General features: G+C 37.5%; 70 protein-coding genes and 2 other annotated features (1 of these 72 only partly in view). Of the genes, 67 read left to right on the top strand and 3 right to left on the bottom strand.

What is annotated here, in order from left to right:
• The 62 genes from clpC to rpsI all read left to right on the top strand — a co-directional run.
• Positions 1-1,980 carry the 3' portion of an ATP-dependent protease ATP-binding subunit ClpC gene (gene clpC / locus ACTNDN_RS12620; RefSeq protein ID WP_441131292.1) on the top strand. It extends 471 nt beyond the left edge of the window, so only the last 1,980 of its 2,451 coding nucleotides appear in the window; its start codon lies off the left edge, out of view; its stop codon occupies positions 1,978-1,980.
• Positions 1,981-2,160: 180 nt separating this feature from the next.
• Positions 2,161-3,540 carry a DNA repair protein RadA gene (gene radA, locus ACTNDN_RS12615; protein WP_031537874.1) on the top strand — a complete coding sequence of 460 codons (1,380 nt, stop codon included), beginning with the start codon at positions 2,161-2,163 and terminating at the stop codon, positions 3,538-3,540.
• Between the two features lie 398 nt (positions 3,541-3,938).
• Positions 3,939-5,012 (top strand): PIN/TRAM domain-containing protein, encoded by a 1,074-nt coding sequence (locus ACTNDN_RS12610; RefSeq protein WP_031537875.1) that lies wholly within the window; start codon positions 3,939-3,941, stop codon positions 5,010-5,012.
• 17 nt (positions 5,013-5,029) lie between these two features.
• Positions 5,030-5,719 (top strand): 2-C-methyl-D-erythritol 4-phosphate cytidylyltransferase, encoded by a 690-nt coding sequence (ispD, locus tag ACTNDN_RS12605; protein WP_031537876.1) that lies wholly within the window; start codon positions 5,030-5,032, stop codon positions 5,717-5,719.
• 50 nt (positions 5,720-5,769) lie between these two features.
• Complete coding sequence (ispF, locus tag ACTNDN_RS12600; protein WP_048717923.1) at positions 5,770-6,252, top strand: 2-C-methyl-D-erythritol 2,4-cyclodiphosphate synthase; 483 nt, start codon at positions 5,770-5,772, stop codon at positions 6,250-6,252.
• A 92-nt stretch (positions 6,253-6,344) separates the two neighbouring features.
• Complete coding sequence (gltX, locus tag ACTNDN_RS12595; protein WP_048717921.1) at positions 6,345-7,802, top strand: glutamate--tRNA ligase; 1,458 nt, start codon at positions 6,345-6,347, stop codon at positions 7,800-7,802.
• A gap of 42 nt (positions 7,803-7,844) precedes the next feature.
• Positions 7,845-8,080 (top strand) — a binding site (T-box leader).
• A gap of 436 nt (positions 8,081-8,516) precedes the next feature.
• On the top strand, positions 8,517-9,167 hold the full coding sequence (cysE, locus tag ACTNDN_RS12590) for a serine O-acetyltransferase (RefSeq protein ID WP_048717919.1): 651 nt from the start codon (positions 8,517-8,519) through the stop codon (positions 9,165-9,167).
• Complete coding sequence (cysS, locus tag ACTNDN_RS12585) at positions 9,167-10,567, top strand: cysteine--tRNA ligase (RefSeq protein ID WP_284561149.1); 1,401 nt, start codon at positions 9,167-9,169, stop codon at positions 10,565-10,567. The genes cysE and cysS overlap by 1 nt, the downstream gene beginning before the upstream one ends.
• Positions 10,568-10,570: 3 nt before the next feature.
• Positions 10,571-10,978 (top strand): Mini-ribonuclease 3, encoded by a 408-nt coding sequence (locus ACTNDN_RS12580; RefSeq protein ID WP_048717914.1) that lies wholly within the window; start codon positions 10,571-10,573, stop codon positions 10,976-10,978.
• A 12-nt stretch (positions 10,979-10,990) separates the two neighbouring features.
• Positions 10,991-11,734, top strand: a complete 744-nt coding sequence (gene rlmB / locus ACTNDN_RS12575; RefSeq protein WP_048717913.1) for a 23S rRNA (guanosine(2251)-2'-O)-methyltransferase RlmB — start codon at positions 10,991-10,993, stop codon at positions 11,732-11,734.
• A gap of 2 nt (positions 11,735-11,736) precedes the next feature.
• Complete coding sequence (locus tag ACTNDN_RS12570) at positions 11,737-12,246, top strand: NYN domain-containing protein (protein ID WP_048717912.1); 510 nt, start codon at positions 11,737-11,739, stop codon at positions 12,244-12,246.
• A 70-nt stretch (positions 12,247-12,316) separates the two neighbouring features.
• Positions 12,317-12,976 carry an RNA polymerase sporulation sigma factor SigH gene (gene sigH, locus ACTNDN_RS12565; protein ID WP_048717910.1) on the top strand — a complete coding sequence of 220 codons (660 nt, stop codon included), beginning with the start codon at positions 12,317-12,319 and terminating at the stop codon, positions 12,974-12,976.
• A 107-nt stretch (positions 12,977-13,083) separates the two neighbouring features.
• Positions 13,084-13,227 (top strand): 50S ribosomal protein L33, encoded by a 144-nt coding sequence (rpmG, locus tag ACTNDN_RS12560; RefSeq protein WP_081836646.1) that lies wholly within the window; start codon positions 13,084-13,086, stop codon positions 13,225-13,227.
• Between the two features lie 47 nt (positions 13,228-13,274).
• Positions 13,275-13,457 carry a preprotein translocase subunit SecE gene (gene secE / locus ACTNDN_RS12555; protein ID WP_031537887.1) on the top strand — a complete coding sequence of 61 codons (183 nt, stop codon included), beginning with the start codon at positions 13,275-13,277 and terminating at the stop codon, positions 13,455-13,457.
• Positions 13,458-13,628: 171 nt separating this feature from the next.
• Positions 13,629-14,162 carry a transcription termination/antitermination protein NusG gene (gene nusG, locus ACTNDN_RS12550; protein ID WP_016204544.1) on the top strand — a complete coding sequence of 178 codons (534 nt, stop codon included), beginning with the start codon at positions 13,629-13,631 and terminating at the stop codon, positions 14,160-14,162.
• A 167-nt stretch (positions 14,163-14,329) separates the two neighbouring features.
• Positions 14,330-14,755, top strand: a complete 426-nt coding sequence (gene rplK, locus ACTNDN_RS12545; protein WP_031537888.1) for a 50S ribosomal protein L11 — start codon at positions 14,330-14,332, stop codon at positions 14,753-14,755.
• A 114-nt stretch (positions 14,756-14,869) separates the two neighbouring features.
• Entirely contained in the window at positions 14,870-15,559 is a 690-nt protein-coding gene (rplA, locus tag ACTNDN_RS12540) for a 50S ribosomal protein L1 (RefSeq protein ID WP_031537889.1), read from the top strand.
• A gap of 56 nt (positions 15,560-15,615) precedes the next feature.
• Positions 15,616-15,767 (top strand) — a sequence feature (ribosomal protein L10 leader region).
• Positions 15,768-15,799: 32 nt separating this feature from the next.
• On the top strand, positions 15,800-16,300 hold the full coding sequence (gene rplJ / locus ACTNDN_RS12535; RefSeq protein ID WP_031537890.1) for a 50S ribosomal protein L10: 501 nt from the start codon (positions 15,800-15,802) through the stop codon (positions 16,298-16,300).
• A 55-nt stretch (positions 16,301-16,355) separates the two neighbouring features.
• Complete coding sequence (gene rplL / locus ACTNDN_RS12530; RefSeq protein WP_016204548.1) at positions 16,356-16,715, top strand: 50S ribosomal protein L7/L12; 360 nt, start codon at positions 16,356-16,358, stop codon at positions 16,713-16,715.
• 283 nt (positions 16,716-16,998) lie between these two features.
• The gene (locus ACTNDN_RS12525) at positions 16,999-17,604 is read left to right on the top strand and encodes a class I SAM-dependent methyltransferase (protein WP_031537891.1); all 606 of its coding nucleotides are present in this window, start codon (positions 16,999-17,001) and stop codon (positions 17,602-17,604) included.
• Positions 17,605-17,852: 248 nt separating this feature from the next.
• Complete coding sequence (rpoB, locus tag ACTNDN_RS12520) at positions 17,853-21,413, top strand: DNA-directed RNA polymerase subunit beta (RefSeq protein WP_031537892.1); 3,561 nt, start codon at positions 17,853-17,855, stop codon at positions 21,411-21,413.
• 206 nt (positions 21,414-21,619) lie between these two features.
• On the top strand, positions 21,620-25,219 hold the full coding sequence (rpoC, locus tag ACTNDN_RS12515; RefSeq protein ID WP_048717903.1) for a DNA-directed RNA polymerase subunit beta': 3,600 nt from the start codon (positions 21,620-21,622) through the stop codon (positions 25,217-25,219).
• A gap of 212 nt (positions 25,220-25,431) precedes the next feature.
• Positions 25,432-25,680 carry a 50S ribosomal protein L7ae-like protein gene (locus ACTNDN_RS12510; protein WP_031537894.1) on the top strand — a complete coding sequence of 83 codons (249 nt, stop codon included), beginning with the start codon at positions 25,432-25,434 and terminating at the stop codon, positions 25,678-25,680.
• Positions 25,681-25,780: 100 nt separating this feature from the next.
• The gene (rpsL, locus tag ACTNDN_RS12505; RefSeq protein ID WP_016204553.1) at positions 25,781-26,203 is read left to right on the top strand and encodes a 30S ribosomal protein S12; all 423 of its coding nucleotides are present in this window, start codon (positions 25,781-25,783) and stop codon (positions 26,201-26,203) included.
• 40 nt (positions 26,204-26,243) lie between these two features.
• Positions 26,244-26,714 (top strand): 30S ribosomal protein S7, encoded by a 471-nt coding sequence (rpsG, locus tag ACTNDN_RS12500; RefSeq protein ID WP_031537895.1) that lies wholly within the window; start codon positions 26,244-26,246, stop codon positions 26,712-26,714.
• 47 nt (positions 26,715-26,761) lie between these two features.
• Positions 26,762-28,837 carry an elongation factor G gene (fusA, locus tag ACTNDN_RS12495; protein ID WP_031537896.1) on the top strand — a complete coding sequence of 692 codons (2,076 nt, stop codon included), beginning with the start codon at positions 26,762-26,764 and terminating at the stop codon, positions 28,835-28,837.
• A 118-nt stretch (positions 28,838-28,955) separates the two neighbouring features.
• A complete protein-coding gene (tuf, locus tag ACTNDN_RS12490; RefSeq protein ID WP_031537897.1) occupies positions 28,956-30,143 on the top strand; it encodes an elongation factor Tu in 1,188 nt (395 codons plus the stop codon).
• 557 nt (positions 30,144-30,700) lie between these two features.
• Positions 30,701-31,009 (top strand): 30S ribosomal protein S10, encoded by a 309-nt coding sequence (gene rpsJ, locus ACTNDN_RS12485; RefSeq protein ID WP_009336571.1) that lies wholly within the window; start codon positions 30,701-30,703, stop codon positions 31,007-31,009.
• Between the two features lie 39 nt (positions 31,010-31,048).
• Positions 31,049-31,675: a 50S ribosomal protein L3 gene (rplC, locus tag ACTNDN_RS12480; RefSeq protein WP_048717899.1), complete on the top strand. Its 627-nt coding sequence runs from the start codon at positions 31,049-31,051 to the stop codon at positions 31,673-31,675.
• Between the two features lie 28 nt (positions 31,676-31,703).
• Positions 31,704-32,327 carry a 50S ribosomal protein L4 gene (gene rplD / locus ACTNDN_RS12475; protein WP_031537900.1) on the top strand — a complete coding sequence of 208 codons (624 nt, stop codon included), beginning with the start codon at positions 31,704-31,706 and terminating at the stop codon, positions 32,325-32,327.
• The gene (rplW, locus tag ACTNDN_RS12470) at positions 32,327-32,611 is read left to right on the top strand and encodes a 50S ribosomal protein L23 (protein ID WP_016204560.1); all 285 of its coding nucleotides are present in this window, start codon (positions 32,327-32,329) and stop codon (positions 32,609-32,611) included. The genes rplD and rplW overlap by 1 nt, the downstream gene beginning before the upstream one ends.
• 30 nt (positions 32,612-32,641) lie before the next feature.
• Positions 32,642-33,472, top strand: a complete 831-nt coding sequence (gene rplB, locus ACTNDN_RS12465) for a 50S ribosomal protein L2 (protein ID WP_016204561.1) — start codon at positions 32,642-32,644, stop codon at positions 33,470-33,472.
• A 60-nt stretch (positions 33,473-33,532) separates the two neighbouring features.
• Positions 33,533-33,811, top strand: coding sequence for a 30S ribosomal protein S19 (gene rpsS, locus ACTNDN_RS12460; protein ID WP_016204562.1), 279 nt, complete (start codon positions 33,533-33,535; stop codon positions 33,809-33,811).
• A gap of 18 nt (positions 33,812-33,829) precedes the next feature.
• Complete coding sequence (gene rplV, locus ACTNDN_RS12455; RefSeq protein WP_016204563.1) at positions 33,830-34,171, top strand: 50S ribosomal protein L22; 342 nt, start codon at positions 33,830-33,832, stop codon at positions 34,169-34,171.
• Positions 34,172-34,174: 3 nt separating this feature from the next.
• Positions 34,175-34,831: a 30S ribosomal protein S3 gene (gene rpsC, locus ACTNDN_RS12450; protein WP_031537903.1), complete on the top strand. Its 657-nt coding sequence runs from the start codon at positions 34,175-34,177 to the stop codon at positions 34,829-34,831.
• Between the two features lies 1 nt (position 34,832).
• Complete coding sequence (gene rplP / locus ACTNDN_RS12445; RefSeq protein ID WP_031537904.1) at positions 34,833-35,267, top strand: 50S ribosomal protein L16; 435 nt, start codon at positions 34,833-34,835, stop codon at positions 35,265-35,267.
• Positions 35,257-35,460 carry a 50S ribosomal protein L29 gene (gene rpmC / locus ACTNDN_RS12440; RefSeq protein ID WP_003351417.1) on the top strand — a complete coding sequence of 68 codons (204 nt, stop codon included), beginning with the start codon at positions 35,257-35,259 and terminating at the stop codon, positions 35,458-35,460. Before rplP ends, rpmC begins: the two co-directional genes overlap by 11 nt.
• Before the next feature lie 20 nt (positions 35,461-35,480).
• Positions 35,481-35,744 (top strand): 30S ribosomal protein S17, encoded by a 264-nt coding sequence (gene rpsQ / locus ACTNDN_RS12435; protein WP_031537905.1) that lies wholly within the window; start codon positions 35,481-35,483, stop codon positions 35,742-35,744.
• Between the two features lie 38 nt (positions 35,745-35,782).
• Positions 35,783-36,151: a 50S ribosomal protein L14 gene (gene rplN / locus ACTNDN_RS12430; RefSeq protein ID WP_031537906.1), complete on the top strand. Its 369-nt coding sequence runs from the start codon at positions 35,783-35,785 to the stop codon at positions 36,149-36,151.
• A 36-nt stretch (positions 36,152-36,187) separates the two neighbouring features.
• Positions 36,188-36,499, top strand: coding sequence for a 50S ribosomal protein L24 (gene rplX / locus ACTNDN_RS12425; protein ID WP_016204568.1), 312 nt, complete (start codon positions 36,188-36,190; stop codon positions 36,497-36,499).
• A 27-nt stretch (positions 36,500-36,526) separates the two neighbouring features.
• Positions 36,527-37,066: a 50S ribosomal protein L5 gene (gene rplE / locus ACTNDN_RS12420; protein ID WP_031537907.1), complete on the top strand. Its 540-nt coding sequence runs from the start codon at positions 36,527-36,529 to the stop codon at positions 37,064-37,066.
• Positions 37,067-37,091: 25 nt separating this feature from the next.
• Positions 37,092-37,277 (top strand): 30S ribosomal protein S14, encoded by a 186-nt coding sequence (gene rpsN, locus ACTNDN_RS12415; protein ID WP_009499044.1) that lies wholly within the window; start codon positions 37,092-37,094, stop codon positions 37,275-37,277.
• 30 nt (positions 37,278-37,307) lie between these two features.
• Positions 37,308-37,706, top strand: coding sequence for a 30S ribosomal protein S8 (rpsH, locus tag ACTNDN_RS12410; protein ID WP_016204570.1), 399 nt, complete (start codon positions 37,308-37,310; stop codon positions 37,704-37,706).
• A gap of 31 nt (positions 37,707-37,737) precedes the next feature.
• Entirely contained in the window at positions 37,738-38,274 is a 537-nt protein-coding gene (gene rplF, locus ACTNDN_RS12405; protein ID WP_031537908.1) for a 50S ribosomal protein L6, read from the top strand.
• A 32-nt stretch (positions 38,275-38,306) separates the two neighbouring features.
• Positions 38,307-38,669, top strand: a complete 363-nt coding sequence (gene rplR / locus ACTNDN_RS12400) for a 50S ribosomal protein L18 (RefSeq protein ID WP_031537909.1) — start codon at positions 38,307-38,309, stop codon at positions 38,667-38,669.
• A 24-nt stretch (positions 38,670-38,693) separates the two neighbouring features.
• Complete coding sequence (gene rpsE / locus ACTNDN_RS12395) at positions 38,694-39,194, top strand: 30S ribosomal protein S5 (RefSeq protein ID WP_016204573.1); 501 nt, start codon at positions 38,694-38,696, stop codon at positions 39,192-39,194.
• Between the two features lie 13 nt (positions 39,195-39,207).
• Positions 39,208-39,390: a 50S ribosomal protein L30 gene (gene rpmD / locus ACTNDN_RS12390; RefSeq protein WP_031537910.1), complete on the top strand. Its 183-nt coding sequence runs from the start codon at positions 39,208-39,210 to the stop codon at positions 39,388-39,390.
• A gap of 33 nt (positions 39,391-39,423) precedes the next feature.
• Positions 39,424-39,864 carry a 50S ribosomal protein L15 gene (gene rplO, locus ACTNDN_RS12385; protein ID WP_031537912.1) on the top strand — a complete coding sequence of 147 codons (441 nt, stop codon included), beginning with the start codon at positions 39,424-39,426 and terminating at the stop codon, positions 39,862-39,864.
• Positions 39,864-41,159 carry a preprotein translocase subunit SecY gene (gene secY, locus ACTNDN_RS12380; RefSeq protein WP_031537913.1) on the top strand — a complete coding sequence of 432 codons (1,296 nt, stop codon included), beginning with the start codon at positions 39,864-39,866 and terminating at the stop codon, positions 41,157-41,159. Before rplO ends, secY begins: the two co-directional genes overlap by 1 nt.
• A gap of 61 nt (positions 41,160-41,220) precedes the next feature.
• Positions 41,221-41,871: an adenylate kinase gene (locus tag ACTNDN_RS12375; RefSeq protein ID WP_031537914.1), complete on the top strand. Its 651-nt coding sequence runs from the start codon at positions 41,221-41,223 to the stop codon at positions 41,869-41,871.
• Between the two features lie 832 nt (positions 41,872-42,703).
• Positions 42,704-42,922, top strand: a complete 219-nt coding sequence (infA, locus tag ACTNDN_RS12370; RefSeq protein ID WP_016204578.1) for a translation initiation factor IF-1 — start codon at positions 42,704-42,706, stop codon at positions 42,920-42,922.
• Between the two features lie 37 nt (positions 42,923-42,959).
• Positions 42,960-43,073: a 50S ribosomal protein L36 gene (rpmJ, locus tag ACTNDN_RS12365; protein ID WP_000868344.1), complete on the top strand. Its 114-nt coding sequence runs from the start codon at positions 42,960-42,962 to the stop codon at positions 43,071-43,073.
• 22 nt (positions 43,074-43,095) lie between these two features.
• The gene (gene rpsM / locus ACTNDN_RS12360) at positions 43,096-43,461 is read left to right on the top strand and encodes a 30S ribosomal protein S13 (RefSeq protein WP_031537915.1); all 366 of its coding nucleotides are present in this window, start codon (positions 43,096-43,098) and stop codon (positions 43,459-43,461) included.
• A gap of 22 nt (positions 43,462-43,483) precedes the next feature.
• Complete coding sequence (rpsK, locus tag ACTNDN_RS12355; protein ID WP_031537916.1) at positions 43,484-43,873, top strand: 30S ribosomal protein S11; 390 nt, start codon at positions 43,484-43,486, stop codon at positions 43,871-43,873.
• Positions 43,874-44,045: 172 nt separating this feature from the next.
• A complete protein-coding gene (locus ACTNDN_RS12350) occupies positions 44,046-44,990 on the top strand; it encodes a DNA-directed RNA polymerase subunit alpha (protein WP_109768975.1) in 945 nt (314 codons plus the stop codon).
• Positions 44,991-45,047: 57 nt separating this feature from the next.
• Positions 45,048-45,410, top strand: a complete 363-nt coding sequence (gene rplQ / locus ACTNDN_RS12345; RefSeq protein ID WP_048717887.1) for a 50S ribosomal protein L17 — start codon at positions 45,048-45,050, stop codon at positions 45,408-45,410.
• Between the two features lie 581 nt (positions 45,411-45,991).
• On the top strand, positions 45,992-46,831 hold the full coding sequence (locus ACTNDN_RS12340) for an energy-coupling factor ABC transporter ATP-binding protein (protein WP_048717885.1): 840 nt from the start codon (positions 45,992-45,994) through the stop codon (positions 46,829-46,831).
• Positions 46,807-47,679, top strand: a complete 873-nt coding sequence (locus ACTNDN_RS12335; protein ID WP_031540204.1) for an energy-coupling factor ABC transporter ATP-binding protein — start codon at positions 46,807-46,809, stop codon at positions 47,677-47,679. The genes ACTNDN_RS12340 and ACTNDN_RS12335 overlap by 25 nt, the downstream gene beginning before the upstream one ends.
• Entirely contained in the window at positions 47,679-48,473 is a 795-nt protein-coding gene (locus ACTNDN_RS12330; protein ID WP_031540203.1) for an energy-coupling factor transporter transmembrane component T family protein, read from the top strand. Before ACTNDN_RS12335 ends, ACTNDN_RS12330 begins: the two co-directional genes overlap by 1 nt.
• Positions 48,474-48,484: 11 nt before the next feature.
• Positions 48,485-49,225, top strand: a complete 741-nt coding sequence (gene truA / locus ACTNDN_RS12325; RefSeq protein ID WP_285846554.1) for a tRNA pseudouridine(38-40) synthase TruA — start codon at positions 48,485-48,487, stop codon at positions 49,223-49,225.
• 303 nt (positions 49,226-49,528) lie between these two features.
• Entirely contained in the window at positions 49,529-49,966 is a 438-nt protein-coding gene (gene rplM / locus ACTNDN_RS12320) for a 50S ribosomal protein L13 (protein ID WP_016204587.1), read from the top strand.
• A 22-nt stretch (positions 49,967-49,988) separates the two neighbouring features.
• Positions 49,989-50,381: a 30S ribosomal protein S9 gene (rpsI, locus tag ACTNDN_RS12315; RefSeq protein ID WP_016204588.1), complete on the top strand. Its 393-nt coding sequence runs from the start codon at positions 49,989-49,991 to the stop codon at positions 50,379-50,381.
• A gap of 116 nt (positions 50,382-50,497) precedes the next feature.
• On the opposite strand, the gene ACTNDN_RS12310 is transcribed toward rpsI, so the two are convergent.
• Positions 50,498-51,649, bottom strand: coding sequence for a site-specific integrase (locus ACTNDN_RS12310; RefSeq protein WP_047943732.1), 1,152 nt, complete (start codon positions 51,647-51,649; stop codon positions 50,498-50,500).
• A 13-nt stretch (positions 51,650-51,662) separates the two neighbouring features.
• The gene (locus tag ACTNDN_RS12305; RefSeq protein ID WP_051641032.1) at positions 51,663-52,211 is read right to left on the bottom strand and encodes a helix-turn-helix domain-containing protein; all 549 of its coding nucleotides are present in this window, start codon (positions 52,209-52,211) and stop codon (positions 51,663-51,665) included.
• A gap of 134 nt (positions 52,212-52,345) precedes the next feature.
• On the opposite strand from ACTNDN_RS12305, the gene ACTNDN_RS12300 reads away from it, so the two are divergent.
• From ACTNDN_RS12300 to ACTNDN_RS12280, 5 genes are all read left to right on the top strand, one after another.
• The gene (locus ACTNDN_RS12300) at positions 52,346-52,597 is read left to right on the top strand and encodes a helix-turn-helix transcriptional regulator (RefSeq protein WP_031540231.1); all 252 of its coding nucleotides are present in this window, start codon (positions 52,346-52,348) and stop codon (positions 52,595-52,597) included.
• A gap of 4 nt (positions 52,598-52,601) precedes the next feature.
• Positions 52,602-52,874 (top strand): helix-turn-helix domain-containing protein, encoded by a 273-nt coding sequence (locus ACTNDN_RS12295; RefSeq protein WP_031540233.1) that lies wholly within the window; start codon positions 52,602-52,604, stop codon positions 52,872-52,874.
• Positions 52,875-52,889: 15 nt separating this feature from the next.
• Positions 52,890-53,750: a hypothetical protein gene (locus tag ACTNDN_RS12290; protein ID WP_051641033.1), complete on the top strand. Its 861-nt coding sequence runs from the start codon at positions 52,890-52,892 to the stop codon at positions 53,748-53,750.
• Positions 53,751-53,761: 11 nt separating this feature from the next.
• Positions 53,762-54,640, top strand: a complete 879-nt coding sequence (locus tag ACTNDN_RS12285) for an ATP-binding protein (protein WP_047943733.1) — start codon at positions 53,762-53,764, stop codon at positions 54,638-54,640.
• Between the two features lie 148 nt (positions 54,641-54,788).
• Positions 54,789-55,073, top strand: coding sequence for a hypothetical protein (locus ACTNDN_RS12280; protein WP_031540237.1), 285 nt, complete (start codon positions 54,789-54,791; stop codon positions 55,071-55,073).
• A gap of 211 nt (positions 55,074-55,284) precedes the next feature.
• On the opposite strand, the gene ACTNDN_RS12275 is transcribed toward ACTNDN_RS12280, so the two are convergent.
• Positions 55,285-55,866 (bottom strand): S-Ena type endospore appendage (locus ACTNDN_RS12275; RefSeq protein WP_441131291.1); only part of this gene is annotated, 582 nt, incomplete at its 5' end.

Genomic DNA, 55,866 nt, shown 5'->3' with positions numbered 1-55,866 from the left:
GCTAATACCCCAACTCTAGATAGTTTAGCTCGTGATTTAACAGCTATTGCAAGAGAAGGAAGCCTAGATCCGGTTATTGGTAGAAGCAAGGAAATCCAACGTGTTATTGAAGTGTTAAGCAGACGAACAAAAAATAACCCTGTATTAATTGGGGAACCTGGTGTTGGTAAAACAGCTATTGCTGAAGGCCTTGCACAACAAATTGTTCAAAATGAAGTTCCGGAAATATTAAGGGATAAACGTGTTATGACATTAGATATGGGGACAGTTGTGGCTGGTACGAAATACCGTGGTGAATTTGAAGACCGTTTAAAGAAGGTAATGGATGAAATTCGCCAAGCTGGTAATATTATTCTATTCATCGATGAGTTGCATACGTTAATTGGTGCTGGTGGAGCAGAAGGTGCAATTGATGCTTCCAATATTTTGAAACCATCTCTAGCGCGTGGGGAGCTTCAATGTATTGGTGCTACTACATTAGATGAATATCGTAAATATATTGAAAAAGATGCGGCATTAGAAAGAAGATTCCAGCCTATTACAGTAGATGAACCTACAAGTGAAGAATCTATTCAAATTTTAAAAGGTTTAAGAGATCGCTATGAGGCACATCATCGTGTTTCAATTACAGATGAAGCAATTGATGCAGCTGTAAAATTATCTGATCGCTATATTTCTGATCGCTTCTTACCAGATAAAGCAATTGACTTGATTGATGAGGCTGGTTCTAAGGTCCGTTTAAGATCTTATACAACTCCTCCTAACTTAAAAGAGTTGGAAGTAAAGTTAGAGGAAGTACGCAAAGAAAAGGATGCTTCTGTTCAAAGTCAAGAATTCGAGAAGGCGGCATCTTTACGTGATACGGAACAAAGATTGAGAGAACAGTTAGAAGAGACGAAGAAGAATTGGAAAGAAAAGCAAGGACAAGAGAATACAGAAGTGACAGTGGAAGATATTGCGAGTGTTGTTTCTAGCTGGACTGGAATCCCTGTATCTAAGCTTGCACAAACAGAAACAGATAAGTTATTAAACATGGAAAATATTCTTCACAATCGAGTAATTGGTCAAGAAGAAGCAGTAATTGCGATTTCTAAAGCAGTAAGACGTGCTAGAGCTGGATTAAAAGATCCAAAGAGACCAATTGGTTCCTTTATTTTCCTTGGTCCTACTGGGGTGGGTAAGACGGAGCTTGCTCGTGCCCTTGCGGAGTCTATGTTTGGGGATGAAGATGCGATGATTCGTATCGATATGTCTGAATACATGGAGAAGCACTCTACTTCAAGGCTAGTAGGATCTCCTCCAGGGTATGTCGGATATGAAGAAGGCGGACAATTAACGGAGAAAGTAAGAAGAAAACCATACTCTGTCGTGCTTTTAGATGAAATTGAGAAGGCACATCCAGATGTATTCAATATCTTACTTCAAGTTCTAGAAGATGGTCGACTTACAGACTCAAAAGGAAGAACGGTTGATTTCCGTAATACTGTCTTAATAATGACATCTAATGTTGGTGCTTCTGCGTTGAAACAAAATAAATATGTTGGTTTCAATGTTCAGGATGGAGACCAAGATTATAAAGATATGAAGGGTAAAGTAATGGAAGAGCTGAAAAGAGCATTCCGTCCAGAGTTTTTAAATCGTATCGATGAGACAATTGTTTTCCATGCATTAGAGAAAAAGCATTTAAAAGAAATCGTTACTTTAATGGCAGATCAATTAGTTAAACGCCTAGTAGAACAGGACATTCAACTATCTATTACAGAAGCGGCAAAAGAAAAAATAGCGGAAGAAGGCTATGATCCAGAGTATGGAGCAAGACCACTTCGTCGTGCGATACAAAGACATGTAGAGGACCGATTATCGGAAGAGCTTCTAAAAGGAACCGTATTAACTGGTCAACAGATTGAGTTAGATGTAGAGAATGGTGAGTTCACAGTAAAGGTCAATGGAGCAGAGCCAGCAGTAAATTTACAAAAATAATAAACGAGTAAATGAATATAAGTGACACACGTATTACAGCTTCCTGCGTGTGTCCTTTCTTTATTTAATAAAATATAGGTGTAAGATTACCATCTAAGTATTTTCGTATAGCAACATACCGGGAATACATATCATTAAGGTAGAAGAAGAAATGAGTATACAAGGAAAAGGGTGCTGAATATGGCCAAAAGGAAAACAAAATTTCTTTGTCAGGATTGCGGATATGAATCTGCAAAATGGATGGGGAAATGTCCAGGATGTGGCAACTGGAATACCATGGTGGAAGAAGTAGAGAAAAGCGCTGTTCAAAGAAAAGGAGCGTTTGCCCACACAGCTACCAGTACGATTGCTGCAAAACCGATTCCTATAACAAGCATTGAAACTGTTAATGAACCTAGAATTTATACAGATTTAATCGAATTAAATCGTGTGCTTGGAGGAGGAATAGTTCGAGGTTCACTCGTATTAATAGGGGGCGATCCAGGGATAGGGAAGTCTACGCTTTTATTACAAGTTTCTTCTCAATTGGCACAGAAGAAGCATTCCGTTTTATACGTATCTGGGGAGGAATCTCAGAAGCAAACAAAATTAAGAGCAGATCGGTTAGGTGTAGTTTCAGACCATTTGCTTGTTTATTCGGAAACCAATCTAGAAGAAATAAGTAGAACGATTGAAAATACGAATGTAGAGTTTGTTGTTATTGATTCGATTCAAACAATCTATCATCCCGAAGTTACTTCTGCACCTGGAAGTGTTTCTCAAGTTAGAGAATGTACAGCGGAATTGATGCGAATTGGAAAAACAAAAGGAATAGCAATTTTTATTGTAGGACATGTTACAAAAGAAGGATCTATAGCAGGTCCAAGATTGTTAGAACATATGGTGGACACTGTTTTATATTTCGAGGGAGAAAGACATCATACATATCGCATTTTGCGGGCAGTAAAGAATCGATTTGGGTCTACCAATGAGATGGGCATTTTTGAAATGAAAGAATTTGGTCTTGAAGAAGTAGAGAATCCATCTGAAATTTTCCTAGAAGAGCGTTCACAAGGTGCCGCGGGTTCAACAGTTGTAGCATCAATGGAAGGGACGAGACCTGTTCTTGTTGAAATCCAAGCATTGATTTCACCGACGAGCTTTGGTAATCCAAGGAGGATGGCGACTGGGATTGATCATAATAGAGTCCCGCTTTTAATGGCAGTGTTAGAAAAAAGAGTAGGAATGTTATTACAGAATCAGGATGCTTATTTAAAGGTAGCTGGTGGGGTAAAACTGGATGAGCCTGCTATTGATTTAGCAATCGCAGTAAGTATTGCGTCAAGCTTTAGAGATAAACCAACTAAAGCTACGGATTGCATTATAGGAGAAGTTGGATTAACTGGGGAAGTTAGAAGAGTTTCTCGTATTGAGCAAAGAGTACAGGAGGCTGCAAAACTTGGGTTTGAACGTGTTATTATTCCAAGCAATAATTTAAGCGGTCTAAAGGCACCAGAGGGAATAAAGGTTGTGGGAGTTAGTTCAGTGGCAGAGGCATTAACAGCCGCTTTTGGGGACTAATTAAGAAAAAATACATTGATGTGAATTTTTAGTTGTGTTAAAATGGAGTATTTAATTATTTGACAGCGATTTATTTTTAATGCTAATCTAGTTTTATCAAATAAAATAGATATTTATCTCTCTGTCTGTGTTATCTTTTCAATTTACAGTTGGGAATTATATGTTTTTCTATGTATCTTCCTTTATCAATAATTTTTATAGATAGATACGAAGGAAGTATTTACAGTATATTATTATTTCCCGCGCAATGTATAAGGATTGCATCAAAATTAACACTAGTATTTGGCATAGTCATCATATCTATAAAAATAACTTTTTCATTACAAATAAAAAATTCCTGTAATATTAGGTTTCAAATCTGGGAATTTGTTTATAATGTGAAAGAGGAGGTGGAAGTATTGTTAAAACGCATTGTTCAAATTTGTTTTTTAATTATTGGAGGAACAATAGGATTTTTATTCATTCCTGATTTATTCTCCATAATGTCTATTGATCATAATCTTATTAATAACGCATATGTGTCAGCAATACTTGGTGCCATTATTTTTTATCTTATTACTTTTTGGGCGATTGATTATATTGTTAACTTTATCAAGTTCTTGGAAGAATCGATTGTAAAGGCTCCAATAACAGATATTATTTTTGGTAGTGTTGGAATAGGATTTGGGTTAACTTTGGCCTTTTTAGTAGGGTATGCGTTAACATCTGTTCCTGTGCTTAATAATGTCGCGCCAATTCTTTTGTCATTACTTTTTGGATATTTAGGTTTTCAAGTTGGCTTTAAGAAGAGAGATGAACTGTTAACGCTCTTCACAGCAAGAAAGAAAAAAGTAGTGGAAGAAGAACCCTTAAAAGTTGAAAAAAGTAATTTAAAAATATTGGATACTAGTGTTATTATTGATGGGAGAATTGCGGATATTTGCCAAACAGGGTTCCTAGAGGGCACCATTGTTATTCCGCAATTTGTTCTTGGAGAGCTTCAGCATATAGCAGATTCATCAGATGCGCTTAAACGTAATCGAGGAAGAAGAGGGTTAGATATTCTTAATCGGATACAAAAAGAGTTAGCGATTAAAGTGGAAATTTACGAAGGTGATTTTGAAGATATCACAGAAGTAGATAGTAAACTAGTTAAATTAGCTAAATTGACTAATGGTGTTGTTGTAACGAATGATTTTAACCTAAATAAAGTTTGTGAACTGCAGAAGGTTGCTGTTCTTAATATTAACGACTTGGCAAATGCCGTAAAACCGGTTGTTCTTCCTGGAGAAGAGATGAAAATCCAAATTATCAAAGACGGGAAAGAACATAATCAAGGTGTTGCATATCTAGATGATGGAACAATGATTGTTGTGGAAGAAGGACGCAATTATATTGGAAAACATATAGATGTTCTTGTAACAAGTGTCTTGCAGACGTCTGCGGGTCGAATGATTTTTGCTAAACCAAAGTTATTAGAAAAAGCATTGTAAGAATAGGGGTTAGTAACATGGCTTATGAAGTCATTATTCCGGCAGCTGGACAAGGGAAACGAATGGGATTAGGAAAGAACAAACTGTTTCTTGAGTTAGACCATTTACCAGTATTTATTCATACCTTACTTGTTTTCGAAAATGATCCAAACTGTAATGGAATTTGGTTGGTAGTTAGTTCAGACGATAAAAAACAAATGAGTGAACTAGTAAAGAAATATGCAATTATGAAAGTTGCTGCACTAATTGAGGGTGGTAGTGAAAGACAACACAGTGTCTACCATGCAGTAAAGGAAATATCGGATGATACGATCGTTCTTGTTCATGATGCGGCTAGACCTTTTATTCAAACAGATCAAATAGCTAGATTGACAAAGGTTGCAGAGGAAAGTGGCGCAGCTGTTTTAGCAGTACCAATTAAAGATACTGTCAAAAGGGTTGATGGTGATTTGGTAGTGGAAACAGTTGAGCGTTCAAGCTTGTGGGCTATTCAGACCCCACAAGCTTTTCGCATTTCCATTTTAAAAGAGGCACATGAAAAGGCGGTTGTAGATACATATATAGGTACAGACGATGCTAGTTTGGTGGAGAGATTTGGACAAGCTGTTCACATTGTTGAAGGAAACTATGACAATATTAAATTGACGACACCGGAAGATTTATACTTTGCTGAAGCAATAGTAGCGAAGCGAAAAATAAAGAACTAGCGAGAGAGTAATATTTTTTAATAAGGGAAAAAGACTGGAGGATTTTTAAGATGTTTCGGATTGGACAAGGTTTTGATGTTCATCAATTAGTAGTCGGCAGGCCGCTTATTATCGGTGGGATAGAAATACCGCATGAAAAGGGACTGCTCGGACACTCTGATGCAGATGTTTTACTACATACGATTGCGGATGCCTGTTTAGGAGCTATTGGAGAAGGAGATATTGGAAAGCATTTTCCAGATACGGATGATGCATTTAAAGATGCTGATTCAGCAAAACTATTGCAGCATGTATGGCAAATAGTGAAGGAAAAAGGCTATAAATTAGTAAATGCTGATTGTACGATTATGGCACAGCAACCTAAAATGGCACCCCATATTCAGGCAATGCAAGCAAGGATTGCGGAGTTGCTCGAAACAGAACAGGAAAATGTAAATGTAAAAGCGACTACTACAGAGAAATTGGGGTTTACTGGAAGAGGAGAAGGAATTGCATCACAAGCGGTTGTATTACTCCAAAAAAGAAATGGATAAATGATAGGTAATTAAGGACGAAACCTTTTAAAGGAAAAAGCAAAGTGATAGAATAGATTAGAAAAAGCGTAAGTAATCAAGGAGGCACAAGCATGTCTAACGAAATTCGTGTTCGTTATGCTCCAAGTCCAACGGGACATCTGCATATTGGGAATGCGCGTACAGCATTATTTAATTATTTATTTGCACGTAGTAAAGGCGGAAAGTTTATTATCCGCATTGAAGATACTGATAAAAAAAGAAATATTCAAGGTGGAGAAGAAAGCCAGCTGAAATATTTAAAATGGCTTGGAATGGACTGGGATGAAAGTACGGATGTTGGTGGTGAATATGGTCCGTATCGTCAGTCTGAAAGAAATGATATTTACAAAAAGTACTACACAGAATTATTGGAAAAAGGACTTGCTTATAAATGTTATTGTACGGAAGAGGAAATTGAAGCAGAAAGAGAAGAACAAGTAAGCAAAGGAGAAACACCTAAGTATTCAGGCAAATGTCGCCATTTAACAAAAGAACAACAGGGGAAATTAGAAGCTGAGGGAAGACAGCCTAGTATTCGAATTCGTGTTCCTGAAAATGTTGTTTATGAATTTAATGATATGGTTAAAGGGGAAGTTTCTTTTGAATCAGAAACAATTGGCGATTATGTCATTGTTAAAAAGGACGGGACTCCAACATATAACTTTGCTGTGTCTATTGATGATCATTTAATGGATATCACCCATGTTTTACGTGGAGATGATCATATTACCAATACACCAAAACAATTGATGCTCTATGATGCATTTGGTTGGGAAAGACCGATATTTGGGCATATGACATTAATTGTCAATGAAAGCAGAAAGAAATTGAGTAAGCGTGATGAATCAATTATTCAATTTATTGAGCAATATGAAGAACTAGGCTATTTACCTGAAGCGTTATTCAATTTTATTGCTTTATTAGGCTGGTCTCCAGAAGGCGAAGAGGAATTATTCTCTATTGAAGAATTTATTCGTATTTTTGATCCAGCGAGATTGTCTAAATCTCCTGCGCTATTTGATCAAAATAAATTGGCATGGATGAATAATCAATATATTAAAAAGGCAAATATAGAAACTGTTGTGCGTCTAGCTGTTCCACATTTAGAAAAAGCTGGCTTAGTGAATGAAAATCGTTCTGCTGAAGAAGAGGCATGGGTAAATAATTTGGTTGCTTTATACCAAGAACAAATGAGCTGTGGAGCAGATATTGTAGACTTATCTACTTTGTTCTTCAGTGACGAAATTCATTATGATGAAGAAGCAAAAGAAGTTTTAGCTGGGGAACAAGTTCCTGCAGTAGTACAAGCCTTTAAAGAAGCATTAGCTGAAATGTCGGAATGGAGTGCTGATCAGATAAAGGCTTCCATTAAAGCAGTTCAAAAGGCTACCGGTCAAAAGGGTAAAAACTTATTTATGCCAATTCGAGTTGCTACAACAGGACAAACGCATGGACCAGATTTACCAAAAGCCATTGAGCTTCTAGGAAGAGAAAAAATTGATGCAAGATTAACAGCATTAATTAGTTAACATTTCTAGGGAAATGTAATATAGTAATAGGAAAGCTATATAGAAAAATCGTAGATGAGGAAAAGTAAAAAAGGAGAAGCTTATTAGAGAGAATCATCACCCGGCTGAAAGTGATTCAAGTAACCTCTTTTTTGAAGTGCGCCTCAGAGTCCTATATCGAAAAAATGTTTTAGTAGATAGAGGCGGAACCTATCCGTTAACAGGGATTGAGTGGAGATTATCGTTTACGAGCGATAGTCTAAACAGAGTGGAACCGCGCCTCAAAAAGCGTCTCTGTCTTTTTTAGACAGAGACGCTTTTTTTATGGATTTATCCCATTCTTAATGGACAGTAATTCTCCTAAAAGCTTATGGAAAATAAGAAGATAAGTGGGAGGTTAACTTTCCGTAAAGGTCCCATTGGTTCAACAAACCATCGGGAGAGGGCCCTCGACTAATGAAGGTTTCTTTATTCATTAAAGGTAAGAGCGAACTTGCTATTTGGAGGGAGTACGTTTACCTTGTGGTGATAGATTTGTTTTTAGAGTATTGTCTGTATGGAGAGTCGGGAGAATTTCTAAGTTCTAATTTTATATTAACAATAATGGTATTAAACTGATGTATCTTTTGCATAAAAATAATTATTTTAGGAAATGAAGCGAAAGAACAACGATCCATTTTTAAGGAGTATGACTGTTAGAAAGCAGAATATAGTTGCAAATGGGGGGAGATTAGTATGTTTCGGCGCATAAAAGAGGATGTTGCAGTTGTGTTTGAACAAGATCCTGCTGCAAGAAGCTCAATAGAGGTTATCTTAACCTACTCAGGGTTGCATGCCATATGGTTTCATCGAATTGCTCATTTTTTATATAGACATAAAAGGTTCTTCCTAGCTAGGGTCATCTCACAATTTTGCCGCTTTTTGACAGGTATTGAAATACACCCAGGAGCAAAGATCGGAAATCGACTATTTATTGATCACGGAATGGGCGTTGTCATAGGGGAGACGTGTGAAATTGGGGATAATGTCACCATTTTTCAGGGAGTAACGCTTGGGGGAACAGGGAAAGAAAAAGGAAAAAGACATCCGACTGTTAAGGATAATGCGCTGATTGCCTCCGGAGCCAAAGTATTAGGATCAATTGTTATTGGGGAAAATGCGAAAATCGGTGCTGGTTCCGTTGTGCTTAGAGACGTACCAGCAAATTCAACGGTTGTAGGTATTCCGGGGAGAGTAAAGGTACAAGATGGTATTAAAATAAAGAAAGACTTAAATCATTGTGATTTACCAGATCCAGTTGCTGATCGACTAAAAGAAATGGAAATGGAAATTACTCAATTAAAAGAACAACTAAAAGAATTACAGGATGAAAGGAGTTATAAGTAATGTCTATTCAAATATATAACACTTTATCAAGAGTAAAGGAGGACTTTGTTCCACTTGAAGAGGGAAAGGTAAAAATGTATGTGTGTGGACCAACAGTCTATAATTATATCCATATTGGTAATGCTCGTCCTGCTATTGTTTTTGACACAGTTCGTCGCTATCTAGAATTCCGTGGTTATGATGTACAATACGTATCCAACTTCACTGATGTGGATGATAAATTGATTAAAGCAGCAAATGAACTTGGAGAAACAGTACCGGTTATTGCTGACCGCTTTATCCATGCATACTTTGAGGATGTTTCCGCATTGGGCTGCAAAAAAGCTGATTCGCATCCCCGTGTAACAGAGAATATGGATATTATTATCGATTTTATTGCTGCATTAATTGAAAAGGGCATTGCCTATGAGTCAGAAGGTGATGTCTATTATCATACAAGAGCTTTTAATGGATATGGTAAGCTCTCTCATCAATCCATTGATGAACTGCGCTCAGGTGCTAGAATTGCAGTAGGAGAGAAAAAACAAGATTCATTAGATTTCGCTCTATGGAAGAAGGCGAAAGATGGAGAGATTTTCTGGGAAAGTCCTTGGGGGCAAGGGCGTCCGGGGTGGCATATCGAATGCTCTGCAATGGTCCGCAAATATTTGGGTGATACCATTGATATCCATGCAGGCGGGCAGGATTTGGCATTTCCCCATCACGAAAATGAAATTGCTCAGTCTGAAGCATTAACTGGAAAGACTTTTGCTAATTATTGGATGCATAATGGATATATTAATATTGATAATGAGAAGATGTCTAAGTCGCTTGGAAATTTTATTACGGTAAACGATATTATTAAAATTCATGATCCACAAGTGTTAAGATTCTTTATGCTATCTGTTCATTATCGCAATCCAATTAACTATAGTGAAGAGGTATTGGAAAAGACAAGAGCTGGTTTAGAAAGAATTCGGACTTCTTATGAAAACTTAAAGCATCGCAGTACAGCAAGTACAGATCTTACTGATACAAATGACGAATGGATTGCTAAAATTGCTGATCTTCGAAAACAATTTGTTGAAAGTATGGATGATGATTTTAATACAGCGAACGGAATATCTGTTCTATTTGAATTATCGAAGCAAGCAAACTATTACCTACTTGAAAAGACAACATCACCTGCTGTTATTCATGCTTTTATGAATGAATTTGAAGAATTATTTGGAGTGCTTGGTCTATCCCTATCTCTTGATGAGGAATTATTAGATGAAGAAATAGAAGCACTGATTGAAAAAAGAACACAAGCAAGAAAGGATAGAAATTTTGCCCTTGCTGATCAAATTAGAGATCAATTAAAGGCAATGAATATCATTTTAGAGGACACAGCACAAGGTATACGATGGAAAAGAGGGTAAAAGATGCTTCTCTATGAAAAAAAAGTAGATGAAAAGCAATTGAACAGCCTTGCCCTTGCCTATATGGGTGATGCTGTTCTTGAAATATATGTAAGAAGACATTTGTTATATAGCGGAAAAGTGAAGCCAAATCAGCTTCATAGGGAAGCTACCAGATATGTATCAGCTAAAGGACAGGCAAAAGTAGTGCATCACCTCCTTGAAAAGGAATTTTTTTCGGAAGAGGAAATAGCAGTATTAAAGAGGGGAAGAAATGCAAAATCGGGTACGGTCCCTAAAAATACGGATGTACAGACATATCGATATAGTACTGGTTTTGAAGCGGTATTAGGATATTTATATTTAGCGATGAAAGAAGAGCGACTTGAGGAAATAATCCAAGCGGCTTTTTCTATCATTGAAAGCAAATAGGAGGAGCAAAAAGTGTCTAGTGACTTTATTGTTGGAAAAAATGCAGTAATTGAAGCATTAAAATCAGAAAGAGATGTAAATAAAATACTTATTGCCGAAGGATCCCAAAAGGGCCAAATGCAAACAGTAATCGGTTTAGCTAAACAGGAAAATGTACTCGTTCAATTCGTTCCCAAAAAAAAATTAGATAGCTTGGTAGATGCGAATCATCAAGGGGTTGTAGCGCAAGTGGCTGCCTATCAGTATGCAGAAATAGATGATTTGTTTGCATTAGCAGAAAAGAAGCAAGAAACACCCTTTTTCTTGTTGCTTGATGAAATTGAGGATCCGCATAATTTAGGATCTATCATGAGAACGGCTGATGCAGTAGGTGCGCACGGCATTATTATTCCTCGGAGACGGGCAGTAGGTTTAACGGCAACTGTAGCCAAAGCTTCCACAGGTGCTATTGAGCATATTCCTGTTGTACGTGTGACAAATATGGCAAGGACGATAGAGGAACTTAAGACGAGAGGAATATGGATTGCAGGAACAGATGCAAAAGGAAGTGAAGATTATCGGAGATTCGATGGAACGATGCCATTAGGATTAGTGATTGGTAGTGAAGGAAAAGGCATGGGAAGGCTGATTAAGGATAAATGTGATTTCCTTATTCATTTACCTATGGCTGGAGCTGTCACTTCGTTAAATGCTTCTGTTGCAGCCGCACTTTTAATGTATGAGGTATATCGGAAACGCCATCCACTTGAGGGATAAAAATGGATATTCTTATCGTCGATGGATATAACATTATTGGAGCTTGGCCAGAATTAAATGCGCTAAAACATAAAGATCTTGCAGCAGCAAGGGATGCTTTGGTTAGTAAAATGGCGGAGTATCAGGGATATTCAGGATATCGAGTAATAGTTGTATTTGATGCCTATTATGTGAAGGGGACAGAGAAAAAGTATAAAGATTACAAGGTGGAAGTCATTTTTACTCGGGAAAACGAAACAGCTGATGAACGGATTGAAAAGCTTGCTATTGAGCTAAATAACAGAAAAACACAAATACATGTTGCGACATCAGATTTTACGGAACAGTGGGCGATTTTTGGACAAGGTGCCCTGCGAAAATCAGCCCGGGAATTGTGGATAGAGATGGGTGGCATGGAGCAGGAAATAGGGAAAAAAGTAAAAAAAATAAAAGAAAAAAAGCCTGTTGCTAAGATTCCGCTTTCGAGAGAAATAGAAGAAATTTTCGAAAAATGGCGCCGTGGAGAGAAATGAGTTGTTGACGCTCAAAAAAAAGCTAGAGTATAATGGATTTATCCATGATTGCACGGTCGGGGGGATCTGTATGAGTACTGACAACTGGACTAAGAGTAACGAATATATTAGAAATTATATGGAACTTGAAGATGAAGTGTTAGTGGAATTGGTGCACAAAGGGGAAAGTGATGCTTTAGATTACTTAATTCAAAAGTATCGTAACTTTGTGCGAGCTAAAGCCAGATCCTATTTCTTAATCGGAGCAGACAAAGAAGATATTGTACAAGAAGGAATGATTGGTCTTTATAAGGCGATTCGTGACTTTAAAGAGGACAAACTCTCCTCATTTAAAGCTTTTGCAGAACTATGTATAACACGCCAGATTATAACTGCTATTAAAACGGCAACTAGGCAAAAGCATATTCCTTTAAATTCTTATGTTTCTTTGGACAAGCCTATCTATGATGAAGAATCTGATCGAACATTAATGGATATTATATCTGGTGCAAAGGTTCTTGATCCAGAAGAATTAATCATTAATCAGGAAGAATATGATCATATCGAGATAAAAATGTCTGAATTATTGAGTGATTTAGAAAGAAAAGTATTGTCTCTATATCTTGATGGTCAATCTTATCAGGAAATTTCTGAAGAATTAAATAGACATGTAAAGTCTATTGATAATGCTCTACAACGAGTGAAGAGAAAGTTAGAGCGATATTTAGAAATAAGAGAATTTTCGCTTTAAGCATCAATGTTTTTTTGAAATAGCAAATATTTACTGATATTGACATCTTATGTGTGTCCATGATACAGTTTGAGAAGATATAAAGGACGTAGTAGGTGTAATGTGAAATGAGAAAAAAGCTTGTGTTAGCATGTGAAAAATGTGGGTCAAGAAATTATTCTACTGTGAGTAACAATGGAACAGACCGTTTGGAGATAAAGAAATTTTGTCAAAATTGTAATGCTCACACCGTTCATAAAGAAACAAAATAACGATTTTTTAGAATAAATTACCCGCACTTAAAGATGGAGGTAACAAAATGCAAAGTGCTGTTAAGTATTTTCGCGAAGTTGGTAGAGAATTAAGAAAGGTTAGTTGGCCAAGAAAGAAAGAGTTAACTAATTATACGCTCACAGTTCTTGTAACTGTTGTCTTTTTTGCTATCTTCTTTGCGGTTGTTGATTTAGGAATTTCTGAACTTATTCGTTTAATACTTGAATAACAGTTGTCTACTCATGGTATAATGGTAAAACGATAGGAAACATTTACAAAAGCCCGGTAACGGGTTTTTTCATTTGCTGAAAAATAAATGAATTGTTCCTTACAGATACTATAAAAAAACAGCACGAAAAAATAAAGTTACAGGGAGGGACGGACGAAAAAGTCCTCTTTTATGGAAAAAAACTGGTATGTAGTGCATACGTACTCCGGATATGAAAATAAGGTGAAAGCCAATTTAGAAAAAAGGGTAGAAACAATGGCGATGCAAGATAAAATTTTCCGCGTTGTGGTACCTGAAGAAGAAGAAACCGATATTAGAAATGGTAAAACAAAAGTAGTAAAAAGAAAAGTTTTCCCAGGTTATGTGTTGGTAGAAATTGTTATGACAGATGATTCTTGGTATGTAGTTCGTAATACCCCTGGTGTAACTGGGTTCGTAGGCTCTGCTGGATCGGGCTCGAAACCAACTCCGCTTTTGCCGGAAGAAGTCCAAGTGATTCTGAAGAGAATGGGTGTCGAGGAACAAAGAATTGAAATTGAGTTCGAATTAGGGGAAACAGTGAAGGTGAATGAAGGTCCATTTGCTAACTTTACTGGGACTGTTGAGGAAATTGATAAGGATAAGGCAAAGGTTAAAGTACTAGTAAATATGTTTGGAAGAGATACCCCTGTGGAACTCGATTTTACACAAATTGAAAAATTTTAACTAGAAAACTTGAAATGATATTAAAAAAGTGTTACTATTTCATAGGTCAGTATATCTCATAAAGAGATAGGATATTGTCAAATTTCTTTATTTCATATAAAGACGAAAAGTTGAGTGGGAGGGGAAACCCCTATTACCACATCACGGACTTTAAGGAGGTGTGTCTCGTGGCTAAAAAAGTAATTAAAGTTGTTAAATTGCAAATCCCAGCAGCTAAAGCGAATCCGGCACCACCAGTTGGTCCTGCATTGGGTCAAGCTGGCGTAAACATCATGGGATTCTGTAAGGAGTTTAACGCTCGTACAGCTGAACAAGCTGGTTTAATAATTCCTGTTGAGATTACGGTTTTCGAAGACCGTTCATTTACATTTATTACAAAAACTCCACCTGCTGCAGTTTTACTTAAAAAAGCAGCTGGTATCGAGTCTGGTTCTGGTGAACCAAATCGTAATAAAGTAGCAACTGTTAAGCGTGATAAAGTACGCGAGATTGCTGAAACAAAAATGCCCGATCTAAATGCAGCTAGCGTTGAATCCGCTATGCGCATGGTTGAAGGTACTGCCCGCAGCATGGGTATTGTTATTGAAGACTAAACCTATATATGGTTAGTGTTGATTAAGGTTGTGACGACGGTAAATCTTTAGTCGCAACCTTTATTCGTGGGAGGTAATTCCGCTAAAACCACAATTCAAGGAGGAAATAAAGTTATGGCTAAAAAAGGTAAGAAGTATTTAGAAGCTATCAAACTTGTTGATCGTACAAAAGCTTACCCAATTCAAGAAGCAATTGAGTTAGTAAGAAAAACTAGCACTACAAAATTTGATGCATCTGTTGAGGTTGCTTTCCGTCTAGGCGTTGACCCTAAGAAAGCTGACCAACAAATCCGTGGAGCAGTAGTTCTTCCAAACGGAACTGGTAAAACTCAACGCGTTTTAGTTTTCGCTAAAGGTGAAAAATTAAAAGAAGCTGAAGCAGCAGGAGCAGACTATGTAGGCGATGCTGAATATATAAATAAAATCCAACAAGGTTGGTTTGATTTCGACGTAATCGTTGCAACACCAGACATGATGGGTGAAGTTGGTAAACTTGGTCGTGTATTAGGACCTAAAGGTTTAATGCCAAACCCTAAAACTGGAACAGTTACATTTGATGTAACGAAAGCAGTTAACGAAATTAAGGCTGGTAAAGTAGAATACCGTGTAGATAAAGCTGGTAACGTACATGTTCCAATCGGTAAAGTATCATTTGATGATGCTAAACTAGTTGAAAACTTCCAAACTATCTTTGATACAATGTCAAAAGCAAAACCAGCAGCTGCAAAAGGAACTTACATGAAGAACGTTTCTGTTACTTCAACAATGGGTCCTGGCGTAAAAGTAGATCCTTCTACTGTTTGATAAAAATTGGTATTTGACAAAATGAGATGGATATCATATACTTCATTTTGTTGAAAAAATAAATAACATTTGTACCGTAGACAGTAGGTGCTAAAATTTTAGCTTAATGTCCTGCCGAGGTAATACGATAGATTATTTGATCAGTTGTGAGAACGACTATTGTATACACCTCCATGTCTAAATGATATGGAGGATTTTATTTGTCGGTATAAATGTAGAAATTCTACAGGAGGTGTAAAGATGAGCAGCGTAATCGAACAAAAGCAACAAATAGTATCTGATATTGCTGAAAAATTCAAAGCGAGTAAATCAACAATCGTTGTTGACTACCGTGGTTTGACTGTTTCAGAAGTAACTGAACTTCGTAAACAACTTCGTGAAGCAGGAGTAGAGTTCAAAGTTTTCAAAAACTCTTTAACTCGCCGTGCTGCAGAATCTGTTGAATTAGCAGGTTTAAACGAATCTCTAACTGGTCCTAACGCTATTGCGTTCAGTACAGAGGATGTTGTTGCACCAGCAAAAATTTTAAACGACTTCGCAAAAAAACACGAAGCGTTAGAAATTAAAGCAGGAGTAATCGAAGGAAACTTAGCAACAGTTGAAGAAGTGAAAGCTCTTGCTGAACTTCCATCACGCGAAGGTTTACTTTCTATGTTACTCAGCGTTCTTCAAGCACCAATCCGCAACCTTGCTCTTGCTACAAAAGCAGTTGCAGATCAAAAAGAAGAACAAGGCGCTTAATATTTAATACGGAAACGTATCATAAAAAACCCAAAATACAAGGAGGAAAAATATAATGTCTAAAGAACAAATCTTAGAAGCAGTTAAAAATATGACTGTTTTAGAATTAAACGATTTAGTAAAAGCAATTGAAGAAGAATTTGGAGTAACTGCTGCAGCTCCTGTAGCTGTAGTTGCAGGTGGCGGAGAAGCTGCTGCAGAAAAAACTGAGTTTGATGTAGTTCTTGCATCTGCTGGAGATCAAAAAATCAAAGTTATCAAAGTTGTACGTGAAATCACAGGTCTTGGTCTTAAAGAAGCAAAAGAACTTGTTGACAACACTCCAAAAGCAGTTAAAGAAGGAGCTTCTAAAGAAGAAGCTGAAGAAATCAAAGCTAAACTTGAAGAAGTTGGAGCTAACGTTGAAGTTAAGTAATGTTAGTTAAAAAAAGAAGCTCGCTATAATAGCGGGCTTTTTTTTCCTAAAGTGTATGAGGCTTAAGAAGCATCTAGTTACAATCAGTCCAGTAGGAAATGGCTTTTTTTGAAACCATCTTTTGTTAGGTTAATTATGTGAGAAGATTTGGTGGGGTCAGCTAACTGTATGTGATAGCTTAAAAGTCATCTACGCTTTTTTTAATTCATTGCAAGAATAGCTTGCTTTGCAATTAATCCTCAAGTAGTCTTCCTTATATAAATTCTCCTAAGGAGGTGTTCGTATGACAGAACATTATTATTCCCGAACCCAGAATGTAAATAGCGATCCAAATTACTGGAATTTTACACTTAAAGGTAATACAATACGTTTTAAAACAGATAATGGGGTTTTCTCCAAAAGAGAAGTTGATTTTGGCTCTAGGCTATTAATTGAAACCTATACATTTCCAAAAATAGATGGAGATATTTTAGATGTGGGTTGTGGTTATGGTCCATTAGGTCTTTCTATTGCAAAAGCAAATCCAGATAGAATGGTTCATATGGTAGATGTTAATTTAAGAGCGATTGAATTAGCACAAGAAAATGCGCAACAAAATAGTATTGAAAATGTTCAAATTTATGAAAGTGATCGACTTCTTGATGTGAAAGGGACTAAGTTTGCGTCTATCTTAACAAATCCTCCGATTAGAGCAGGAAAAAAAGTAGTCCATGATATTTTTGAACAAAGCTATGAACATTTAGCAGCAAATGGTGAGCTTTGGGTAGTGATTCAAAAGAAGCAAGGAGCTCCATCGGCGATTGCAAAGTTAGAAGCGTTTTTTAAAGAGGTAAATATAGTAGAAAAGAAAAAAGGGTATTTTATAATTCAAGCAAAAAAGATTGACTAGTCCTTTTTGTTGTGATAGCATTGTATAATGCCAATATAATATTTTTCTGAAACTCACAATTTTATCCATCTTATTGTATAAAATTGGTGTAAGAAGGAAAAACTAACAGAATAATATTAGAAATATGAAAATGTGGTTTTTTGATTGGAAAACCCTTTTTCTTTTTGTCTTATAAAAACAGGCTTTTAAGCCTATTTTATAAGATGTTAATAGATGTACTATAACGTTTGATTTGAGGGGTGAATCAGTTGACAGGTCAACTTGTTCAGTATGGACGACACCGCCAGCGGAGAAGCTACGCACGTATTAGTGAGGTTTTAGAATTACCAAATCTTATTGAAATCCAAACCTCTTCCTATCAATGGTTTTTAGATGAGGGATTGCGAGAAATGTTCCAGGACATTTCACCTATTGAAGATTTTACTGGCAATTTATCACTTGATTTCATTGATTACAGCTTAGGTGATCCTAAGTATTCAGTGGAAGAATCGAAAGAGCGAGATGTTACATATTCTGCACCTTTGCGTGTGAAGGTCCGTCTTGTGAATAAAGAAACAGGAGAAGTAAAAGACCAAGATGTATTCATGGGTGATTTCCCGCTTATGACTGAAACTGGTACTTTTGTTATTAATGGTGCGGAACGTGTTATCGTTTCTCAGTTAGTACGTTCTCCAAGTGTATATTATAATGGGAAACTCGATAAAAACGGGAAAAAAGGATTTACCGCAACGGTTATTCCTAACCGTGGAGCATGGCTAGAGTATGAAACAGATGCAAAGGATGTTGTATATGTACGTATTGACCGTACACGTAAACTTCCGGTTACTGTTCTGTTGCGTGCATTAGGATTCGGTTCTGATCAGGAGATTCTTGAACTGATTGGTGACAACGAATATTTACGCAATACTTTAGAAAAGGATAACACTGAAGGAACAGACAAAGCGCTACTAGAAATTTATGAGCGTCTGCGTCCTGGTGAACCGCCTACTGTTGAAAACGCAAAAAGTCTATTGGTATCAAGATTCTTTGATCCAAAAAGATATGATCTTGCAAATGTAGGACGCTATAAAATTAATAAAAAGCTTCATATAAAAAATAGATTGTTTGGTCAACGCCTGGCAGAAACACTAGTGGACCCTGAAACAGGAGAAATCATTGCTGAAAAAGGAACACTTCTAGATCGCCGTGCACTTGATCGTATTATTCCAAATCTAGAAAACAATATCGGATTTAAAAAACTAAGCCCTTATGGTGGTGTTTTAGAGGATGATGTTGTTGTTCAATCGGTAAAAATTTACTCACCATTGGATGAGGGAGATAAAGAAATTAATGTTATTAGTAATGCATATGTAGAAGAAGCTGTGAAAAACATCTCTCCTGCAGATATTATTGCTTCCATCAGTTATTTCTTTAACTTATTACATGGTGTTGGTTTAACAGATGATATTGACCATTTAGGTAACAGACGTTTACGCTCTGTAGGTGAATTGTTACAAAACCAATTCCGTATTGGTTTATCTAGAATGGAGCGTGTTGTTCGCGAAAGAATGTCTATTCAAGATACGAATACGATTACGCCGCAACAACTAATCAACATTAGACCTGTTATTGCATCCATTAAAGAATTCTTTGGAAGCTCTCAGCTTTCTCAATTTATGGACCAAACAAATCCATTGGCTGAATTGACCCATAAACGTCGTCTTTCTGCCTTAGGACCTGGTGGTTTAACAAGAGAACGCGCAGGAATGGAAGTTCGTGACGTTCACTATTCTCACTATGGCCGTATGTGTCCGATTGAAACACCTGAGGGACCAAATATTGGTTTGATTAACTCTTTATCTTCTTATGCAAAAGTGAATAGATTCGGGTTTATTGAAACACCATATCGACGTGTTGATCCTGAAACAGGTAAAGTATCATCAAGAATTGATTATTTAACTGCTGATGAACAAGATAACTACGTTGTTGCCCAAGCAAACTCTCGTTTAGGAGAAGATGGTTCTTTCTTAGATGAAGATGTAGTTGCACGTTTCCGTGATGAGAACGTTGTTGTTAAGCGTGAGCGTATAGACTATATGGACGTTTCTCCAAAGCAGGTTGTATCTGCTGCGACAGCATGTATCCCATTCTTAGAAAACGATGACTCTAACCGTGCCTTGATGGGTGCGAACATGCAACGTCAAGCAGTACCTTTAATGCAACCAGAAGCTCCAAGAGTAGGAACTGGAATGGAGTACGTTTCAGGAAAAGACTCTGGTGCAGCGGTTATCTGTAAGCATCCTGGTATTGTTGAACATGTAGAAGCACGTGAAGTTTGGGTTAGACGTATTTCGGAAGTAGATGGTCAAGAGGTTAAAGGAAATCTTGATAAATATAAAATGCTTAAATTTGTTCGTTCAAACCAAGGTACATGCTATAACCAACGCCCAATTGTTGCTGTTGGAAACAAAGTAACAAAAGGGGAAGTTCTAGCAGATGGACCTTCTATGGAGCTTGGTGAATTAGCACTTGGTCGTAACGTATTAGTTGCCTTTATGACATGGGACGGATACAACTACGAGGATGCTATTATCATGAGCGAACGCTTAGTAAAAGATGATGTATATACTTCTATTCATATTGAAGAATATGAATCAGAATCTCGTGATACAAAGTTAGGGCCGGAAGAAATTACACGTGATATCCCGAATGTCGGGGAAGATGCATTACGCAACTTAGATGATCGCGGTATTATTCGCATCGGTGCAGAAGTGAAAGATGGAGATTTACTAGTTGGTAAAGTTACACCTAAAGGGGTAACAGAATTAACAGCTGAAGAACGTTTATTACATGCTATTTTTGGTGAAAAGGCTCGTGAAGTTCGTGATACAAGCTTACGTGTTCCGCATGGCGGTGGCGGTATAGTTCATGATGTTAAAGTCTTCAATAGAGAAGATGGAGACGAATTGCCACCAGGCGTTAACCAATTGGTACGTGTATATATTGTTCAAAAACGTAAAATCCATGAAGGCGATAAGATGGCTGGGCGTCACGGTAACAAAGGGGTTATCTCCCGTATTTTACCTGAAGAAGATATGCCATATTTACCAGACGGAACACCAGTTGATATCATGTTAAACCCACTAGGTGTTCCATCACGTATGAACATCGGTCAAGTATTAGAATTGCATCTTGGAATGGCTGCCAGAAGCCTGAACATCCATGTTGCATCCCCTGTATTTGATGGTGCTCGTGAGGAAGACGTATGGGAAACAATTAGAGAAGCTGGAATGGCACAAGATGCGAAAACAGTACTATATGACGGACGTTCAGGTGAACCTTTTGATAACCGTGTATCCGTTGGTGTTATGTATATGATTAAACTTGCCCACATGGTTGATGATAAACTACATGCTCGTTCTACTGGACCATATTCTTTAGTAACGCAACAACCACTAGGAGGAAAAGCTCAATTTGGTGGTCAGCGTTTTGGAGAGATGGAGGTTTGGGCGCTTGAAGCTTATGGAGCAGCTTATACTTTACAAGAAATTCTTACTGTTAAATCAGATGATGTTGTTGGTCGTGTGAAAACATATGAAGCAATTGTTAAAGGAGAGAACGTTCCAGAACCAGGTGTGCCAGAATCATTCCGCGTGTTAATGAAAGAGCTACAAAGCTTAGGGCTAGATGTAAAAATCTTATCTAGCACAGAAGAAGAAATCGAAATGAGAGACACAGACGATGATGATGATATTCATCAAGCAGAATCTCTAACTATTGTTTCGGAAACGCAAGAGCCTGAGTCAGAAAAGGTAGGCATGCAAGAATAATAAAGTAATGTACATGGCCTGTCTAAAAACGAAAGGGTCAGACTCCACTACGAAGACATCTAGATAGAAGATCCTTTTATATCTTTTATAAATAGATTATTCACGTGAGGTCAGACCCTTTTGTGACGGCCTGTCTTTGATTATAAATGTTTTTAAGAAGTTCTAAGTAAGGCAAAAGCCTGAAGATCGAAAGGGAGGTAGGACCCTTGTTGGATGTTAATAATTTTGAATATATGAAAATAGGTCTAGCTTCACCAGACAAAATCCGTTCTTGGTCATTTGGTGAAGTCAAAAAGCCAGAAACAATTAACTATCGTACTTTAAAACCGGAAAAAGATGGCTTGTTCTGTGAGCGTATTTTTGGTCCTACAAAAGACTGGGAATGTCACTGTGGTAAATACAAGCGTGTTAGATATAAAGGCGTAGTTTGTGATCGATGTGGAGTGGAAGTTACTCGTGCAAAAGTTCGTCGTGAGCGTATGGGTCACATCGAATTAGCAGCTCCAGTTTCACATATTTGGTATTTTAAAGGAATCCCTAGCCGTATGGGACTTGTTTTAGATATGTCTCCACGTGCATTGGAAGAAGTTATTTATTTTGCTTCTTATGTAGTAACAGATCCAGGCGATACTGCTTTAGAGAAAAAACAACTTCTATCTGAAAAGGAATATAGAGCATACCGCGATAAATATGGTGTGAAATTCCAAGCTTCTATGGGAGCTGAAGCAATCAAAAAGCTACTATCTGATATTGATTTAAATAAAGATGTAGATGCACTAAAAGAAGAATTGAAAACCGCGCAAGGTCAAAGAAGAACTCGTGCCATTAAAAGACTAGAAGTATTAGAAGCGTTCCGTGGTTCTGGTAATGAGCCTTCTTGGATGATTCTTGATGTACTTCCAGTAATTCCTCCAGAATTGCGTCCAATGGTTCAATTGGATGGTGGACGTTTTGCAACATCTGACTTAAATGATTTATATCGTCGTGTTATTAACCGTAATAACCGTTTAAAAAGATTATTAGATTTAGGAGCACCAAGCATTATCGTTCAAAACGAAAAACGTATGCTTCAAGAAGCTGTTGATGCGTTAATCGATAATGGTCGTCGTGGACGTCCGGTAACTGGTCCTGGTAACAGACCGCTTAAATCTCTATCTCACATGCTAAAAGGGAAGCAAGGACGTTTCCGTCAAAACTTATTAGGAAAACGTGTTGACTATTCTGGACGTTCTGTTATTGTCGTTGGTCCTAACTTAAAGATGTATCAATGTGGCCTTCCTAGAGAAATGGCAATTGAATTGTTTAAGCCTTTTGTAATGAAAGAGTTAGTAGAAAAAGGAATTGCTCATAATATTAAATCTGCAAAGAGAAAAATCGAAAGACTTCAGCCTGAAGTGTGGGATGTGCTTGAAGAAGTAATTAAAGAGCATCCAGTATTGCTTAACCGTGCCCCAACTCTACATAGATTGGGAATCCAAGCGTTTGAACCAACTTTAGTAGAAGGCCGTGCGATTCGTCTTCATCCGCTAGTATGTACAGCATACAACGCTGACTTTGACGGAGACCAAATGGCTGTTCACGTTCCTTTATCTTCTGAAGCTCAAGCGGAAGCTCGTTTACTTATGCTTGCAGCTCAAAACATCTTGAACCCTAAAGATGGTAAACCAGTTGTTACTCCTTCTCAGGATATGGTATTAGGAAACTATTATCTAACATTAGAACGTGAAGGTGCAGTTGGAGAAGGTATGATCTTCAATGATACGAACGAAGCTGTTTTGGCATATCAAAATGGTTATGTACATTTACACACACGTGTAGCAGTACGCGCTAGCTCTTTAAACAATGAAACATTCACGGAAGAGCAAAATAAGCAATTGTTATTAACAACTGTTGGTAAGCTAGTATTCAATGAAATTTTACCAAAATCTTTCCCGTATATTAACGAACCAACTAAAACAAACTTAGAAGAAAAAACTCCTGAACGATACTTTGTAGAGCCAGGTGTAGATGTGCCAGCTGCTATTAAAGAGTTGCCAATCATAGAACCGTTTAAAAAGAAAATTTTAGGGAATATAATCGCTGAAGTATTTAAACGTTTCAAGATTACGGAAACTTCTAAGATGTTGGATAGAATGAAGGATCTAGGATTTAAGCATTCTACCAAAGCTGGTATTACTGTTGGTGTGGCCGACATCGTTGTATTAGGTGAAAAACAAGAAATTATCGATGAAGCACAAGGTAAAGTCGATAATGTCATGAAGCAATTTAGACGTGGATTAATCACAGAGGAAGAGCGTTATGATCGCGTAATTTCTATCTGGAGCGCAGCGAAAGATACAATTCAAGCGAAGCTAATGAAATCCTTAGATAAACGAAATCCTATCTTTATGATGAGTGACTCTGGTGCCCGTGGTAACGCATCTAACTTTACACAGCTTGCTGGTATGCGTGGTTTGATGGCCAACCCGGCTGGTAGAATTATTGAGTTACCGATTATTTCAAGTTTCCGTGAAGGATTAACGGTATTAGAGTACTTTATCTCTACTCACGGAGCACGTAAAGGTCTTGCTGATACAGCGTTAAAAACAGCAGACTCTGGTTACTTAACTCGTCGTCTAGTAGATGTAGCACAAGATGTCATTGTACGCGAAGATGATTGCGGCACAGATAGAGGATTGTTAGTTGCTGCTCTTAAAGAGGGTACAGAAATTATCGAATCTCTTGATGAGCGTTTAATTGGTAGATATGCAAGAAAATCAATTAAACATCCAGAAACGAATGAAGTTATTGTTCCTGAAAATGGACTTATCACAGAAGACTTAGCAGTAGAAATTGTAGAGGCGAATATCGAAGAAGTATGGATTCGTTCTGCATTTACATGTAATACACGTCATGGTGTATGTAAAAAATGTTATGGTCGCAACCTAGCAACAGGCCAAGAGGTGGAAGTAGGAGAAGCTGTTGGTATTATAGCGGCACAATCTATCGGGGAACCAGGTACACAGTTAACAATGCGTACATTCCATACAGGTGGAGTTGCAGGGGACGATATCACACAAGGTTTACCTCGTATTCAGGAGATATTTGAAGCTCGTAATCCAAAAGGGCAAGCAGTTATTACTGAAATGGCAGGGGTAATTGTTGGTATCAATGAAGGCAGAGACCGTCAACATGAAATTGTTGTTCAAGGTGAATTAGAAACTAGAACATATACTGCTCCTTACACAGCAAGATTGAAAGTTAAGATCGATGATGTTGTAGAACAAGGACAAGAATTAACAGAGGGTTCTATTGATCCGAAAGAATTAATTAAAGTGAAAAACGTTACAGCAGTACAAGAGTATCTACTTCGCGAAGTACAAAAAGTATATCGTATGCAAGGGGTAGAAATTGGGGATAAACACGTAGAAGTAATGGTTCGCCAAATGTTACGTAAAATCAGAGTAGTGGATGCTGGTGAGACAGATGTATTACCAGGTACACTATTAGATATTCACCAATTTACTGATGCTAACGCAAAAGCTTTAAGAGAAGGTAAGCTTCCAGCAACAGGTAGACCAGTATTGCTTGGTATTACAAAAGCATCTCTTGAAACTGATTCATTCTTATCGGCTGCATCGTTCCAAGAAACTACAAGAGTTCTGACAGATGCTGCTATTAAAGGAAAACGTGATGAATTACTAGGATTAAAAGAGAATGTAATTATTGGTAAATTAGTTCCAGCTGGAACTGGTATGCCAAGATACAGACATGCTGAACCTATTACAGCAGAAGAACTAACAGAAGAGTCAATTACTGTAGAGTAATTAGCGATAAAGCATTTATTTTAGAAAAAAGAAAGTGGTTAATACGAGGATTATCGATTCTATCATTTAGGAAAGAGTCGATAATCCTCGTAAACCATAACTTTTAGGAATATCTATTAAAGTTTTTCAGGAAAATAATTGACATCTAATTTTATAGATGATACTATATCAAAGGTGCTCCTATTTCACCTGTTGCTTTGGAGGATATAAAAATGTCTTATGAAAAAGTACTACAGGCAAGTAAGATAGTAGTAGGAACAAAGCAAACAGTAAAAGCGTTAAAAAAAGGAATAGCGACAGAGGTTATTGTTGCTGAAGATGCTGATCCAATATTAATTAGAAAAGTATCTGAAATAGCCAAAGAAGTTAATGTTCCCATTATACTTGTTGAATCCATGAAGAAGCTAGGCGAATCATGTGGAATAGAAGTAGGCGCAGCAACTGTTGCCATAATTAATTAAAACTGTTTTTATGGAAAATACCATGAAAACTTTGTTTTTGCCCTAATATGAACCACCTGGATGTGTGGGCTTCAAACATAAAGGAAGGGAGGAAAAAGAAATGCCTACAATTAACCAATTAGTACGCAAACCTCGTCAATCTGCTGAAGAGAAGTCGAAGTCTCCTGCGTTAAACAAAGGTTATAACAGTTTCAAAAAAGCACAAACAAACGTATCTTCACCTCAAAAACGTGGGGTATGTACTCGTGTTGGTACAATGACACCGAAAAAACCAAACTCTGCATTACGTAAATATGCACGTGTTCGTTTAACAAATGGTATCGAAGTAACAGCATACATTCCTGGTATTGGTCACAACCTACAAGAACACAGTGTTGTACTAATCCGTGGAGGACGTGTAAAAGACTTACCGGGGGTACGTTATCATATCGTACGCGGTGCTCTAGATACTGCTGGTGTTAACAACCGTATGCAAGGTCGTTCTAAATACGGTACTAAAAAACCAAAAGCAGCTAAAAAATAATAAATTTGATTTTATAGCATAATTGAAAGGAGGAAATCAAATGCCACGTAAAGGTCCTGTAGCAAAAAGAGACGTGTTACCAGATCCGATATACAATTCTAAGCTTGTATCTCGTTTAATCAATAAAATGATGATCGATGGTAAAAGAGGAAAAGCACAAGCTATTCTATATTCAGCATTCGAAATCGTTGCTGAGCGTTCTGGAAAAGAAGCGATTGAAGTATTTGATCAAGCATTAAAGAATATCATGCCAGTTCTTGAAGTAAGAGCACGCCGTGTTGGTGGTTCTAACTATCAAGTTCCAGTGGAGGTTCGTCCTGAAAGACGTACAACTTTAGGTCTTCGCTGGTTAGTTAACTATGCTCGTCTTCGCGGTGAGAAAACAATGGAAGAGAGACTAGCTAACGAAATCCTAGATGCAGCAAACAACACTGGTGCATCTGTGAAAAAGCGTGAAGATACACACAAAATGGCTGAAGCAAACAAAGCGTTTGCTCACTATCGTTGGTAAGATTATAATTCATAAAAATACTTTCAATATGAAAGGAGAAAGACCAAATGGCAAGAGAGTTCTCCTTAGAAAACACTCGTAATATTGGTATCATGGCACATATCGATGCTGGTAAAACGACTACAACTGAGCGTGTACTTTATTACACTGGTCGTATCCACAAAATTGGTGAAACTCACGAAGGTGCATCTCAAATGGACTGGATGGAGCAAGAACAAGAGCGTGGAATTACCATTACATCAGCTGCAACAACTGCACAATGGAAAGGTAACCGTGTAAACATTATTGATACTCCAGGGCACGTAGACTTCACAGTTGAAGTTGAACGTTCTCTACGTGTACTTGATGGTGCTGTTGCAGTACTTGATGCTCAATCAGGTGTTGAGCCACAAACAGAAACAGTTTGGCGTCAAGCAACAACTTACGGTGTACCTCGTGTAGTATTCGTAAACAAAATGGATAAAATTGGGGCAGACTTCCTTTATTCATTAAAAACTTTACATGATCGTTTACAAGCAAACGCTCATGCAATCCAACTACCGATTGGTGCTGAAGATCAATTCGAAGGTATCATTGATTTAGTTGAAATGAAAGCGACTTTCTACGGAAATGACCTTGGTACAGATATTCAAGAACGTGAAATTCCAGAAGAGTACAAAGAGTTAGCTGATGAATACCATGAGAAATTGGTTGAAGCAGTAGCTGAACTTGATGAAGAACTTATGGAAAAATATCTTGGTGGTGAAGAAATCACTACTGATGAGTTAAAGGCTGCTATCCGTAAAGGTACAGTTAACGTTGAATTCTATCCAGTAATCTGTGGATCTGCTTTCAAAAACAAAGGTGTTCAAAAAATGCTTGATGCTGTAATCGAGTACTTACCATCACCATTAGATGTACCTGCAATTAAAGGTACAGCTCCTGATTCTGATGAAGTAATTGAAAAGCATTCAAGTGATGATGAACCATTTGCAGCTCTTGCGTTTAAAGTAATGACAGACCCATTTGTTGGTAAACTGACATTTTTCCGTGTATATTCTGGTACATTGAGCTCAGGTTCATATGTACAAAACTCTACAAAAGGCAAACGTGAGCGTGTAGGACGTATCCTACAGATGCATGCAAACAGCCGTCAAGAGATTACAGAAGTATATGCTGGTGATATCGCAGCAGCTGTAGGTTTAAAAGATACTACAACTGGAGATACTCTATGTGATGAAAAAGATTTAGTAATCTTAGAGTCCATGGAATTCCCAGAACCAGTTATCGAATTGTCTATCGAGCCAAAATCAAAAGCTGACCAAGACAAAATGACAACTGCTCTACAAAAATTACAAGAAGAAGATCCAACATTCCGTGCACATACTAACCAGGAAACTGGTCAGGTTATCATTGCAGGTATGGGTGAACTTCACTTAGATATTCTTGTAGACCGTATGCGTCGTGAATTCAAGGTTGAGGCTAATGTTGGTGCTCCTCAGGTTGCTTACCGTGAAACATTCCGTTCTTCTGCAGCAGTTGAAGGGAAATTCACTCGTCAATCTGGTGGTCGTGGACAATATGGTCACGTTTGGATTGAGTTTGCACCAAACGAAGAAGGTAAAGGATTCGAATTTGAAAATGCTATCGTCGGTGGTGTTGTTCCTCGTGAATACATTGCTCCAGTTCAAGCTGGTCTAGAAGATGCATTACAAAGAGGAGTACTTGCTGGTTATCCATTGGTAGATATCAAAGCTAAATTATTTGATGGATCATACCATGATGTTGACTCATCTGAAATGGCGTTCAAAATCGCTGCTTCAATGGCATTGAAAAATGCAGCATCTAAATGTAATCCTGTAATTCTTGAGCCTGTTATGAAAGTAGAAGTTATCATTCCGGAAGAATACATGGGTGATATCATGGGTAACATTACTTCACGTCGTGGACGTGTTGAAGGTATGGAAGCTCGTGGTAACGCACAAGTAGTTCGTGCAATGGTTCCACTTTCTGAAATGTTTGGTTATGCTACGACATTACGTTCAAGCACGCAAGGTCGTGGGGTATTCTCAATGGTGTTCGATCATTATGAAGAAGTACCAAAATCAATCTCTGAAGAGATCATCAAAAAAAATAAAGGGTAATTGTTGATTTTACCTTTTTAATGAAGTATAACTACTATGTAAGCAATAAAGCTGTGATGAATATTCACAGCTCTATAAAAATACTTAATTTTTTTAAAATCAAAGGAGGATTTTCCTAATGGCAAAAGCTAAATACGATCGTTCTAAGCCACACGTAAATATTGGAACTATTGGTCACGTTGACCATGGTAAAACTACATTAACAGCTGCTATCACAACTGTACTTTCTAAAGTGGGTGGCGGTGAAGCACGCGGATATGATCAAATCGACGCTGCTCCAGAAGAGCGCGAGCGTGGAATTACAATCTCAACTGCACACGTTGAGTATGAAACAGCTACTCGTCACTATGCACACGTTGACTGCCCAGGACATGCTGACTATGTTAAAAACATGATCACTGGTGCTGCTCAAATGGATGGCGGTATCTTAGTAGTATCAGCTACTGATGGTCCTATGCCACAAACTCGTGAGCACATCCTTCTTTCTCGTCAAGTTGGTGTACCTCACTTAGTAGTATTCTTAAACAAATGTGATATGGTTGATGATGAAGAACTATTAGAATTAGTAGAAATGGAAGTACGTGACCTATTATCAGAATATGAATTCCCTGGTGATGATATTCCTGTAATCAAAGGTTCAGCTCTTAAAGCTCTTGAAGGTGAAGCTGCTTGGGAAGAAAAAATCACTGAGCTTATGGCTGCAGTTGACGAATATATCCCAACACCAACTCGTGATACTGACAAACCATTCATGATGCCAGTTGAGGATGTATTCTCTATCACTGGTCGTGGTACAGTTGCTACTGGTCGTGTTGAGCGTGGACAAGTTAAAGTTGGTGACGTTGTAGACATCATCGGTTTAGCTGAAGAGAAAAAATCAACTACTGTAACTGGTGTTGAAATGTTCCGTAAATTACTTGATTATGCTGAAGCTGGAGATAACATCGGTGCACTTCTTCGTGGGGTTGCTCGTGAAGATATCCAACGTGGTCAAGTATTAGCAAAACCAGGTACTATTACTCCACACGTAAAATTCAAAGCTGAAGTTTACGTATTATCAAAAGAAGAAGGTGGACGTCATACTCCATTCTTCACAAACTACCGTCCTCAGTTCTACTTCCGTACAACTGACGTAACTGGTATTTGTAACTTACCTGAAGGTGTAGAAATGGTTATGCCTGGCGATAACATCGAAATGGATGTTGAATTAATTTCTTCTATCGCTATTGAAGAAGGAACTAAATTCTCAATCCGTGAAGGTGGACGTACAGTAGGCGCTGGTGTAGTTGCTACTATCGTTGAGTAATAACATTTAAAAAAACAAGCTGATTCGTCAGCTTGTTTTTTTGTGCTTAAAAGTAAGTAATCTATGAAAAGAATACTAGGATCAAATAAGTAAGTTAAACAACTCCTTTATTAGAATGAAAGGTATTTAATGTAATAATAAGTATAAGTGTTTACTATTGAAATAATTAGCTATAATAGATAAAAGTATTTATATAGAAGGAAATAGATTTTCCATAATCTTTCTATTTAAACAGCAATCCATTTTTGTTAGAATAAAAAAGTCGCAAAATGATTGGTTCGATTGAAAGATCATTAGCGTCTAATTGACTGACTATTGTACATTGGGTTGAAATATCAGCTTAGAATATGTATAATAATCTGAGTGTACTAAAACGAAAGAAAAATAATAAATGTTGTTGCTTTTCTAGGCGTTTTTATGTATAATAGACAATGTTGGTCTTTGACTGCGATGATGCGGGAGGTTGCTGACACACCCGGCCGCTTTGCCATGGCGAGTGTGTGGGAAATTCCTGCGGAGAATGTCTATTCTAAAATAGGCGAAAAGGAGGGAAAATAATGGCAAAACAAAAAATTCGTATTCGTTTAAAAGCGTATGATCATAGAATTTTAGATCAATCAGCAGAGAAAATCGTTGAAACTGCAAAACGTTCTGGTGCTGCTGTATCTGGACCGATTCCGTTACCAACAGAAAAGTCTATATACACTATCCTACGTGCGGTTCATAAATATAAAGATTCTCGTGAACAATTTGAAATGCGTACGCATAAACGTCTAATCGACATCGTGAACCCAACTCCACAAACAGTTGATTCACTAATGCGTCTGGATTTACCATCAGGTGTAGATATCGAAATTAAATTATAATTGAAATAAACATTTAAACTATCAGGAGGTGTGACTTAAATGACCAAAGGAATCTTAGGAAGAAAAATAGGTATGACTCAAGTATTTGCTGAAAATGGCAACCTTATCCCTGTAACAGTAGTTGAAGCTGCTGAGAATATTGTTCTTCAAAAGAAAACTGTTGAAGCTGATGGCTATACAGCAGTTCAAATCGGTTTTGAAAACAAACGTGAAAAGTTAGCTAATAAACCTGAACAAGGGCATGTTGCTAAAGCAAGTACTGCTCCTAAGCGCTTCGTTCGTGAATTCAGAGATGTTAGCGTGGATGAGTATGAGGTTGGTCAAGAAGTCAAAGTAAGTATTTTCGCAGAAGGCGATGTAGTAGATGTAACAGGTATCTCTAAAGGGAAAGGTTTCCAAGGTTCAATCAAGCGCCATGGACAATCACGTGGACCAATGGCTCACGGATCTCGTTATCATCGTCGCCCAGGTTCAATGGGACCTGTTGCACCAAACCGTGTATTTAAAGGGAAAGCATTACCTGGTCGTATGGGTGGAGAACAAATCACAGTTCAAAACTTAGAAATCGTTAAAGTAGATACAGAACGCAATCTTCTATTAATTAAAGGTAATGTACCTGGAGCAAGAAAAGCTTTATTAAAAATCAAAACTGCTGTTAAAGCATAATTATTAATCTGGAAAGGAGGAAATAAGAATGCCTAAAGTTGCATTATTCAACCAAGACGGTACGCAAGCTGGAGATATCGAATTAAATGAATCAGTATTTGGTATCGAGCCTAACAATCATGTTTTATTTGAAGCTGTTGTTATGCAAAGAGCTTCATTACGTCAAGGAACTCATAAAACTAAAATTCGTTCTGAGGTTGCTGGTGGTGGACGTAAGCCATGGCGCCAAAAGGGTACAGGACGTGCACGTCAAGGATCTATCAGATCTCCACAATGGCGTGGTGGTGGAACAGTATTTGGACCAGTTCCACGTAGCTATAGCTACAAACTACCTAAAAAGGTTCGTAGACTAGCAATTAAATCTGCATTATCTGCTAAAGTATTAGAAGAAAATATTTTAGTATTACAAAGCCTTGCTTTTGATGCACCTAAAACGAAAGAATTCAAAGCGGTACTAGGTAATCTTTCTGTTGAAAAGAAAGCATTAATCGTTACAGCTGATCTTGATGAGAACGTAGCATTATCTGCTCGTAACATCCCGGGGGTAACAGTTGTTACTGCTACTGGAATTACAGTTTTAGATGTTTTAAACCATGATAAATTAATCATGACAAAAGCAGCGGTTGAAAAAGTAGAGGAGGTGCTTGCATAATGGATGCACGCGATACGATTAAGCGCCCCGTTATCACTGAACGTTCTACTGATTTAATGGTTGACAAAAAATACACGTTTGAAGTTGATGTAAGAGCTAATAAAACTCAAGTTAAAGATGCAGTTGAAGAAATCTTTGGCGTTAAAGTTGAAAAAGTAAACATCATGAACTATAAAGGTAAATTCAAACGTATGGGACGTTTTGGTGGATACACAAACAAACGTCGTAAGGCAATTGTTAAATTAACAGCTGACAGCAAAGAAATCGAATTCTTTGAAGCTTAATAATAATATTTAGAAGAGGAGGGAACACAAATGGCGATTAAAAAATATAAACCTACCTCCAATGGTCGACGTAACATGACGTCTTCTGACTTTAGTGAAATCACTACAAGTACTCCAGAAAAGTCATTGCTTGCTCCTTTACACAGAAAAGGCGGCCGTAATAACCAAGGTAAGTTAACTGTTCGTCATCAAGGTGGAGGTCATAAGCGTCAATATCGTGTTATCGATTTTAAACGTGACAAAGATGGCATTCCAGGACGCGTTGCTACAATTGAGTATGATCCAAACAGATCTGCTAACATCGCGCTAATCAATTATGTAGATGGTGAAAAACGCTACATTCTTGCACCTAAAAATTTAGAAGTTGGATTAGAAGTTATGTCAGGACCTGAGGCTGATATCAAGCCGGGTAATGCATTACCACTTGCTAACATTCCAGTTGGTACAGTAATCCACAACATCGAGTTAAAGCCAGGTAAAGGTGGACAATTAGTTCGCTCTGCTGGAACAAGCGCTCAAGTGCTTGGTAAAGAAGGTAAATACGTACTTGTACGTTTAAACTCTGGTGAAGTTCGTTTAATCCTTGCTACATGCCGTGCTTCTATCGGTCAAGTTGGTAATGAACAACACGAACTAATCAACATTGGTAAAGCAGGTCGTAATCGTTGGTTAGGTAAACGCCCAACTGTACGTGGATCTGTAATGAACCCTAATGACCATCCACATGGTGGTGGTGAAGGACGCGCTCCAATCGGACGTAAATCACCAATGTCTCCTTGGGGTAAACCAACACTTGGTTACAAAACGCGTAGCAAGAAGAATAAATCTGATAAATTTATTGTACGTAGCCGTAAAAAATAACGGGGTTGAACTACGGTTCAATGATAGAACCGTAGAACAATCACGAAGGGAGGTTCCATTATGGGTCGCAGCTTAAAAAAAGGACCTTTTGTTGATGATCATTTACTAACAAAGATCGAAAAATTAAGTGATAGTGATAAGAAGCAAGTTGTTAAAACTTGGTCTCGTCGTTCTACGATCTTCCCACAATTCATCGGTCAAACAATCGCTGTTTATGATGGTCGTAAACATGTGCCAGTTTATGTTACTGAAGACATGGTAGGTCACAAACTTGGAGAATTTGCTCCAACTCGTACTTACAAAGGTCATGCAAGTGACGATAAGAAAACAAGACGTTAATGAGAGGAGGGCATTCCAATGCAAGCAAAAGCTGTTGCAAATACAGTTCGTATTGCTCCTCGTAAAGCTCGTTTAGTCGTAGATTTAATTCGAGGAAAGCAAGTTGGTGAAGCGGTAGCTATTTTGAAGTTAACTCCAAAGGCAGCTTCTCCAATCGTAGAGAAAGTTCTAAAATCTGCTGTTGCTAATGCAGAGCATAACTACGAAATGGATATTAATAACCTAGTGGTTGAGCAAGCATATGTTAATGAGGGACCAACTCTAAAGAGATTTCGTCCACGTGCACAAGGTCGTGCAAGTCAAATTAACAAACGCACTAGCCATATTACTATCGTTTTATCAGAAAAGAAGGAGGGGTAATTAGTGGGTCAAAAAGTAAATCCAGTCGGTTTACGTGTTGGGATCATTCGTGACTGGGAATCTAAATGGTTCGCAGGTAAAGACTATGCTGATCTTTTACACGAAGACCTAAAGGTACGTGAGTATATTACAAAACGCCTAAGCGATGCTTCTGTTTCTAAAGTAGAAATCGAGCGTGCAGCAAACCGCTTAAATGTTACTATCCACACTGCTAAACCAGGTATGGTTATTGGTAAAGGTGGTACAGAAGTTGAAGCTTTACGTAAAGCTCTTAACTCACTTACTGGCAAACGTGTACACATCAATATCTTAGAAATTAAAAGAGCAGACATGGATGCTAAACTAGTTGCTGAGAACATTGCTCGTCAATTAGAAAATCGTGTTTCCTTCCGTCGTGCTCAAAAACAAGCGATCCAACGCTCAATGCGCTCTGGAGCTAAAGGTATTAAAACAATGGTATCAGGTCGTCTAGGTGGCGCAGATATCGCACGTTCAGAGTCTTATAGCGAAGGAACTGTTCCATTGCACACTCTACGCGCAGATATCGATTATGCAACTGCTGAAGCTGATACAACTTATGGTAAATTAGGTGTAAAAGTTTGGATCTATCGTGGAGAGATCCTTCCAACGAAGAAGAAAACTGAGGAAGGAGGCAAATAATATGTTACTACCTAAACGTGTAAAATATCGTCGTGTACACCGTGGTAAAATGCGTGGTCAAGCAAAAGGTGGTACAGAAGTTGCATTCGGTGAATATGGTCTACAATCTTTAGAAGCTTCTTGGATTACAAACCGTCAAATCGAATCTGCTCGTATTGCAATGACACGTTATATGAAACGTGGCGGTAAAGTTTGGATTAAAATTTTCCCACATAAGCCTTACACTGCTAAGCCTCTAGAAGTCCGAATGGGTTCCGGTAAGGGTGCTCCTGAAGGTTGGGTTGCAGTAGTTAAGCCTGGAAAAATATTGTTCGAAGTTGCTGGTGTATCTGAAGAGATCGCTCGTGAAGCACTTCGTCTTGCAGCGCACAAACTTCCTGTTAAATGTAAGTTTGTAAAACGTGAAGAAATTGGTGGTGAAACTAATGAAAGCTAATGAAATTCGTGACCTTACCACTGCTGAAATTGAACAAAAAGTTAAATCCTTAAAAGAAGAGCTTTTCAACCTTCGCTTTCAATTAGCGACTGGACAACTTGAAAATACAGCTCGCATTCGTGAAGTACGCAAAGCGATCGCTCGAATGAAAACTGTCATTCGTGAGAGAGAAATCGGCGTGAATAATCGATAAGTTGAGAGGAGGTTCGTAGAATGAGCGAACGCAATCAACGCAAAGTCTATACTGGTCGTGTTGTATCTGATAAAATGGATAAAACCATTACAGTTGTTGTTGAAACATACAAAAAACACCCACTATACGGCAAACGCGTGAAATACTCTAAGAAGTATAAAGCTCATGATGAGCAAAACACAGCAAAAACTGGCGATATCGTACGTATTATGGAAACTCGCCCATTATCAGCTACAAAACGTTTCCGTCTTGTAGAAGTAGTAGAAAAAGCAGTTATTATATAATTGTTCGGAATTAAGCATCCCGAAGGGAGGTTACACACATGATTCAACAAGAATCACGTTTGAAAGTTGCTGACAACTCTGGTGCTCGTGAAGTACTTACTATTAAAGTTCTTGGTGGTTCAGGACGTAAAACTGCAAACATCGGTGATATCATCGTTGTTACTGTGAAACAAGCAACACCAGGTGGCGTTGTTAAAAAAGGTGAAGTAGTAAAAGCAGTAGTCGTTAGAACTAAAAGTGGTGTTCGTCGTGCTGACGGTACTTACATTCGTTTCGATGAAAACGCATGTGTAATTATCCGTGATGATAAGAGTCCACGTGGAACACGTATCTTTGGACCAGTTGCACGCGAACTTCGCGACAATAACTTTATGAAGATTGTATCATTAGCTCCAGAAGTACTATAATATAAATTTTAATTGCCTTTAAGGAGGTGCGAAAAGATGCATGTAAAAAAAGGTGACAAAGTAATGGTCATCTCTGGTAAGGATAAAGGTAAAACAGGTGTTGTTCTTGCTGCATTCCCTAAGAAAGATCGTGTGATCGTTGAAGGGATTAATATTGTTAAGAAGCACTCTAAGCCATCCCAGTTGAATCCACAAGGTGGAATCAATGACCAGGAAGCCGCTATTCATGTATCCAACGTTATGCCTATCGACCCTAAAACTGGTGAACCTACTCGTGTAGGATCAAAAACGGTTGATGGTAAAAAAGTTCGCGTAGCGAAAAAATCCGGTGAAATTCTAGATAAATAGTTCAAATGAAGAAGGGAGGTACAATGAATGAACCGCCTAAAAGAAAAATTTGTTAAAGAAACTACTCCTGCTCTTATGAGCAAGTTCAATTATAAATCAGTTATGGAAGTTCCAAAACTGGAAAAAATCGTGGTTAACATGGGCGTTGGTGATGCTGTAGCGAATGCTAAAGCATTAGACGTTGCTGTTGAAGAATTAGCACAAATTACTGGTCAAAAACCATTAATCACTCGTGCGAAAAAATCAATCGCAGGTTTCCGTCTACGTGAAGGAATGCCAATCGGAGCAAAAGTTACTCTTCGTGGAGAACGCATGTATCAATTCCTTGATAAACTTGTATCTGTTTCTCTTCCACGTGTACGTGACTTCCGTGGTGTATCTAAAAAATCATTTGATGGTCGCGGTAACTACACTTTAGGTGTAAAAGAACAATTAATTTTCCCTGAAATTGATTACGATAAAGTAAACAAAGTAAGAGGAATGGATATTGTTATTGTTACAACTGCAAACACAGATGAAGAAGCTCGTGAACTGTTAACTCAATTTGGAATGCCGTTCCAAAAGTAATCTCTAATTAGAGGGAGGCGAAGATGTGGCTAAGAAGTCAATGATTGCGAAACAAAAACGCACGCCTAAATATAAAGTACAAGAATACACACGTTGCGAACGTTGTGGTCGTCCACATTCTGTGTACCGTAAATTTAAGCTTTGCCGTATTTGTTTCCGCGAATTAGCGTATAAGGGACAAATTCCTGGTGTGAAAAAAGCTAGCTGGTAAAACCCGATATTGGGAAGGAGGTAAATACAAATGGTTATGACAGATCCAATTGCAGATTTGCTTACAAGAATCCGTAATGCGAATATGGTTCGTCACGAAAAATTAGAAGTTCCTGCTTCTAACATCAAAAAAGAGATCGCCGAAATTTTAAAGCGTGAAGGTTTTGTACGTGATGTAGAATATATCGAAGACAACAAACAAGGTATTATCCGCATTTTCTTAAAATACGGTTCAAGCAACGAGCGTGTAATAACTGGACTTAAAAGAATTAGTAAACCTGGTCTTCGTGTTTATGCGAAAGCAACAGAAGTACCTCGTGTATTAAACGGTCTTGGAATTGCATTAGTTTCTACTTCTCAAGGAGTACTTACTGATAAAGAAGCTCGTGCGAAACAAGTTGGCGGAGAAGTATTAGCATACGTTTGGTAATAATAGGTTTAATGAATGGAGGTGCAACTAAATGTCTCGTGTAGGTAAAAAACCAATCGAAGTACCAGCAGGCGTTACAGTTACTATTGATAAAAGTACTGTAACGGTGAAAGGTCCTAAAGGTGAATTAACTCGTACTTTTAATTCTGATATTGCGATCAACTTAGAAGAAAACGTGATTAATGTAACTCGTCCTTCAGATGTGAAGGAACATCGTGCATTACATGGAACAACTCGCGCATTGTTATCAAACATGGTTGAGGGTGTTTCAAAAGGCTTTGAAAGAGGTCTTGAATTAATCGGTGTCGGGTACCGTGCTCAAAAACAAGGAAGCAAACTTGTGTTGAACGTAGGTTACTCTCATCCAGTAGAAATCGAACCAGAAGCTGGTATTGAAATCGAAGTACCATCTGCTACGAAAGTAGTTGTAAAAGGAACTAGTAAAGAGCGTGTTGGAGCACTTGCTGCTAACATCCGTGATGTTCGCCCACCAGAACCTTATAAAGGTAAAGGTATCCGTTATGAAGGCGAATATGTACGTAGAAAAGAAGGTAAAACTGGTAAGTAATGCCGCATAGGTAAACGAAAGGAGTGACCTAAATGATTACGAAGGCTGATAAAAATCAAGTCCGTAGAAAAAGACACGCACGTGTGCGTTCTAAACTTAGCGGAACTGAAGCTCGTCCTCGTTTAAATGTGTTCCGTTCAAACAAACACATTTACGCTCAACTAATTGATGATGTTAAAGGTGTAACAATCGCAAGTGCATCTTCATTAGATAAAGAGCTTAACCTTGAATCTACTGGTAATTTAGAAGCTGCAGTTAAGATCGGTGAATTAGTAGCGAAACGTGCAGTAGAAAAAGGAATTAAATCAGTAGTATTTGACCGCGGAGGATATTTATATCATGGTCGCGTTAAAGCTTTAGCTGATGCTGCTCGTGAGAACGGCCTAGAATTTTAATAGACAAAGGAGGGACATAAAAAGATGCGTCGTATTGATCCAAACAAACTTGAACTTGAAGAACGCGTAGTTACAGTTAACCGTGTAGCGAAAGTTGTTAAAGGTGGACGTCGTTTTCGTTTCTCTGCTCTAGTAGTAGTTGGGGACAAAAATGGTAACGTTGGTTTTGGTACTGGTAAAGCTCAAGAAGTACCAGATGCTATTCGCAAAGCGGTTGAAGATGCGAAGAAAAATCTTATTGAAGTACCAATGGTTGGTACAACAATTCCACACGAAATTATCGGACATTTCGGAGCTGGTGAAATCCTATTAAAGCCTGCTTCAGAAGGTACTGGGGTTATCGCTGGTGGTCCAGTACGTGCTGTGCTTGAACTAGCTGGTGTAGCTGATATCTTATCTAAGTCATTAGGTACAAACACACCAATTAACATGGTTCGTGCTACTTTAGACGGTTTAAAACAATTAAAACGTGCTGAAGACGTAGCAAAGTTACGTGGAAAATCAGTAGAAGAACTGTTAGGATAAGGAGGGAAATTAGATGGCAAACAAACTGGAAATTACCCTCACTAAAAGCGTAATTGGTCGTCCGCAAGACCAACGCGAAACAGTTAAAGCTTTAGGATTACGTAAAGTAAATCAAACAGTTGTTCAACAAGATAATGCTGCTATTCGCGGTATGATCAATAAAGTATCACATCTTGTAACTGTATCAGAAAATTAAAAATCATTCTTCTTCAAATAAGGAGGTGCCAAAATGAAACTTCATGAATTAAAACCTGCAGAAGGTTCTCGTCAAGAACGCAAACGCAAAGGGCGCGGTATCGGTTCAGGTAATGGTAAAACTGCTGGTAAAGGTCATAAAGGTCAAAATGCACGTTCAGGTGGGGGTGTAAGACCAGGATTCGAAGGTGGTCAAACTCCTTTATTCCGTCGTTTACCAAAACGTGGTTTTACTAATATCAACCGTAAAGAATACGCTATTGTTAATTTAGATACTCTAAATCGTTTTGAAGATGGAACTGAAGTAACTCCAGAACTTCTTATCGAAACAGGAGTTGTTAGTAACGAGAGAGCAGGAATTAAAATTCTTGCAAAAGGCAACGTAGAGAAAAAGCTTACTGTTAAAGCTCACAAATTCTCCTCTGCTGCTAAGGAAGCTATTGAAGCTGCCGGCGGTCAAACAGAGGTGATCTGATGTTTAAGACAATCTCCAATTTTATGCGCGTGGGTGAAATAAGACGAAAAATCATATTCACCCTATTAATGTTGATTATATTTCGTTTAGGTACTTTTATTCCTGTACCTTATGTAAATGCAGACTTCTTAAAAGCACAAGATGCTTTCAGTGCCTTCGGAATTTTAAATACTTTCGGTGGTGGGGCACTTAAAAACTTTTCTATTCTTGCAATGGGGATCATGCCATATATTACAGCATCCATTATTGTAAGCTTATTACAAATGGATGTTGTTCCAAAATTTACGGAATGGTCAAAGCAGGGTGAGGCTGGGCGTAGAAAGCTGACACAATTTACGCGTTACTTTACAATCGTTCTAGCTCTTATCCAAGGCTTTGGTATGTCATATGGTTTTAATAATCTTGCAGGTGGTGCACTGATTACAAAACCTGGATTTGCATCCTATCTAGTTATTTCTATTGTATTAACAGCAGGAACTGCCTTTTTAATGTGGTTAGGTGAACTAATTACTTCTAAAGGTGTTGGAAATGGTATTTCTATTATCATTTTTGCTGGTATTGCTGCAGGAATTCCTTCAATGGCTAATCAAATCTATGCACAGCAGTTTGACAATCCAGGTGATCAATTATTTCTCAATATTGTAAAGCTAGCTTTAATTATTATAGCTGTCGTTGCAATTGTAGTTGGGGTAATTTTTATCCAGCAAGCTCTTAGAAAGATACCGATTCAATATGCAAAAAGAATGGTAAATGGTAATAGCAGCGCAGGCGGACAATCAACACATTTACCGTTGAAAGTAAACTCTGCTGGTGTTATTCCAGTTATCTTTGCAGTTTCCTTCTTGGTAACTCCAAGAACAATTGCATCGTTCTTACCGCAAAATGACGTTACTTCCTGGATACAAAGAGTATTTGATTATACTCATCCAATAGGAATGATTATATATACAGTGTTAATTATTGCGTTTACTTATTTCTATGCTTTCATTCAGGTGAACCCAGAACAAGTTTCTGAAAACCTGAAGAAACAAGGTGGATATATCCCAGGTATTCGTCCTGGTAAAAGTACGCAAGAATATTTGTCACGTGTTCTATCTCGTTTAACATTAGTTGGAGCTCTATTCTTAGCCATTATTGCTATACTACCTGTATTTTTTATTAATATTGCAGGACTTCCACAATCTGCACAGATCGGTGGAACAAGTATTATAATTGTGGTTGGGGTTGCATTGGAGACAATGAAGCAATTAGAATCTCAACTAGTTAAACGACACTATAAAGGTTTTATTAAATAGTATAATTTAGGGGACGTTTGTCCCTTGAATTTTATGTAAGAGAACTTGAGGGGGAATACGCATGAATTTAGTCTTAATGGGGCTCCCTGGCGCAGGTAAAGGTACTCAAGCTGAGAAGATTGTCGAGAAATATGACATCCCTCATATCTCAACTGGCGACATGTTCCGTGCGGCTATGAAAGACGAAACAGAACTTGGACTTAAGGCAAAATCTTTTATGGATAAAGGTGAACTTGTACCTGATGAAGTTACAATCGGTATTGTTCGCGAAAGACTTAGCAAGGATGACTGTGAAAAAGGCTTTCTTTTAGATGGTTTTCCTCGTACTGTTCCTCAAGCAGAAGCTTTAGAAAATATTTTGTCTGATTTAAATAAGAAATTAGACTTTTGTATCAATGTTCAAGTGGATAAAGAGATCTTAATGGAGCGTTTAACAGGACGCCGCATTTGTAAAAGCTGTGGTGCAACCTATCATTTAGTATTTAATCCGCCATCTAAGCCAGATACTTGTGATCGTTGTGGCGGCGAATTATACCAACGTGCTGATGATAATGAAGCAACTGTTAAAAATCGCTTAGAAGTTAATATTAAGCAATCTAAACCATTACTTGATTTCTATGAGTCAAAAGGCTATCTTCGTAACATTAATGGTCAACAAGATATTAATAAAGTTTTCGTAGATCTTGATGCACTACTAAGTACTTTAAAATAAAAGTGACTTTTGCTTTGACTAATCTGTTATCTAGCATGGAAATGAATCAGAGATAATAAATAGAAGAATTGGGATGAAATGGCTGAGGAGTTTATTCCTAAACATGATGCATTTCCTTTTTTCAAAAGGTATAATAATTTTCATGGTTATATCTGTAACAAAAAAAGCATAACCGTGTTATTTTGACATGTTTATCTTCGTTAAAAGATTAATCAATTTAGATAATTGGTGCAGAGTATTTTGGATTTCATGGTAACTCCGCTTAAATTGCTTTTTTATCTAGTAGTGAAGAAGGTAATGTAACTATTATTCTTTCTATTATGACGATTGGTATTAGACCAGGTGTGCAAGTTGTCGAACGCTCTACGAAATCCTTTAAATACGAAATCTATGTGGCTTTTCAAGTGAAAACAAGTATGTAGTGGAAGATTTAAGGCTAGACTTTTGAAGGTGATTTATTTTTCTTGGAATTGTCTATACGTTGCATGCTTACTTCTATACGATAAGACACAAGCTGTTGATAGAATGTTCGTAAATCAAAGGAAAGATCATTTCTTTTCTATTAATGAATGATCTACCAAAGCTAAGTTTAGTTGGTAGCATTAAACTTATTATTATTTCTTCCCTATAAATATATTTTTTTATAATTAATAGCGGACGAAGTACCTATTCTTATGATATAATCATTTAGTTGCAGTTTAATGCAGTTTTATTATATTATAGGAGCAGTTCAGAGTAGTTTAATGTGCACGATCGTGTGACAAGAAGAGCTACACTTTGCTATATTAGTTAAGATGGATCTCGTATTTTTTATGGAAAGGAGAGATATTCGATGGCTAAAGACGATGTAATCGAAATTGAAGGCACAATCACTGAAACTTTGCCGAACGCCATGTTTAAGGTAGAATTAGAAAATGGTCATACTGTATTGGCTCACGTTTCTGGTAAAATCCGCATGCATTTCATCCGTATTTTACCTGGTGATAAAGTAACGGTTGAGTTATCTCCATATGACTTAACTCGCGGAAGAATTACTTACCGCTTTAAATAATCTGATTGCACTCCGTACTATCAAGGAGGTTAGGATAATGAAAGTTAGACCATCTGTTAAACCAATCTGCGAAAAATGTAAAGTTATCCGCAGACGTGGTAAAGTTATGGTTATCTGTGAAAACCCTAAACACAAACAAAAACAAGGTTAATAACAAGGAGGTGCGCATATAGATGGCACGTATTGCTGGTGTGGATATTCCACGTGAAAAACGTGTAGTAATATCTTTAACATACATTTACGGTATTGGAAAAAATACTGCACAACAAGTATTAGCAGAAGCAGGTGTTTCTGAAGATACACGCGTTCGTGATTTAACAGAAGATGAATTAAACAAAATTCGTGATATTATCGACCGTTTAAAAGTAGAAGGGGATCTACGTCGTGAGATTTCTCTAAACATTAAGCGTCTAATGGAAATTGGTTGTTACCGTGGTCTTCGTCACCGTCGTGGCTTACCAGTTCGCGGACAAAACACGAAAAACAACGCTCGTACACGCAAAGGTCCTCGTAAGACTGTAGCTAATAAGAAAAAATAATCGGTAAAGGAGGTACAATATAATGGCACGTAAAACTAATACACGTAAACGTCGTGTTAAAAAGAATATTGAAGCTGGTGTAGCTCATATTCGTTCTACTTTCAATAATACTATCGTAACTATTACAGACGTTCATGGAAATGCTCTTTCATGGTCAAGCGCAGGTGCACTTGGATTCAGAGGTTCTCGTAAATCTACTCCATTTGCTGCACAAATGGCTGCTGAAACTGCTGCTAAAGCATCAATGGAACACGGTATGAAAACTTTAGAAGTAACAGTTAAAGGACCAGGTGCAGGTCGTGAGGCTGCAATTCGTGCTCTTCAAGCTGCAGGACTAGAAGTTACAGCAATTAGAGACGTAACTCCAGTTCCTCATAACGGTTGCCGACCACCTAAACGTCGCCGAGTTTAATTTTTCTGTATAAATTTTGTATCCTTGTCTATAATGGGATATGACTAAAACTTTTAGAACCCGTACAGATTTATTAACTAACCCAGTTGTTGTGCACAAGCGGGAACGTAAACATGGGGAATTTCGGTAAAGCTTACCGGGGTTTCGACGTTTTGAAGGAGGGTATATCTTGATGATCGAAATAGAAAAACCAAAAATCGAAACGGTTGAGATCAACGATGATGCCAAGTATGGTAAATTCGTCGTCGAGCCACTTGAGCGTGGATATGGTACTACTTTGGGTAACTCCTTACGTCGTATTCTACTATCCTCACTGCCAGGTGCCGCTGTCACATCCATTCAAATTGATGGGGTACTTCATGAGTTCTCAACAATTGAAGGCGTCGTAGAAGATGTTACAGCTATCATATTAAATATCAAAAAACTAGCATTGAAAATATACTCTGATGATGAAAAAACTTTAGAGATTGATATGCAAGGTGCAGGAGTAGTTACAGCAGCAGATATTACACATGATAGTGATGTAGAGATCTTAAATCCAGATCTTCATATCGCAACTCTAGGTAGCAACGGTAATTTCCGTATGCGTTTAACTGCAAAGCGTGGTCGTGGTTACACACCAGCAGAGCAAAATAAACGCGAAGACCAACCTATTGGTGTAATTCCTATTGATTCTATTTTCACACCGGTATCTCGTGTTTCTTATCAAGTAGAGAATACTCGTGTTGGTCAATTGACTAATTATGATAAATTAACTTTTGACGTGTGGACTGACGGTAGTACTGGTCCTCAAGATGCTGTTGCACTTGGTGCAAAGATTTTAACTGAGCATTTAAATATCTTTGTTGGTTTAACTGATGAAGCACAAAATGCTGAGATTATGGTAGAAAAAGAAGAAGATCAAAAAGAAAAAGTTCTTGAGATGACAATCGAAGAATTAGATCTTTCTGTTCGTTCTTATAACTGCTTAAAGCGTGCTGGTATTAATACCGTACAAGAATTAGCAAATAAGACGGAAGAAGATATGATGAAAGTTCGAAACTTAGGTAGAAAATCTCTAGAAGAAGTAAAACATAAATTAGAAGAGCTTGGATTAGGCTTAAGAAAAGATGACTGATTAGTCTCTTGACTATGTCTATAAAGCTTGTACTTTAACAAAAGGAGGGAATCTCACATGGGTTACAGAAAGTTAGGACGCACAAGCGCACAACGTAAAGCAATGTTACGTGACTTAACTACAGACTTAATCATCAATGAGCGCATTGAAACAACTGAAGCTCGTGCAAAAGAACTTCGTTCTGTTGTAGAAAAAATGATTACACTTGGTAAACGTGGAGATCTACATGCACGTCGCCAAGCAGCTGCTTATGTACGTCACGAGGTAGCTAACGCTGAAACAAAACAAGATGCTGTACAAAAATTGTTCAGTGATGTTGCTGCTCGTTATACTGATCGTCAAGGTGGTTACACTCGTATCATGAAAATGGGACCTCGTCGTGGAGACGGAGCACCAATGGTAATTATCGAGTTAGTGTAATAGGATTTAAAAGAAACTTAGGGTGCGGGACAGTTTATAATGTTATGAAACTTGTTCAAGTGCCCTTTTTCTTTAATTCTCGCTTTTTGATCAAGCCAAAATAGAGTGTTACGATGAGCATTTATTTTTATTAATGACTCGTCTAGCTCGTGCGCCTCTTCTTTCGATTCATCGTTCGAATGAGGTGCGGGCTTTTTTCATTTTTAATTAGGACTGCAGGGTGCTAAGAAGTGGAATACCATAAGATATATTTTAACAAGCATAGAAATAGGATATCAAAGATTATACAAATAATCTTATGTTAAACCAATTCAAAGCTCGCCCAATTGGCGAGTTTATTTTTTTATTATCTATGGTTTATGGTTAGTGAGAGTATCACCTCTTGCTTATGAAATTTCGTGAAAGATAGGTGGGAAATCTACTGTCCGTTTAGGTACGATTGCTTCAACTAATCATCAGTGAGGCTGTAGGAACTGCCCACTGATGTAAGTTTCATTTTATGTAACAATTTGTACTTTGATTATAAAGGTTTTATATATTATATTATCGATAATATCTAGTAAGTAAATGGTGGGGTTGTAATGGACCAAAAGATTTTAGTAAAGGTAGAAGATGTATCCTTTAAATATGAGGAGCAATTAGAGAACGCCCTTGATCATGTTTCTTTTCATGTTAATAGGGGGGAATGGGTTGCTATAGTTGGGCATAATGGTTCCGGTAAGTCTACGCTAGCTAAGTTATTAAATGGATTACAATTCTCTAATGAAGGTTCAATTATAATAGATAGTATTCCGATAACGGAAGATTCTGTGTGGGATATTAGAAAAAAGGTTGGAATGGTATTCCAGAATCCCGATAACCAGTTTGTTGGTACAACGGTTAAGGATGATGTGGCTTTTGGTTTAGAAAATAACGCAGTTCCAAGGAATGAGATGGTAACAAGAGTAGAAAGTTCTTTAGAAAAAGTTAAGATGTTATCTTTTCTTGATCAAGAGCCACATCATCTATCTGGTGGACAAAAGCAGAGAGTCGCTATTGCAGGAATTATTGCATTGAAACCTGAAATTATTATATTAGATGAGGCTACCTCTATGCTTGATCCGCAAGGAAGAGAAGAAGTTTTTGAAATCATGAGAGATTTACAAAAGGAAAATATGACGATTATCTCCATTACCCATGATTTAGATGAGGCTGCTAAAGCAGACCGTATCATCGTAATGAATAAGGGGAAAGTGTATAAAGAAGGAAGTCCTAAAGAAATTTTTAAGCTTCAGAAGGAACTTGTAGATATTGGTTTAGACATCCCTTTTACAATTAAATTAAGAGAAAGTTTAATGAACAAGGGGATTTCATTAGAAGAAGTATATTTAACAGAAGAAGAGTTGGTGACAGGCATATGGACATCTCACTTCAAAAAGTAGAGTATCGTTACCAGGAAAATTCGCCGTTTGAACGTTTAGCGATAGAGGATGTAAACTTTGACATTCCATCAGGAAGCTATGTAGCAATTATTGGCCACACTGGATCTGGCAAATCGACTATTTTACAGCATCTTAATGCTCTTATAACACCAACTAAAGGAACGGTCGTAATAGGTGACCGTAAAATTGAAGGTGGACAAAAGCACAAGAACCTGCGGAGTATACGGCAAAAAGTAGGTATTGTTTTTCAGTTTCCAGAACAGCAGCTGTTTGAAGAAACGGTTGAAAAGGATATTTGTTTTGGTCCTCTTAATTTTGGGATTTCAGAGTCGGAGGCAAAGAAAAGAGCAGAAAAGGCATTAGGAGAAGTGGGATTATCAAAAGAGTTCCTCCTAAAGTCTCCTTTTGATTTATCTGGTGGTCAGATGAGAAGAATTGCCATTGCGGGTGTTTTAGCAATGGAGCCGGATGTACTTGTTTTAGATGAGCCGACAGCTGGTTTAGATCCAAGAGGCAGACGAGAAATAATGGATATGTTTTACAAGCTTCATAAGGAGCGAAATTTAACGACCATTTTAGTTACGCATAGTATGGAAGATGCAGCACATTATGCTGATCAAATTGTTATTATGAATAAAGGGAAAGTTCATCGCCAGGGAACTCCGCTTGAGATATTTAGGGATGCAGAAGATTTGGCCACTATTGGGTTGAATGAGCCTGAGGTGGTTCGATTTCAAAAAAAAATAGAAGAAAAATTTGGAATAAAAATGGGACAAGTACATTTAAAGATGGAAGACTTCACAGAAGAGCTGGCAGTGTATTTAAAAAAGAAAGTAGGGAGTAGTTAATGGGAAAAATGATTATTGGCCGTTTTATTCCCGTTGATTCGCTATTGCATAGAATGGACCCCCGTTCAAAATTACTGCTTGTTTTTCTATTTATTTGCATTGTGTTTTTAGCTAACAATATTTGGAGCTATTCTTTATTAATTATATATGTAGGTACGTTAGTAGCTATATCTAATGTACCGATAAAGTATATTTATTTAGGATTAAGACCCATTTTTTGGCTAATTATCTTTACGTTTATCTTGCATTTATTTTTCACGAAGAATGGAGAGCTATTGTTTGAATGGGGATGGATTACCATTTATGAAGAAGGCGTGAGAATGGGAGTTCTGATTTCGATTCGATTCTTCCTGCTTATTATCATGACATCCTTGCTTACGTTAACAACTACCCCAATTGAATTAACAGATGCAATTGAAACACTGTTAGGGCCGTTAAAGAAAGTGAAATTTCCTGTCCATGAATTGGCGCTTATGATGTCTATTTCTTTGCGGTTCATCCCCACTTTAATGGATGAAACAGAGAAAATTATGAAGGCTCAGATGGCAAGAGGAGTAGAATTTTCTAGTGGTTCCATTAAAAGTCGGATTCAAGCAATTATTCCTTTATTGATTCCTTTATTTGTTAACTCCTTTAAACGGGCGGAGGAGCTTGCTATTGCGATGGAAGCACGCGGTTATCAAGGCGGAGAAGGAAGAACAAAGTATCGTCAATTAGTATGGAATCCAATCGATACAATCATGATTATTATTTTGATACTAGTAACAGCCTTGCTGTTTTTATTAAGAACATAGTGGAGAATATGATGCAAAGATACAAATGTACAATAAGCTATGACGGTTCAAATTATAGTGGTTTTCAGATTCAACCAAAGGATCGAACGGTGCAAGGTGAAATCGAAAAGGCTTTAAGAAAGCTTCATAAAGGGATAGAGATAAAGATTCAGGCATCAGGTAGAACCGATGCTGGTGTTCATGCGAAGGGACAAGTTATTCATTTTGATAGCGCTCTTGATATTCCAGCTGAAAAATGGCCGGTTGCACTAAATACCTTGTTGCCCCATGATATAGTAATAGCTGATGCTGTGAGAGTGTCTGAAGCCTTTCATGCAAGATACAATGTAACTGCAAAAGAATATCGTTACTTTATTCAATTAGGGGAGCGGAGAGATCCATTTAAACGCCATTATGCCTATTATTATCCATATACTCTAAATGTGGAGGCAATGAGAGAGGCACTTACCTATTTTATTGGAGAATATGATTTTACTAGTTTCTGCTCTGCTAAGACAGACAAAGAAAGAAAAGTAAGAACTGTAACGGGAATAAAGTTAACAGAGGAGGAAGATATGCTAATATTTTCCTTCCAAGGGAATGGGTTCCTTTATAATATGGTGCGCATCATGGTTGGAACATTGCTAGATGTTGGAAGAGGCAAAAAATCTCCGCAGGATATCCCTATGATTATTGAGAAAAAAGATAGAAAAGCAGCTGGGAAAACTGCTTCTGCGAATGGATTGTATCTTTGGAAAGTAATGTATGAATGAATGCCGTATATGTCACGCCACAATTATAATTTCTATGATGTTGAAATGCCGAAATAGCTTATTTATAAGTAAAAATCATTATTTAGTGAGTGAAAACAAAAAGAAAACTAATTTTTTTCTCATAACAACTAAACCTGGTGTAACATTCCCTTGACATATACTAGTCTAGGATATATCATAATATGGTATGTATTTTAATCCCACATTAAGCCCCGGAACTTAATTGTGTGAACATATAGACGTAAGAACAGAACATTCGTAATTTAAAACAAATTATAATTAAACATTTCAGGAGGGAAACTCATGCGTACAACGTTTATGGCTAATTCAAACACTGTTGATCGTAAATGGTACGTGATTGATGCTGAAGGCAAAACTTTAGGTCGTCTTGCTAGTGAAGTAGCATCAATTCTACGTGGTAAACATAAACCAACTTTCACACCTCATGTGGATACTGGTGATCATGTAATTCTTTTAAATGCTTCAAAAATTGAATTGACTGGTAAAAAATTAACTGACAAAATTTACTACCGTCACTCTATGCACCCAGGTGGATTAAAGCAAAGAACTGCTTTAGAAATGCGTACTAACTATCCAGAGCAAATGTTAGAACTTGCAATCAAAGGTATGCTTCCAAAGAATTCTCTTGGTCGTCAAATGTATAGAAAATTACACGTATATGCTGGTAGCGAACATCCGCACCAAGCTCAACAACCAGAAGTTTACGAACTTCGTGGATAATTAATAAAGGGAGGTAAAACAAATGGCACAGGTTCAATATATCGGTACTGGTCGTCGTAAAAGCTCTGTTGCTCGTGTACGTTTAGTTCCAGGTGACGGACAAATCATCATCAATGGTCGTGAAATCGAAAGTTATATCCCGTTTGCAGCTTTACGCGAAGTTGTTAAACAACCACTAGTAGCTACTGAAACTACTGGAAGCTACAATATTTTAGTAAATGTTAACGGTGGAGGTTATACTGGTCAAGCTGGCGCTATCCGTCATGGTATCGCTCGTGCTTTACTTCAAGTAGATCCTGAGTACCGTCCAACATTAAAGCGTGCAGGATTATTAACTCGTGACGCTCGTATGAAAGAACGTAAAAAATACGGTCTTAAAGGCGCTCGTCGTGCACCTCAGTTCTCAAAACGTTAATTATCAATGTTTCAAAGGCTCTCAACCGATTTGGTTGGGGGTCTTTTTTATGTCTGAAAAGTGCTTTTGACCACACTTTGACCACGAAAATATTTTTGACCACATCTGACCACATCTCATAACTCAATATATCTTTGAAACTTTTGTGCAGTTTGCTCTTTTAGCGTATCTGTTACGTGTGTATAGATGTTCATCGTCATTTGTATATCAGAGTGGCCTAACCGCTCCTGAACCTCTTTTATACTGGCTCCTGCTTCGAATAAAAGGGAAGCATGAGTATGACGTAAACCATGTATTGTAATTTTGTGTAGGTTATGTTTTTTGATTAAAGCGGCCAGCTTTTCGTTTGGATAGGCTAACCGCATCGGAGAGCCATCATCCCTGTCAAAAACCACCTTGTTATTATTCAAATAACCTTTCCCGGCTAAATAAGCTTCATTTTGCTTTATACGCCATTTATTAAGCAGAGAGAGGGTTAGAGGATCCAAGCTAATTAAACGCTTAGATTCCCTTGTTTTGGACGTTTGGAAGATGAATTTACCATCATGATGAAATAACGTTTTGTTTAACCGTATGGAGCCAGCTTCGAAATCAATATCATCCCATGTAAGGGCTAAAATTTCTCCCTTGCGTGCACCGGTATAGATTAACAGATGAAAAAGTACATGATCTCGAAAATCTAATTCATGTTTCGTTATTGAAAGGAAATTACGTATCTCATCCTTTTTCCAATAATTCCGCTCATCCGTTTCATTATCCTCATTAATAATTTCATTTTGCTGTCTTGGTATGGTGACATGCTCTAATGGATTCCTTTCAATAATCTCCATTTTTAAAGCATATTTGAATACTTGGTTAGCCTGTATTTTTATGTCATTTACCGATTTAATTAATTGAGCGATTTCATTGATCATTTTTTGGCAATATGGTCTTGTTATTTCTTTTATTTTCAATTTGCTGAAGCGGGGCAATATATGCCTATTGAATTTGGATTCAATGGCTTTCTTTGTGCTTAATTTAATCGTTTTCGAATGATTGGAAAACCATTGATCGTATACATTCTGAAAAGTCAGGTTGTCATTCTTTATTGATCTTCCGCTCGCTATTTCTTGTTCAAGCTTGGCAGCAGCTATTTGTGCTTCTTTTTTGGTTTTAAAGCCCCTTCGGGTTGTAGTTTGTCTTTTTCCTGTTTCGGGATTAATTCCAGTGTCCGTCTTAAATAACCACATTTGACCTTGTTTGGTTGTGTATTTTTGAAATGATGCCATTTTTTCACCTCATTTAACCGTTTTTCTTATTAGCGTAAATTTCACATAAGTTATTTAAGTTCATATCTAATGTGGGTTTGTGCTCTAGATATAGTTTTATACATTCATAAGGTGTTGAAGGGTCTTGCCCGTAATTATACTTAAATCCCATTTTCATACTAAAAATAAAATCCACAACTTGGAATAGATGCTCAAATGTTTTAGATGTTTCTCTTACATCTGTTGCTTCTAGTTCATCCCCAATGATTATAGTCAACTGGTTAATGATGTCTTCTGCTTTTTTCCTAATATCAGGAGTAGCTTGTTTCAGTAGATCTTCAAGCAGGCTAAAATCCCTTTGGAAACCATATTGATCTGATGTTCTTATGTCTTGTTTTCCGGTTAAATAATCGACGCTTACATCGAAGAAATCAGCCAATGCTAAAAAGGTTGAAACATTCGGTTCCCGGTCTTCCCGCTCGTAATTTCCTAATGTAGTAAAGGGAATATTCAACTTGTCGGCTAAGTCTCTTAAAGTCATATTCTTTTCCCTTCGTAACGTTCTAATTCGTTCTCCAAACATAATTTATCAACCTCCAATGAGTAATTACAAATCAATATTACACATAATGAATACAAATATCAACTTGAATTTCTCAAAACGGGATGATATTGTTTATTTGTACCCAATATGAGTAATTAGGAGATGTTTAAAAGATGAAATGTACAAAACTAATAAAACAAGAGCATCACCTGAAAATTGACAGTAAAAAAATTAAACTTGCTCGAGCGGAAATGGGGTGGACAATCACTAAATTGGCTGATGTATCTGGTGTAAATAGAAAAACCATTGGTGAAATCGAAAAGGGGACTAAAAAAAAGGTACGGTTTTCTACAATCAAACAGATTGCTGAAAACCTAAATAAAGAAGTAGAGGATCTTTGTACTCAAGTTGAAAAAGGGGGATAAATAAATGAATATAAAGCTAGAATTCCCAGAAGAAACGCTAATCATAAATCGGACAGATTTAAAAAATGCATTACAGGAGCTTCTAATGGAATTACAAGAAGAAAACGGGCATGATCAAATATTAACCATAAAAGAAGCTGCCGATTATTTAAAGGTCAGTGTACCCACAATTCGAAACATGATTTCAAGCAAAGAAATTCCTTTTTTTCAAAGAGGGCAAATCATTCGTTTAAATCGCTGGGATGTACAGAAATGGTTGCGAAATAATTCTGGCTGAAGCGGGTGAAGTGTGATGTTAGGATGGGTTAAGCTTTATCGGGATTTATTGCATAAGCCTATTTGGATAGAATCCACACCGGAACAAAAAACCATTCTAATAACACTTCTTTTGATGGTTAATCATCAAGAAAAACAATGGGAATGGCAAGGGGAACCTTATAACGTTACCGCTGGCCAGGTAATTACAAGCTTGGAATCCATTGTTGAAAAATGCGGTAAGGGGATTTCAATTCAAAACGTAAGAACTGCAATAAAGCGGTTTGAAAAATTCGGTTTTCTAACAAATGAATCAACAAACAAAAATAGGCTTATAACCATTAATAATTGGGAGGATTATCAGAATAATGGAGATGGATTAACAAGCAACTTAACAGGCGGCCAACAATCAATTAACAATCGACTAACAACTAACAAGAATGATAAAAAATTAAAGAATGATAAAGAAGTAAAAGATTCTTATTGTCGCAAGTCAAAAACTTACGACGAAAAAAGCATACCGTATCAATTAGCATTAAGACTTTTAAATAACATTAGGGAAAATAATCCGGGATTTAAAGAACCAAATCTTCAAAAATGGTCGGATGACTTTCGTTTAATGATAGAAAGGGACAATCGTTTACCAGAAGAAATATCCACCGTGATTGATTGGTGTCAGCAAGATTCCTTTTGGAAGACAAATATACTTTCTCCATCAAAATTAAGAAAACAGTATGATCAATTGGTTCTGAAAATTCAAACAAGCAGAAATGTAATAAGGAAAAAGAGCCAACAGCATTTTTCATTAGATCGCCCTAGTCATTGGGAAGAACCAAAACCAATTACAAAAGATGAATTTGAGAAAATGAAAGAATGGGAAGATGAACTCCCATTTTAGGAGGTTAAACTATGAGAGTTGCGAGTAGCTTTCTACCTGAGGATGAGAATAACATTTACAAAAAGGCTGTTTTTAGACTCATGCCAGAATTAGAAGGGCATGAGCTAGAAGCGGATTTTCTTAAAAAACTTGTATGCCCGCAGTGTGGACAAGAAAGTGCATCCGCTTTGGTTTACCGCCTAAATAATAATGACAGTTGGAAGCAGTTAGGTGAAACATTCAAATGTTGTAGATGTAGGGATAGGGATATGCTTAATCTTTCTATGGAAAAAGGTTTAAAGGAGCAAAGTCAGCTCATATCTGAAAGGCTTATGAACGACTATTTTCTTCTCCCCGAAAAATTAAAGGGTTCAGGTTTTAAGGATTACCATGAAACTAATCCCGTTACTACTGTTGCAAAACAAAGGGCAATTTCCTATGTGAAAACATTTTTAGCTTCCGAACAAGATCGCTACAACCTTTTAATTCAAGGCAATCCGGGAACAGGAAAAACACATTTGTGTGTAGCTATTGCCAGAACGCTAAAAGAAAAAGGTTTTATAGTTGGGTTTTTAACCACAGGACAATTACTTTCAAAAATTAAATCTACGTATAACAAAGCATCTATCATAACAGAAGAAAATATCTTTAAGGATTTAAAAAAGCTAGATTTATTGATTTTGGATGACTTGGGTGCGGAAGCATCGGGAGGAAATGATGATTGGAGAAAGAGTATAATTTTTGAAATAGTAGAAAGTCGGAGTGGTAAACCGACAATCTACACGAGTAATTTGACGGATCAAGACTTACCTATGGTCGTAGGAGAAAGAGTCTTTAGCCGTCTATACGATAATACAAAATTCATTGACTTATTTACAGAAGATTACCGAAAAAAACTTCGGATAAAATAATTATTTCGTGGAGGGATTGAGAATGAAGGACAACAAAACAAGGCAAAAGTTTATTTAATTAAGAGCGAAAGGGATCAGCTTTAGTAAAATTGCCAAGGAACTTAACGTATCGAAGTCAACGCTTATTGCGTGGTCAAAGGAACATCTCATGGAAATAGAAAATATGAAGGCAGTTGAAATTGAATCGTTACAGGAGCAATTTTATATGACAAAAAAAGCCCGTATCGAATTATTAGGACGGCAAGTTGAGCGCATGAAAAAGGAACTTGAAAATAGAGACTTTTCAGATGTCCCGTCGGACAAATTGTTAGATACGTTAAATAAAACGCTAATCCAGTTAAAGAATGATGAAATAGAAATCACTTTCAGAGGGGAGGGCGATACGTTGGAGGATTTAGTAAGCACTATGAATACAGTTACATGGAAACCATAACAAATCCAAAATCAGCCCAAAATAGATATAAGGGTGATATTTCATAGAACAGTTCGAACGAGACGTACAGGAGTGTGGGAGGTCGGGGGTTAGTCACCCCCTCCTACTCAATTTCATTATGGTGTACGTTATAGTAATGTGAATGGGATGATTTTCTTTACATGTTTTCCAACAAAATATATTAAGAAAGCTTTCAGTCTATAGGAACCCATCATTTATAGCGATGTGAAACATATCTTGTGGTACAGTATTCAAGGTCAAAGATGACTTCACCGCTGCACGTTTCTGTTACTGATTCATTTTTAAAACATGCAATATCAAGTGATCTTAAACATTCGACAAAGATTGGGACGGATGCTCCAGGACTGACTGTAGCGACTATTGCTGAACCTGCAATATCAGTGACGCGGACTTCCATGGAACAGCCGCTAGCCGAATTGCCTGTGTTCTTTATCACAATCAACCCGCTAAAATCAAGGTTCGAACGGCTGGTAAAATGGTTGTAATAATTACAATCGCAGGGTTGTGAGATAGGGCCGCAATGTTTAAAGCATCTTAGTTCTTCTTCCTTTCTGCAGAAATCAAATCCTTTGATTTCTTCTGGGCAGAGTTTATGATCATCATTACAATTGTCTTTGGGAATATCATCAGATTCACCTAGCATCATTTCGAAAATATTGGAATCACCATTAAATTCTTCACAACCATCCCATTTGCACTTGTGTTTTTCACAATCAACGCATTTGCACTTGTCTTTCCCGCAATCCTCGCATTTGCACTTGTGTTTTTCACA

The sequence above is a fragment of the Niallia sp. HCP3S3_B10 genome, assembly GCF_052064465.1.
Taxonomy (GTDB): domain Bacteria; phylum Bacillota; class Bacilli; order Bacillales; family Cytobacillaceae; genus Niallia; species Niallia hominis.
Note: the sequence above shows the minus strand (reverse complement) of the source record. Positions and strands in the feature narration are given on the sequence as shown.

Bases quoted from the DNA above. Each gene is read 5' to 3' on its own strand.
- rpsH (WP_016204570.1), top strand. From the start codon at position 37,308: ATGGTTATGACAGATCCAATTGCAGATTTGCTTACAAGAATCCGTAAT.
- ACTNDN_RS12335 (WP_031540204.1), top strand. From the start codon at position 46,807: ATGGACATCTCACTTCAAAAAGTAGAGTATCGTTACCAGGAAAATTCG.
- rpmD (WP_031537910.1), top strand. From the start codon at position 39,208: ATGGCAAACAAACTGGAAATTACCCTCACTAAAAGCGTAATTGGTCGT.
- infA (WP_016204578.1), top strand. From the start codon at position 42,704: ATGGCTAAAGACGATGTAATCGAAATTGAAGGCACAATCACTGAAACT.
- rplJ (WP_031537890.1), top strand. From the start codon at position 15,800: ATGAGCAGCGTAATCGAACAAAAGCAACAAATAGTATCTGATATTGCT.
- fusA (WP_031537896.1), top strand. From the start codon at position 26,762: ATGGCAAGAGAGTTCTCCTTAGAAAACACTCGTAATATTGGTATCATG.
- rpsI (WP_016204588.1), top strand. From the start codon at position 49,989: ATGGCACAGGTTCAATATATCGGTACTGGTCGTCGTAAAAGCTCTGTT.
- rpsG (WP_031537895.1), top strand. From the start codon at position 26,244: ATGCCACGTAAAGGTCCTGTAGCAAAAAGAGACGTGTTACCAGATCCG.
- rplF (WP_031537908.1), top strand. From the start codon at position 37,738: ATGTCTCGTGTAGGTAAAAAACCAATCGAAGTACCAGCAGGCGTTACA.
- ACTNDN_RS12350 (WP_109768975.1), top strand. From the start codon at position 44,046: ATGATCGAAATAGAAAAACCAAAAATCGAAACGGTTGAGATCAACGAT.
- rplX (WP_016204568.1), top strand. From the start codon at position 36,188: ATGCATGTAAAAAAAGGTGACAAAGTAATGGTCATCTCTGGTAAGGAT.
- truA (WP_285846554.1), top strand. From the start codon at position 48,485: ATGCAAAGATACAAATGTACAATAAGCTATGACGGTTCAAATTATAGT.
- nusG (WP_016204544.1), top strand. From the start codon at position 13,629: ATGGAAAAAAACTGGTATGTAGTGCATACGTACTCCGGATATGAAAAT.
- ACTNDN_RS12570 (WP_048717912.1), top strand. From the start codon at position 11,737: ATGGATATTCTTATCGTCGATGGATATAACATTATTGGAGCTTGGCCA.
- rpsM (WP_031537915.1), top strand. From the start codon at position 43,096: ATGGCACGTATTGCTGGTGTGGATATTCCACGTGAAAAACGTGTAGTA.
- radA (WP_031537874.1), top strand. From the start codon at position 2,161: ATGGCCAAAAGGAAAACAAAATTTCTTTGTCAGGATTGCGGATATGAA.
- rpsE (WP_016204573.1), top strand. From the start codon at position 38,694: ATGCGTCGTATTGATCCAAACAAACTTGAACTTGAAGAACGCGTAGTT.
- ACTNDN_RS12305 (WP_051641032.1), bottom strand. From the start codon at position 52,211: ATGTTTGGAGAACGAATTAGAACGTTACGAAGGGAAAAGAATATGACT.
- rplA (WP_031537889.1), top strand. From the start codon at position 14,870: ATGGCTAAAAAAGGTAAGAAGTATTTAGAAGCTATCAAACTTGTTGAT.
- ACTNDN_RS12375 (WP_031537914.1), top strand. From the start codon at position 41,221: ATGAATTTAGTCTTAATGGGGCTCCCTGGCGCAGGTAAAGGTACTCAA.
- ispD (WP_031537876.1), top strand. From the start codon at position 5,030: ATGGCTTATGAAGTCATTATTCCGGCAGCTGGACAAGGGAAACGAATG.
- rplN (WP_031537906.1), top strand. From the start codon at position 35,783: ATGATTCAACAAGAATCACGTTTGAAAGTTGCTGACAACTCTGGTGCT.
- rpsQ (WP_031537905.1), top strand. From the start codon at position 35,481: ATGAGCGAACGCAATCAACGCAAAGTCTATACTGGTCGTGTTGTATCT.
- cysS (WP_284561149.1), top strand. From the start codon at position 9,167: ATGTCTATTCAAATATATAACACTTTATCAAGAGTAAAGGAGGACTTT.
- rpsJ (WP_009336571.1), top strand. From the start codon at position 30,701: ATGGCAAAACAAAAAATTCGTATTCGTTTAAAAGCGTATGATCATAGA.
- ACTNDN_RS12525 (WP_031537891.1), top strand. From the start codon at position 16,999: ATGACAGAACATTATTATTCCCGAACCCAGAATGTAAATAGCGATCCA.
- rplQ (WP_048717887.1), top strand. From the start codon at position 45,048: ATGGGTTACAGAAAGTTAGGACGCACAAGCGCACAACGTAAAGCAATG.
- secY (WP_031537913.1), top strand. From the start codon at position 39,864: ATGTTTAAGACAATCTCCAATTTTATGCGCGTGGGTGAAATAAGACGA.
- secE (WP_031537887.1), top strand. From the start codon at position 13,275: ATGCAAAGTGCTGTTAAGTATTTTCGCGAAGTTGGTAGAGAATTAAGA.
- ACTNDN_RS12510 (WP_031537894.1), top strand. From the start codon at position 25,432: ATGTCTTATGAAAAAGTACTACAGGCAAGTAAGATAGTAGTAGGAACA.
- rplD (WP_031537900.1), top strand. From the start codon at position 31,704: ATGCCTAAAGTTGCATTATTCAACCAAGACGGTACGCAAGCTGGAGAT.
- ACTNDN_RS12295 (WP_031540233.1), top strand. From the start codon at position 52,602: ATGAATATAAAGCTAGAATTCCCAGAAGAAACGCTAATCATAAATCGG.
- sigH (WP_048717910.1), top strand. From the start codon at position 12,317: ATGAGTACTGACAACTGGACTAAGAGTAACGAATATATTAGAAATTAT.
- ACTNDN_RS12310 (WP_047943732.1), bottom strand. From the start codon at position 51,649: ATGGCATCATTTCAAAAATACACAACCAAACAAGGTCAAATGTGGTTA.
- rplW (WP_016204560.1), top strand. From the start codon at position 32,327: ATGGATGCACGCGATACGATTAAGCGCCCCGTTATCACTGAACGTTCT.
- ACTNDN_RS12340 (WP_048717885.1), top strand. From the start codon at position 45,992: ATGGACCAAAAGATTTTAGTAAAGGTAGAAGATGTATCCTTTAAATAT.
- cysE (WP_048717919.1), top strand. From the start codon at position 8,517: ATGTTTCGGCGCATAAAAGAGGATGTTGCAGTTGTGTTTGAACAAGAT.
- rplC (WP_048717899.1), top strand. From the start codon at position 31,049: ATGACCAAAGGAATCTTAGGAAGAAAAATAGGTATGACTCAAGTATTT.
- tuf (WP_031537897.1), top strand. From the start codon at position 28,956: ATGGCAAAAGCTAAATACGATCGTTCTAAGCCACACGTAAATATTGGA.
- ACTNDN_RS12280 (WP_031540237.1), top strand. From the start codon at position 54,789: ATGGAAATAGAAAATATGAAGGCAGTTGAAATTGAATCGTTACAGGAG.
- rplP (WP_031537904.1), top strand. From the start codon at position 34,833: ATGTTACTACCTAAACGTGTAAAATATCGTCGTGTACACCGTGGTAAA.
- rpsS (WP_016204562.1), top strand. From the start codon at position 33,533: ATGGGTCGCAGCTTAAAAAAAGGACCTTTTGTTGATGATCATTTACTA.
- rpsL (WP_016204553.1), top strand. From the start codon at position 25,781: ATGCCTACAATTAACCAATTAGTACGCAAACCTCGTCAATCTGCTGAA.
- ACTNDN_RS12330 (WP_031540203.1), top strand. From the start codon at position 47,679: ATGGGAAAAATGATTATTGGCCGTTTTATTCCCGTTGATTCGCTATTG.
- ACTNDN_RS12300 (WP_031540231.1), top strand. From the start codon at position 52,346: ATGAAATGTACAAAACTAATAAAACAAGAGCATCACCTGAAAATTGAC.
- rplV (WP_016204563.1), top strand. From the start codon at position 33,830: ATGCAAGCAAAAGCTGTTGCAAATACAGTTCGTATTGCTCCTCGTAAA.
- ACTNDN_RS12580 (WP_048717914.1), top strand. From the start codon at position 10,571: ATGCTTCTCTATGAAAAAAAAGTAGATGAAAAGCAATTGAACAGCCTT.
- rplB (WP_016204561.1), top strand. From the start codon at position 32,642: ATGGCGATTAAAAAATATAAACCTACCTCCAATGGTCGACGTAACATG.
- ACTNDN_RS12290 (WP_051641033.1), top strand. From the start codon at position 52,890: ATGTTAGGATGGGTTAAGCTTTATCGGGATTTATTGCATAAGCCTATT.
- rplM (WP_016204587.1), top strand. From the start codon at position 49,529: ATGCGTACAACGTTTATGGCTAATTCAAACACTGTTGATCGTAAATGG.
- gltX (WP_048717921.1), top strand. From the start codon at position 6,345: ATGTCTAACGAAATTCGTGTTCGTTATGCTCCAAGTCCAACGGGACAT.
- rpsK (WP_031537916.1), top strand. From the start codon at position 43,484: ATGGCACGTAAAACTAATACACGTAAACGTCGTGTTAAAAAGAATATT.
- rpmJ (WP_000868344.1), top strand. From the start codon at position 42,960: ATGAAAGTTAGACCATCTGTTAAACCAATCTGCGAAAAATGTAAAGTT.
- rplR (WP_031537909.1), top strand. From the start codon at position 38,307: ATGATTACGAAGGCTGATAAAAATCAAGTCCGTAGAAAAAGACACGCA.
- ACTNDN_RS12285 (WP_047943733.1), top strand. From the start codon at position 53,762: ATGAGAGTTGCGAGTAGCTTTCTACCTGAGGATGAGAATAACATTTAC.
- rplO (WP_031537912.1), top strand. From the start codon at position 39,424: ATGAAACTTCATGAATTAAAACCTGCAGAAGGTTCTCGTCAAGAACGC.
- ispF (WP_048717923.1), top strand. From the start codon at position 5,770: ATGTTTCGGATTGGACAAGGTTTTGATGTTCATCAATTAGTAGTCGGC.
- rplL (WP_016204548.1), top strand. From the start codon at position 16,356: ATGTCTAAAGAACAAATCTTAGAAGCAGTTAAAAATATGACTGTTTTA.
- rplE (WP_031537907.1), top strand. From the start codon at position 36,527: ATGAACCGCCTAAAAGAAAAATTTGTTAAAGAAACTACTCCTGCTCTT.
- rpmG (WP_081836646.1), top strand. From the start codon at position 13,084: ATGAGAAAAAAGCTTGTGTTAGCATGTGAAAAATGTGGGTCAAGAAAT.
- rpmC (WP_003351417.1), top strand. From the start codon at position 35,257: ATGAAAGCTAATGAAATTCGTGACCTTACCACTGCTGAAATTGAACAA.